General features: G+C 63.8%; 47 protein-coding genes and 1 riboswitch (1 of these 48 only partly in view). Of the genes, 20 read left to right on the plus strand and 27 right to left on the minus strand.

The annotated features are described in order from the left end of the window. The 3 genes from lon to SD196_RS10945 all read left to right on the plus strand — a co-directional run. Positions 1-2,032, plus strand: the 3' portion of a protein-coding gene (lon, locus tag SD196_RS10935; protein WP_416311439.1) for an endopeptidase La. It extends 365 nt beyond the left edge of the window; the window shows 2,032 of its 2,397 coding nt (coding positions 366-2,397); its start codon lies beyond the left edge, outside the window; it ends in the stop codon at positions 2,030-2,032. Between the two features lie 136 nt (positions 2,033-2,168). Then, on the plus strand, positions 2,169-2,441 hold the full coding sequence (gene hupB, locus SD196_RS10940) for a nucleoid-associated protein HU-beta (RefSeq protein WP_003087931.1): 273 nt from the start codon (positions 2,169-2,171) through the stop codon (positions 2,439-2,441). A gap of 225 nt (positions 2,442-2,666) precedes the next feature. Further along, a complete protein-coding gene (locus tag SD196_RS10945) occupies positions 2,667-4,553 on the plus strand; it encodes a SurA N-terminal domain-containing protein (protein WP_331314154.1) in 1,887 nt (628 codons plus the stop codon). Between the two features lie 87 nt (positions 4,554-4,640). On the opposite strand, the gene fabI is transcribed toward SD196_RS10945, so the two are convergent. The 8 genes from fabI to gloB all read right to left on the minus strand — a co-directional run bounded on the left by fabI (position 4,641) and on the right by gloB (position 15,464). Next, entirely contained in the window at positions 4,641-5,438 is a 798-nt protein-coding gene (gene fabI / locus SD196_RS10950; protein WP_370601314.1) for an enoyl-ACP reductase FabI, read from the minus strand. Positions 5,439-5,458: 20 nt separating this feature from the next. Next, complete coding sequence (locus SD196_RS10955) at positions 5,459-7,072, minus strand: ABC transporter ATP-binding protein (protein WP_370601315.1); 1,614 nt, start codon at positions 7,070-7,072, stop codon at positions 5,459-5,461. 1 nt (position 7,073) lies between these two features. Beyond that, a complete protein-coding gene (locus SD196_RS10960) occupies positions 7,074-8,093 on the minus strand; it encodes an ABC transporter permease (protein WP_275607610.1) in 1,020 nt (339 codons plus the stop codon). 4 nt (positions 8,094-8,097) lie between these two features. Beyond that, positions 8,098-9,180, minus strand: a complete 1,083-nt coding sequence (locus SD196_RS10965; protein ID WP_275607609.1) for a microcin C ABC transporter permease YejB — start codon at positions 9,178-9,180, stop codon at positions 8,098-8,100. Continuing rightward, the gene (locus SD196_RS10970; RefSeq protein ID WP_416311440.1) at positions 9,180-11,039 is read right to left on the minus strand and encodes an extracellular solute-binding protein; all 1,860 of its coding nucleotides are present in this window, start codon (positions 11,037-11,039) and stop codon (positions 9,180-9,182) included. The genes SD196_RS10965 and SD196_RS10970 overlap by 1 nt, the downstream gene beginning before the upstream one ends. Next, complete coding sequence (locus SD196_RS10975) at positions 11,036-12,865, minus strand: extracellular solute-binding protein (RefSeq protein ID WP_416311441.1); 1,830 nt, start codon at positions 12,863-12,865, stop codon at positions 11,036-11,038. Before SD196_RS10975 ends, SD196_RS10970 begins: the two co-directional genes overlap by 4 nt. A gap of 111 nt (positions 12,866-12,976) precedes the next feature. Further along, positions 12,977-14,605 (minus strand): LysM peptidoglycan-binding domain-containing protein, encoded by a 1,629-nt coding sequence (locus tag SD196_RS10980; RefSeq protein WP_416311442.1) that lies wholly within the window; start codon positions 14,603-14,605, stop codon positions 12,977-12,979. A 79-nt stretch (positions 14,606-14,684) separates the two neighbouring features. Next, a complete protein-coding gene (gene gloB, locus SD196_RS10985; RefSeq protein WP_331314167.1) occupies positions 14,685-15,464 on the minus strand; it encodes a hydroxyacylglutathione hydrolase in 780 nt (259 codons plus the stop codon). 86 nt (positions 15,465-15,550) lie between these two features. Between gloB and SD196_RS10990 the strand changes: the two genes are divergently transcribed. From SD196_RS10990 to nudC, 9 genes are all read left to right on the plus strand, one after another. Then, the gene (locus SD196_RS10990; RefSeq protein WP_207885686.1) at positions 15,551-16,312 is read left to right on the plus strand and encodes a class I SAM-dependent methyltransferase; all 762 of its coding nucleotides are present in this window, start codon (positions 15,551-15,553) and stop codon (positions 16,310-16,312) included. 11 nt (positions 16,313-16,323) lie between these two features. Then, positions 16,324-16,767 (plus strand): ribonuclease HI, encoded by a 444-nt coding sequence (gene rnhA, locus SD196_RS10995; protein WP_275607604.1) that lies wholly within the window; start codon positions 16,324-16,326, stop codon positions 16,765-16,767. A gap of 214 nt (positions 16,768-16,981) precedes the next feature. Next, positions 16,982-17,719: a DNA polymerase III subunit epsilon gene (gene dnaQ / locus SD196_RS11000; protein WP_275607603.1), complete on the plus strand. Its 738-nt coding sequence runs from the start codon at positions 16,982-16,984 to the stop codon at positions 17,717-17,719. Between the two features lie 666 nt (positions 17,720-18,385). Then, positions 18,386-20,638 (plus strand): Orn/Lys/Arg decarboxylase N-terminal domain-containing protein, encoded by a 2,253-nt coding sequence (locus SD196_RS11005; RefSeq protein ID WP_416311443.1) that lies wholly within the window; start codon positions 18,386-18,388, stop codon positions 20,636-20,638. 100 nt (positions 20,639-20,738) lie between these two features. After that, a complete protein-coding gene (locus tag SD196_RS11010; protein WP_416311444.1) occupies positions 20,739-22,925 on the plus strand; it encodes a putative bifunctional diguanylate cyclase/phosphodiesterase in 2,187 nt (728 codons plus the stop codon). Positions 22,926-23,141: 216 nt separating this feature from the next. Next, positions 23,142-24,485, plus strand: a complete 1,344-nt coding sequence (locus SD196_RS11015; RefSeq protein WP_275607600.1) for an amino acid permease — start codon at positions 23,142-23,144, stop codon at positions 24,483-24,485. A gap of 235 nt (positions 24,486-24,720) precedes the next feature. Beyond that, the gene (locus tag SD196_RS11020; protein ID WP_331314176.1) at positions 24,721-25,533 is read left to right on the plus strand and encodes a crotonase/enoyl-CoA hydratase family protein; all 813 of its coding nucleotides are present in this window, start codon (positions 24,721-24,723) and stop codon (positions 25,531-25,533) included. A gap of 42 nt (positions 25,534-25,575) precedes the next feature. After that, positions 25,576-27,249, plus strand: a complete 1,674-nt coding sequence (locus SD196_RS11025) for a ferrous iron transporter B (RefSeq protein ID WP_275607598.1) — start codon at positions 25,576-25,578, stop codon at positions 27,247-27,249. Then, positions 27,249-28,085 (plus strand): NAD(+) diphosphatase, encoded by an 837-nt coding sequence (gene nudC / locus SD196_RS11030; RefSeq protein WP_416311445.1) that lies wholly within the window; start codon positions 27,249-27,251, stop codon positions 28,083-28,085. The genes SD196_RS11025 and nudC overlap by 1 nt, the downstream gene beginning before the upstream one ends. A 16-nt stretch (positions 28,086-28,101) precedes the next feature. On the opposite strand, the gene SD196_RS11035 is transcribed toward nudC, so the two are convergent. Continuing rightward, entirely contained in the window at positions 28,102-28,881 is a 780-nt protein-coding gene (locus tag SD196_RS11035) for a TSUP family transporter (protein ID WP_275607596.1), read from the minus strand. 158 nt (positions 28,882-29,039) lie between these two features. Here SD196_RS11035 and SD196_RS11040 point away from each other — a divergent pair, with 158 nt between their 5' ends. Further along, entirely contained in the window at positions 29,040-29,684 is a 645-nt protein-coding gene (locus SD196_RS11040; RefSeq protein WP_275607595.1) for a hypothetical protein, read from the plus strand. Between the two features lie 140 nt (positions 29,685-29,824). Here the strand turns inward: SD196_RS11040 and SD196_RS11045 are convergent, their stop codons facing one another. From SD196_RS11045 to SD196_RS11060, 4 genes are all read right to left on the minus strand, one after another. Continuing rightward, on the minus strand, positions 29,825-30,592 hold the full coding sequence (locus tag SD196_RS11045) for an SDR family oxidoreductase (RefSeq protein ID WP_207885675.1): 768 nt from the start codon (positions 30,590-30,592) through the stop codon (positions 29,825-29,827). Positions 30,593-30,620: 28 nt separating this feature from the next. Further along, a complete protein-coding gene (locus SD196_RS11050; RefSeq protein WP_416311446.1) occupies positions 30,621-31,688 on the minus strand; it encodes a phosphotransferase family protein in 1,068 nt (355 codons plus the stop codon). A 292-nt stretch (positions 31,689-31,980) separates the two neighbouring features. Then, positions 31,981-32,292, minus strand: coding sequence for an SCP2 sterol-binding domain-containing protein (locus SD196_RS11055; RefSeq protein WP_152222698.1), 312 nt, complete (start codon positions 32,290-32,292; stop codon positions 31,981-31,983). A gap of 59 nt (positions 32,293-32,351) precedes the next feature. Next, the gene (locus SD196_RS11060; RefSeq protein WP_275607593.1) at positions 32,352-33,062 is read right to left on the minus strand and encodes a histidine phosphatase family protein; all 711 of its coding nucleotides are present in this window, start codon (positions 33,060-33,062) and stop codon (positions 32,352-32,354) included. 211 nt (positions 33,063-33,273) lie between these two features. On the opposite strand from SD196_RS11060, the gene sohB reads away from it, so the two are divergent. Continuing rightward, entirely contained in the window at positions 33,274-34,302 is a 1,029-nt protein-coding gene (gene sohB, locus SD196_RS11065; protein ID WP_275607592.1) for a protease SohB, read from the plus strand. Positions 34,303-34,355: 53 nt separating this feature from the next. Then, complete coding sequence (locus SD196_RS11070; RefSeq protein WP_275607591.1) at positions 34,356-35,348, plus strand: YhdH/YhfP family quinone oxidoreductase; 993 nt, start codon at positions 34,356-34,358, stop codon at positions 35,346-35,348. A 21-nt stretch (positions 35,349-35,369) separates the two neighbouring features. Here SD196_RS11070 and SD196_RS11075 read toward each other — a convergent pair whose 3' ends face one another. Both SD196_RS11075 and SD196_RS11080 read right to left on the minus strand, forming a co-directional pair. Further along, the gene (locus SD196_RS11075) at positions 35,370-36,224 is read right to left on the minus strand and encodes an alpha/beta fold hydrolase (RefSeq protein WP_416311447.1); all 855 of its coding nucleotides are present in this window, start codon (positions 36,222-36,224) and stop codon (positions 35,370-35,372) included. A gap of 10 nt (positions 36,225-36,234) precedes the next feature. Continuing rightward, on the minus strand, positions 36,235-36,672 hold the full coding sequence (locus SD196_RS11080) for a hotdog fold domain-containing protein (RefSeq protein ID WP_275607589.1): 438 nt from the start codon (positions 36,670-36,672) through the stop codon (positions 36,235-36,237). A 124-nt stretch (positions 36,673-36,796) separates the two neighbouring features. On the opposite strand from SD196_RS11080, the gene SD196_RS11085 reads away from it, so the two are divergent. Further along, positions 36,797-37,375, plus strand: a complete 579-nt coding sequence (locus SD196_RS11085) for a TetR/AcrR family transcriptional regulator (RefSeq protein WP_275607588.1) — start codon at positions 36,797-36,799, stop codon at positions 37,373-37,375. Positions 37,376-37,512: 137 nt separating this feature from the next. Here the strand turns inward: SD196_RS11085 and SD196_RS11090 are convergent, their stop codons facing one another. From SD196_RS11090 to SD196_RS11110, 5 genes are all read right to left on the minus strand, one after another. Continuing rightward, positions 37,513-38,016, minus strand: coding sequence for a DUF934 domain-containing protein (locus tag SD196_RS11090; RefSeq protein WP_275607587.1), 504 nt, complete (start codon positions 38,014-38,016; stop codon positions 37,513-37,515). Next, the gene (locus SD196_RS11095; RefSeq protein ID WP_275607586.1) at positions 38,000-39,658 is read right to left on the minus strand and encodes a nitrite/sulfite reductase; all 1,659 of its coding nucleotides are present in this window, start codon (positions 39,656-39,658) and stop codon (positions 38,000-38,002) included. The genes SD196_RS11090 and SD196_RS11095 overlap by 17 nt, the downstream gene beginning before the upstream one ends. 249 nt (positions 39,659-39,907) lie before the next feature. Continuing rightward, positions 39,908-40,402: a PaaI family thioesterase gene (locus SD196_RS11100; protein WP_275607585.1), complete on the minus strand. Its 495-nt coding sequence runs from the start codon at positions 40,400-40,402 to the stop codon at positions 39,908-39,910. A gap of 333 nt (positions 40,403-40,735) precedes the next feature. Beyond that, the gene (locus SD196_RS11105; protein ID WP_275607584.1) at positions 40,736-40,951 is read right to left on the minus strand and encodes a DUF2970 domain-containing protein; all 216 of its coding nucleotides are present in this window, start codon (positions 40,949-40,951) and stop codon (positions 40,736-40,738) included. 60 nt (positions 40,952-41,011) lie between these two features. Continuing rightward, positions 41,012-42,337 (minus strand): MATE family efflux transporter, encoded by a 1,326-nt coding sequence (locus SD196_RS11110; RefSeq protein ID WP_416311448.1) that lies wholly within the window; start codon positions 42,335-42,337, stop codon positions 41,012-41,014. A gap of 242 nt (positions 42,338-42,579) precedes the next feature. After that, a riboswitch (cyclic di-GMP riboswitch) is annotated at positions 42,580-42,667 on the plus strand. A gap of 123 nt (positions 42,668-42,790) precedes the next feature. Here SD196_RS11110 and SD196_RS11115 point away from each other — a divergent pair. The 4 genes from SD196_RS11115 to SD196_RS11130 all read left to right on the plus strand — a co-directional run bounded on the left by SD196_RS11115 (position 42,791) and on the right by SD196_RS11130 (position 44,765). Then, positions 42,791-43,387 (plus strand): hypothetical protein, encoded by a 597-nt coding sequence (locus SD196_RS11115; protein ID WP_416311449.1) that lies wholly within the window; start codon positions 42,791-42,793, stop codon positions 43,385-43,387. Continuing rightward, positions 43,384-43,914: a GTP-binding protein gene (locus SD196_RS11120; protein ID WP_275607581.1), complete on the plus strand. Its 531-nt coding sequence runs from the start codon at positions 43,384-43,386 to the stop codon at positions 43,912-43,914. Before SD196_RS11115 ends, SD196_RS11120 begins: the two co-directional genes overlap by 4 nt. A 10-nt stretch (positions 43,915-43,924) precedes the next feature. Beyond that, the gene (locus SD196_RS11125; protein WP_331314202.1) at positions 43,925-44,335 is read left to right on the plus strand and encodes a roadblock/LC7 domain-containing protein; all 411 of its coding nucleotides are present in this window, start codon (positions 43,925-43,927) and stop codon (positions 44,333-44,335) included. A gap of 70 nt (positions 44,336-44,405) precedes the next feature. Further along, complete coding sequence (locus SD196_RS11130) at positions 44,406-44,765, plus strand: hypothetical protein (protein WP_275607579.1); 360 nt, start codon at positions 44,406-44,408, stop codon at positions 44,763-44,765. Between the two features lie 61 nt (positions 44,766-44,826). Here the strand turns inward: SD196_RS11130 and SD196_RS11135 are convergent, their stop codons facing one another. From SD196_RS11135 to metH, 7 genes are all read right to left on the minus strand, one after another. Continuing rightward, positions 44,827-45,177, minus strand: coding sequence for a YggL family protein (locus SD196_RS11135; protein WP_275607578.1), 351 nt, complete (start codon positions 45,175-45,177; stop codon positions 44,827-44,829). Positions 45,178-45,503: 326 nt separating this feature from the next. Continuing rightward, positions 45,504-46,625 carry a fimbrial protein gene (locus SD196_RS11140; protein WP_331314206.1) on the minus strand — a complete coding sequence of 374 codons (1,122 nt, stop codon included), beginning with the start codon at positions 46,623-46,625 and terminating at the stop codon, positions 45,504-45,506. A gap of 310 nt (positions 46,626-46,935) precedes the next feature. Further along, positions 46,936-47,835, minus strand: coding sequence for a hypothetical protein (locus SD196_RS11145; RefSeq protein ID WP_275607576.1), 900 nt, complete (start codon positions 47,833-47,835; stop codon positions 46,936-46,938). 1 nt (position 47,836) lies between these two features. Beyond that, a complete protein-coding gene (locus SD196_RS11150) occupies positions 47,837-49,156 on the minus strand; it encodes a TolC family outer membrane protein (protein ID WP_275607575.1) in 1,320 nt (439 codons plus the stop codon). Beyond that, entirely contained in the window at positions 49,153-51,252 is a 2,100-nt protein-coding gene (locus SD196_RS11155) for a peptidase domain-containing ABC transporter (protein ID WP_275607574.1), read from the minus strand. Before SD196_RS11155 ends, SD196_RS11150 begins: the two co-directional genes overlap by 4 nt. Positions 51,253-51,254: 2 nt before the next feature. Then, the gene (locus SD196_RS11160) at positions 51,255-52,463 is read right to left on the minus strand and encodes an HlyD family secretion protein (RefSeq protein ID WP_416311450.1); all 1,209 of its coding nucleotides are present in this window, start codon (positions 52,461-52,463) and stop codon (positions 51,255-51,257) included. A gap of 1,057 nt (positions 52,464-53,520) precedes the next feature. Further along, the gene (gene metH, locus SD196_RS11165) at positions 53,521-57,213 is read right to left on the minus strand and encodes a methionine synthase (protein WP_416311451.1); all 3,693 of its coding nucleotides are present in this window, start codon (positions 57,211-57,213) and stop codon (positions 53,521-53,523) included. Between the last annotated feature and the right edge of the window lie 97 nt (positions 57,214-57,310).

The following is a 57,310-nucleotide window of genomic DNA, read 5'->3' on the forward strand; positions in this document are numbered from 1 at the left end:
GTCCGAAGTCTTCACCCGCAGCCTGCTGAGCCAGTTCGAGCAGTACGTACAACTGGGCAAGAAGGTCCCGGCGGAGGTTCTGTCCTCGCTCAACAGCATCGATGAACCCGGCCGCCTGGTAGATACCATGGCTGCTCACATGGCGCTGAAGATCGAGCAAAAGCAGGAAATCCTCGAGATTACCGAGCTGTCCGCCCGTGTCGAACACGTGCTCGCCATGCTGGATGCCGAAATCGACCTCCTGCAGGTCGAGAAGCGCATCCGCGGCCGCGTGAAGAAGCAGATGGAGCGCAGCCAGCGCGAGTACTACCTGAACGAGCAGATGAAGGCCATCCAGAAGGAGCTGGGTGACATCGACGAAGGCCACAACGAAGTCGAGGAGCTGAAGAAGCGCATCGACGCCGCCGGCCTGACCAAGGAGGCCATGGCCAAGGCCACTGCCGAACTGAACAAGCTCAAGCAGATGTCGCCGATGTCGGCCGAAGCCACCGTCGTGCGCTCCTACATCGACTGGCTGGTGAATGTGCCGTGGAAGGCCGAGAGCAAGGTGCGCCACGACCTGGACAAGGCCGAGGACATCCTCGATGCGGACCACTACGGCCTGGAAGAGGTCAAGGAACGCATTCTCGAGTATCTCGCCGTGCAGAAGCGCGTGAAGAAGCTCAAGGGGCCGGTGCTTTGCCTTGTTGGTCCGCCCGGCGTGGGCAAGACCTCGCTGGCGGAATCCATCGCTCGCGCCACCAACCGCAAGTTCGTGCGCATGGCCCTGGGTGGCGTGCGTGACGAGGCTGAAATCCGCGGTCACCGCCGTACCTATATCGGCTCCATGCCCGGTCGCCTGATCCAGAAGATGACCAAGGTGGGCGTGCGCAACCCGCTGTTCCTGCTCGACGAGATCGACAAGATGGGCAGCGACATGCGCGGTGATCCGGCTTCGGCGCTGCTGGAGGTCCTCGACCCGGAACAGAATCACAACTTCAACGATCACTATCTTGAAGTCGACTACGACCTGTCCGACGTGATGTTCCTTTGCACGGCGAACTCCATGAACATTCCGGCGCCGCTGCTGGACCGCATGGAAGTGATTCGTCTGCCGGGCTACACCGAAGACGAGAAGGTCAACATCGCTTCGAAATATCTTGTGCCAAAACAGACTGCGGCCAATGGTCTCAAGAAGGGCGAGCTGACCTTCGAAGAGGCGGCGATCCGCGACATCATTCGCTACTACACCCGTGAAGCCGGTGTGCGGAGCCTGGAACGCCAGATCGCCAAGGTTTGCCGCAAGGCGGTGAAGGAGGGTATCAAGGCCAAGCGTATCGACGCCAAGGTGACTCCGGAAAACCTGGAAAACTACCTGGGTGTGCGCAAGTTCCGCTATGGTCTGGCTGAGCAGCAGGATCAGATCGGTCAGGTGACCGGCCTGGCCTGGACCCAGGTGGGCGGCGAGCTACTGACCATCGAGTCGGCCATCGTTCCCGGCAAGGGCGCGCTGACCAAGACCGGCTCGCTGGGCGACGTGATGGCCGAATCCATCACTGCCGCGCTGACCGTTGTGCGCAGCCGGGCGAAGAGCCTGGGGATTCCGGCGGACTTCCACGAAAAGCACGATATCCATATTCACGTGCCCGAAGGCGCTACGCCGAAGGATGGTCCGAGCGCCGGTATCGGCATGTGCACCGCGCTGGTCTCTGCCATTACCCAGATTCCGGTACGGGCCGATGTTGCCATGACGGGTGAAATCACCCTGCGGGGTCAGGTGCTGGCCATTGGTGGCCTGAAGGAAAAACTTCTGGCTGCGCACCGGGGTGGAATCAAGACCGTGATCATCCCTGAGGAAAATGTCCGAGATCTTAGGGAAATTCCGGATAATATTAAGGCCGATCTCGTTATTAAACCGGTTAAATGGATTGACGAGGTCCTGCAAATTGCGCTGCAATACGCGCCGGAGCCCTTGCCCGATGCGGCTCCCGAGATGGTTGCAAAGGATGAGAAACGCGAGTCTGATTCCAAGGAGCGAATCAGCACGCATTAGTTGGGGGGCTTTCTTGACACTGTTTTTGAGCCCTTGTTATAAAGCGGCACTTGCTTTGTCAGTTGGCAAACCAGCACCTGCTTTTGCTTACACCTAACACATAGAAACATACTCAACAGAAATAAGGGGACTTAGAGTGAACAAGTCGGAACTGATCGATGCTATCGCCGCATCTGCTGATATCCCGAAAGCTGTTGCCGGTCGCGCTCTGGACGCGGTGATCGAGTCTGTAACTGGCGCCCTGAAGGCTGGTGACTCCGTCGTACTGGTCGGCTTCGGCACCTTCGCCGTGAAAGAGCGTGCTGCTCGCACCGGTCGTAACCCGCAAACCGGCAAGCCGATCAAGATCGCTGCTGCTAAGATCCCGGGCTTCAAGGCCGGTAAAGCCCTCAAGGATGCTGTAAACTAAGCGTCTTTTTGGACTAGACCTGGATCGGCTCAGCTTCGGTTGAGTCGATCACGGAGCGACGACCCTACGGGCTTTGGCTGGTAGGACTCGTCAGGGGTCACGGGCAAATGCCCGCAAGCTCCACCAGTTACGAGAAGGCGCATCCTCGGATGCGCCTTTCTTATATCCGCCTTTTCCACGCCGCGCCGCCATTGACGGCAGGCCGTGGCCGCGTTCGGGGGCCGCATGCTGCAAAACATCAGGGACAATTCTCAGGGTTGGATCACCAAGACCATCCTGGGGGTGATCGTTGTCCTCATGGCTTTGACCGGGTTCGATCAGATCATTCGCGCAACCCACCACGAGAACGTCGCCGCTCAGGTCAATGGTGACGACATCGGTCTGCCTGAGGTGCAGCAGGCCGTGGACATGCAGCGTCGCCAGCTGATGCAGCGTCTGGGCAAGGACTTCGATGCCTCCATGCTCGACGACAAGTTGCTCAAGGACTCCGCACTGAAGTCGCTCATCGAGCGCAAGCTGGTCCTGCAGGCGGCCCAGAAGGACAAGTTCGCCTTCTCGCAGCAGGCGCTGGATCAACTGATCCTGCAGACCCCGGAGTTCCAGGTGGACGGCAAGTTCAACGCTGACCGCTTCGACCAGGTCATTCGCCAGATGGGCTACAGCCGCATGCAGTTCCGCCAGATGTTCGGCGAGGAAATGCTGATCGGCCAACTGCGTGCGGGCATCGCGGGCACCGGCTTCGTCACCGACGACGAGCTGAAGGCCTTCGCCCGCCTGGAGAAGCAAACCCGTGACTTCGCGACCCTGACCCTCAAGGCCGATCCGTCCAAAAGCAAGGTCGAGGACAGCGAGATCAAGGCGTACTACGACGCCCACAGCACCGAGTTCATGACCCCCGAGCAGGTCACCATCGACTACGTCGAGCTGAAGAAGTCCGCTTTCTTCGATCAGGTCTCAGTGAAGAAGGAAGACCTCGATGCCCTGTACCAGAAGGAAATCGCCGGTCTCGCCGAGCAGCGTGACGCCGCGCATATCCTGATCGAGGTGAACGACAAGCAGAACGACCAGCAGGCCAAGGCCAAGATTGACGAGATCAAGGCCCGCCTGGACAAGGGCGAGGACTTTGCCAAGCTGGCGAAAGAGCTGTCCAACGATGTCGGTTCCGCTGCCAATGGTGGCGATCTGGGCTACGCCGGCCGTGGTGTGTATGACCCGGCCTTCGAAGACGCACTGTATGCGTTGAAGAAGGACGAGGTTTCGGCCCCGGTGAAAACCCCCTACGGTTGGCACCTGATCAAGCTGTTGGGCGTCGAGGCGCCGGACGTTCCGAGCTTCGACAGCCTGAAGCCGAAGCTGGAGCAGGAAGTGAAGACCCAGCTCGTCGAGCAGCGCTTCGTCGATGCTACCAAGCAGCTGGAAAGCGCCGCCTACGAGGCGTCCGATCTGTCCCAGCCGGCCCAGGACATGGGGCTGAAGGTACAGACCAGCAAACCGTTCGGTCGCGAAGGCGGCGAGGGCGTGACCGCGAACCGCCAGGTCATCCAGTCGGCGTTCAGCCCCGAGGTAATGGAAGACGGTGCCAACAGCGGCGCCATCGAGCTGGATCCGGATACCGTGGTCGTGCTGCGGGTCAAGGAGCATCACAAGCCTGAGCAGGAAACCCTGGAGCAGGTAAGCACGACCATCCGCACCCGTCTGCAGCAGGAACACGCCGCTGCCGATGCCAAGACTCGCGGTGAAGCGCTGCTTGCCAGTCTGCGCGATGGCAAGACTCCGCTGAACCAGGATCAGGAAGGTCAGAGCTGGAAAGTGGTGGAAGCCGCTTCCCGCAGCCAGGAAGGCGTCGAGCCGGTCGTGCTGCAGAGCGTATTCCGCATGGCGCATCCGGCTTCGGCCGACAAGCCGAGCCTGTCCGGCGTGGCGCTGCCCAATGGCGACTTCGTGCTGGTGCGCCTCTCCGGTGTCAGCGAGCCGGAAGCCAAGATGACCGACGAAGAGAAGGCCATGTATCAGCGCTTCCTCGCGTCGCGCAGTGGCCAGGAAGACTTCGCTGCCTTCCGCCGCCAACTGGAGGCGCAGGCGAAAGTCGAGAAATTCGACAACGCCAAGTGATGATCGACCCGGGCTGCCTTCAGCAGCCTGGTGTCGGAAAAAAAAAGGCCGCAGATGCGGCCTTTTTTCATGGGCGGGGGAAAGGAATCACTCGTCTTCCAGCGGCCCCATGGCGGTGGTGTTGAAGCCACCGTCGACATAGAGGATTTCACCGCTGATGCCACTGGCCAGGTCGGAACAGAGGAACGCGCCGGCGTTGCCGACCTCCTCGATGGTCACGTTGCGGCGCAGGGGTGTCTGCCGTTCACTGGCGGCGAGCATCCTGCGGAAGCTCTTGATCCCCGAGGCGGCCAGGGTGCGGATGGGGCCGGCGGAGACGGCGTTGACCCGCGTGCCTTCCGGGCCGAGGCTGCCGGCCAGGTAGCGGACGCCGGCTTCCAGACTGGCCTTGGCCATGCCCATCACGTTGTAGTTGGGCAGGGTACGTTCGGCACCGAGATAGGAAAGGGTCAGCAGGCTGCCGTTGCGGCCTTTCATCATGCCGCGGCCAGCCTTGGCCAGGGCGATGAAGCTGTAGGCGCTGATATCGTGGGCAATCTTGAAACCGTCGCGGGTGGTGACCTCGGTGAAGTCGCCGTCGAGCTGGTCGCTGGGGGCGAAGCCCACGGAGTGGACGATGATGTCCAGGCCGTCCCAGTGCTTGCCCAATTCGGTGAACACCGCTTCGATATCGGCGTCGCTGGCGACGTCACAGGGGAAGCACAGCTCGGCGCGGGAGCCCCAGCCGGAGGCGAATTCCTCGACGCGCCCCTTGAGCTTGTCGTTCTGGTAGGTGAACGCCAGCTCCGCGCCTTCGCGATGCATCGCGGCGGCGATGCCGGAGGCGATGGAGAGTTTGCTGGCGACGCCGACGATCAGCGCGCGTTTACCTGCAAGAAATCCCACGGGTGGTCCTCCTTCCGGTCTCAGTGGGGTTGCGCCGGAACCATGAAGGCGGCTTCCAGCAGTTGCTGCGTGTAGGCGTGCTGCGGCGCGGAAAAGACCTGCTGCGCCGAGCCTTGTTCGACCACCTTGCCATGGCGGATCACCATCAGCTGATGGCTCAGCGCCTTGACCACCGCGAGGTCGTGGCTGATGAACAGGTAGGTCAGGTTGTACTTGGCCTGCAGCCGGCGCAGCAGTTCCACCACCTGACGTTGCACGGTGCGGTCGAGTGCCGAGGTTGGCTCGTCCAGCAGTATCAGCGCCGGCTTGAGCACCAGCGCGCGGGCGATGGCGATGCGTTGCCGCTGTCCGCCGGAGAATTCGTGGGGGTAGCGGTGTCGGGTATCCGGATCAAGGCCGACTTCCGTCAGCGCATCGATGATGGCCTGTTCGCGCTCTTCAGGCGTGCCAATGTCGTGGATGTCCAGGCCTTCGCCAACGATCTGGCCCACGGACATGCGTGGACTGAGGCTACCGAAGGGGTCCTGGAAGACCACCTGCATTTCGCGCCGCAAGGGGCGTACCTGGCTCTGGTTCATGCCTTCCAGGTCGTTGCCCTCGAAGCGGATGCCGCCACGGCTGTTGATCAGGCGCAGGATGGCCAGGCCCAGGGTGGACTTGCCTGAACCGCTCTCGCCGACAATGCCCAGGGTCTGCCCACGGGGCAGGCTGAAATCGATGCCGTCCACCGCCTTGACGTGATCTACGGTGCGGCGGAACACGCCTTTCTTGATCGGGAACCAGACCCGCAGGTCGTTCACGTCCAGCAGCGCCGGGCCGGGTGGATTGTCGGCCGGATTGCCGCTGGGCTCCGCGCCCAGCAGTTCCCGGGTGTAGGGGTGCTGGGGCGACTCGAACAGGGTTTCGCAGGGCGCCTGCTCGACGATGCAGCCGTGCTGCATGACGCACACGCGGTGGGCGATGCGGCGTACCAGGTTGAGGTCATGGGTGATCAGCAGTAAGGCCATGCCCAGGCGCTGCTGCAGATCGCGCAGCAAGTCGAGGATCTTCAGCTGCACGGTGACGTCCAGCGCGGTGGTTGGCTCGTCGGCGATCAGCAGTTCCGGTTCGCAGGCCAGCGCCATGGCGATCATCACCCGTTGCCGCTGGCCGCCGGAGAGCTCGTGCGGGTAGGCCTTCAGACGGCTGGCCGGGTTGGGGATGCCGACCAGGTCGAGCAGCTCCAGGGTGCGCGCCCGCGCCTGGGTGGTGTTCATGCCCTTGTGCAGGGCCAGGACTTCGCCGATCTGCTTCTCGATGGTGTGCAGCGGGTTGAGTGAGGTCATGGGTTCCTGGAACACCATGGCGATGCGGTTGCCGCGAATGCCGCGCAGCTTGCTTTCGGGCAGCTTCAACAGGTCCTTGCCGGCGTAGTGAATGCTGCCGCTGGGATGGCTGGCCGTGGGGTAGGGCAACAGACGCAGGATGGAGTGGGCGCTCACCGACTTGCCGGAGCCGCTTTCGCCCACCAGCGCCAGAGTCTCTCCCTTGCGGATGTCGAAGCTGATCTTCTCGACCGCATGGACCGTCTCGTTGCCGCAGAGGAAGTCCACGGAGAGGTCGCGGATTTCGATGAGGTTTTCGCTGTGGGTCATCTCACTTCCTCGGGTCGAAGGCATCACGGGCGGCTTCGCCGATGAACACCAGCAGGCTGAGCATCACCGCCAGCACCACGAAGGCGCTGATGCCGAGCCAGGGCGCCTGCAGGTTGGACTTGCCCTGGGCCACCAGCTCGCCCAGCGAGGGTGCGCCGGCAGGCAGGCCGAAGCCGAGGAAGTCCAGCGAGGTCAGGGTGCCGATGGCGCCGGTGAGAATGAACGGCATGAAGGTCAGGGTGGAAATCATCGCGTTGGGCAGGATGTGACGGAACATGATCGCCCCGTTGCGCATGCCCAGCGCCCGCGCGGCGCGCACGTACTCCAGGTTGCGGCCGCGAAGGAACTCGGCGCGCACCACGTCCACCAGGCTCATCCAGGAGAACAGCAGCATGATTCCCAGCAGCCACCAGAAACCCGGCTGCACGAAGCTGGCGAGGATGATCAGCAGGTAGAGCACTGGCAGGCCCGACCAGATTTCCAGGAAGCGTTGGCCGAGCAGGTCGATCCAGCCGCCGTAGAAGCCCTGCAGGGCGCCCACGGTGACGCCGATGATCGAGCTGAGCACGGTGAGGGTGAGGGCGAAGAGCACCGAGATGCGGAAGCCGTAGATCACCCGCGCGAGCACGTCGCGCGCCTGGTCGTCGGTACCCAGCCAGTTCTCGCGGGTGGGCGGGGAGGGGGCGGGGACGCGCAGGTCGTAGTTGATGGTGTCGTAGCTGTAGGCGATTGGCGGCCAGAGAATCCAGCCGTCCTTCTGCGCGATCTGTTCGCGCATGTAGGGGCTCTTGTAGTTCGCCTCCATGGGGAACTCGCCGCCGAAGGCGGTTTCCGGATAGCGCTTGACCACCGGGAAGTACCAGTTGCCGTCGTAGCGGATGGCCAGCGGCTTGTCGTTGGCGATCAGCTCGGCGCCCAGGCTTGCGATGAACAGCACGAGGAACAGCCAGAGCGACCACCAGCCGCGCTTGTTGGCCTTGAAGCGCGCCCAGCGGCGCTGGTTGATGGGAGACAGGCGCATCGGTTTACTCCCGGTTCTCGAAGTCGATGCGCGGATCGACCAGCGTGTAGAGGACGTCGCTGACCAGCTTCATGATCAAGCCGAACAGGGTGAAGATGAACAGCGTGCCGAACACCACCGGGTAGTCGCGGTTAAGCGCCGCCTCGAAGCTGAGCAGGCCGAGGCCATCGAGGGAGAAGATCACCTCGATCAGCAGGGCGCCGGTGAAGAAGATGCCCAGCAGCGCCGAGGGCAGGCCGGCGATGACCAGCAGCATGGCATTGCGGAACACGTGGCCATAGAGCACGCGGCGCTCGGTGAGGCCCTTGGCGCGGGCGGTGACCACGTACTGCTTGCCGATCTCGTCAAGGAAACTGTTCTTGGTCAGCAGGGTGATGGTGGCGAAGTTGCCGATCACCAGCGCGGTGATGGGCAAGGCCAGGTGCCAGAAGTAATCGCGGATCTTGCCGCCCAGGCTCAGCTCGTCGAAGTTGTTCGAGGTCAATCCGCGCAAGGGGAACCAGTCCCAGTAGCTGCCTCCGGCGAATAGCACCACCAGCAGGATGGCGAAGAGGAAGGCCGGAATCGCGTAGCCGATGATGATCGCCGAGCTGGTCCAGACGTCGAAGTGGCTGCCATGGCGAACCGCCTTGGCGATGCCCAGTGGGATCGACACCAGGTACATGATCAGCGTGCTCCATAGCCCGAGGGAGACGGAGACGGGGAGCTTCTCGACGATCAGGTCGGTGACCTTGGCGTCGCGGAAGAAGCTCTGGCCGAAGTCCAGGTGCAGGTAGTTCTTGAGCATGATCCAGAAGCGTTCGGGCGCCGGCTTGTCGAAGCCGTACATGCGCTCGATTTCCTTCACCAGCTCAGGGTCCAGGCCCTGGGCGCCGCGGTAGTGCGAGCCGGCCGAGGCGACTTCGCCGCCGCCGCCGGAGATGCGTCCGGTGGCGCCGCCGCTGGCGGCGTCGAAGCCCTCCAGCTTGGCGATCATCTGCTCCACCGGACCGCCGGGGGCGGCCTGGATGATGATGAAGTTGATCAGCAGGATGCCAAACAGGGTGGGGATGATCAGCAGCAGACGCCGCAGGATGTAGGCGAGCATCAGTGCGCGTCCTCTGCCTGGGCGTCATTCGCCGGGGCCTGTGCGGTGGCGTCGGTCTTGGTCGGCACTGCCTGGTCACGGGCCTGCCACCAGGTCATCAGCGCATAGCCGTAGGGCGGCAATTTCTCCGGGTGGGCGATGCGGTTCCAGTAGGCGATGCGCCAGGTGCCCAGGTACCAGTTGGGCACCACGTAGTGGCCCCAGAGCAGCGCGCGGTCGAGGGCGCGGGCGTGGCGTACCAGGCTCTCGCGGGAGTCGGCGTTGATCAACTGGTCCACCAGGGCGTCGATGCCCGGATCGCGCAGGCCGATGAAGTTGCGGCTGCCGGGCTTGTCGGCGCTGCTGGAGTGCCAGAACTCGCGTTGCTCGTTACCCGGAGAGTTGGACTGCGGCCAACTGCTGACGATCATGTCGTAGTCCCGCGAGCGCAGGCGGTTGACGTACTGCGAGACGTCGACCCGGCGCAGCTGCATGTCGATGCCCAGCTCGGCGAGGTTGCGCTTGAAGGGCAGCAGCACGCGTTCGAAGTCGGCCTGGGCGAGCATGAACTCGAAGCTCAGCTGCTTGCCGTCGGGGCCGACCATCTTGTCGTTCTCGATCTTGTAGCCGGCATCGAGCAGCAACTGGTAGGCCTTGCGCTTCTGATCGCGGATGATGCCGCTGCCGTCGCTGGTGGGCGGCACGTAGACCTGGGTGAAGACCTGCGACGGCAGCTTGTCGCGCAGGGGTTCGAGGATCTTCAACTCCTCGGCGTCGGGCAGTTGGTGCGCGGCCATTTCGGAGTTCTCGAAGTAGCTGCCGTCACGCAGGTAGGAGCCGAAGAACAGCTGCTTGTTGGTCCACTCGAAGTCGAACAACTGGGTGATCGCTTCGCGCACGCGCGGGTCCTGGAACACCGGACGGCGCAGGTTGAAGGCATAGCCCTGCATACCCCAGGGGTTGCCGTTGACCGGCTCCTCGCGAACGATGCGGCCGTCGCGCACCGCCGGGGAGTCGTAGGCGGTGGCCCAGTTCTTGGCGATGCGCTCGTCGTTGAAGTCGAACTGCCCGGCCTTGAACGCCTCCAGGGCGACCGTGAGGTCGCGGTAGGAGTCCACCACCACTGCGTCGAAGTTGTTGAAGCCGCGGTTCACCGGCAGCTTCTCGCCCCACCAGTCCTTCACCTTCTCGTAGCGGATCGAGCGGCCGGCGTCGACCTTGGTGATGCGATACGGACCGCTGCCCAGCGGCGGCTCCATGCCGGTCTTGTTGAAGTCGCGGGTGGCCCACCAGTGCTTGGGCAGGATCGACAGCTGGCCGAGGATCAGCGGCAGCTCACGGTTGTTGCCGTGCTTGAAGTCGAAGCGCACGCGCAGCTTGTCTTCGGCCACCACCTTGTCGACGTCCGCGTAGTAGTTGCGGTACATCGGGTCGCCGTCCTTCATCAGGGTTTCGAAGGTGAACACCACGTCCTCGGCGGTGACGGGCGTGCCGTCCTGGAATTTCGCCTCGGGGCGCAGGAAGTAGCGCACGAAGCGGTGCTCCGGGTCTTTCTCGATCTTTTCCGCAAGCAGGCCGTATTCGGTGAAGGGCTCGTCGAGGGAGTGGAAGGTGAGGGTGTCGTAGATCAGGTTGATCTGCGGCGCGGAGTTGCCCTTGGCGATAAAGGGGTTGAGGCTGTCGAACCCGCCGAAGTCGGAGAGACGCAGGGTGCCGCCCTTGGGTGCGTTCGGATTGACGAAGTCAAAGTGCTTGAAGTCGGCCGGGTACTTCGGCGCTTCGTCATAGAGGGTGATGGCGTGCTGCGGCGCGGCCTGCGCACTGCCCAGCAGTCCCAGCAACAGGCCGGCGAACAGCGCGGCGCGGCGGGGGCTCTTCATAGGGTGTTCTCCTGATTTTTCTGCCACCAGGCACGCAGGCCCAGGGTGTAGGGCGGCGTGGTGACGAAGGCGAAGCGGTTGCGGTACGCCAGTCGATGCTTGTTCAGGTACCAATTGGGAATGCTGTAGTGCTGCCAGAGCAGCACCCGGTCCAGGGCGCGGGCGGCGGCTTCCTGCTGGTCGCGGTCGGTGGCGCCGAGGAGTTTGTCGAGCATCGCGTCCACCACGGGGTTGGCGATGCCCGCATAGTTCTTGCTGCCCTTCACCGTCACCTGGCTGGAGTGGAAGTACTGCCATTGTTCGAGGCCGGGGCTCAGGGTCTGGGGCAGGGTCATCAGAATCATGTCGTAGTCGAACTGGTCCAGACGCTGTTTGTACTGGGCTCGGTCCACGGTACGCAAGCGCGCATCGATACCAATGCTGGAGAGATTCTCGCGGTATGGCTGGAGAATCCGTTCCAGGCTCGGGTTGACCAGCAGGATTTCGAAACGCAAGGGCTTGCCGCTGGCGTCCAGCAGGCGGTCGCCGGAGAGTTTCCAGCCGGCGTCGGCCAATAGACCCAATGCGTGGCGCAGGGTTTCCCTTGGAATGCCATGGCCCTGGGTGACCGGTACGGTGAAGGGACGGGTGAACAGCTCCTCCGGCAATTGCTTGCGGTAGGGGGAGAGCAGCAGCCACTCCTGGCCCTGGGGCACACCGGTGGCGGTGAAGTTGCTGTTGGGGTAGTAGCTGCTGGCGCGCACGTAGGCGTCGTTGAACAGCGCGCGGTTGGTCCACTCGAAGTCGAACATCATGCCGAGGGCTTCGCGCAGGCGGCGATCGGCGAAGGTCGGACGGCGCGTATTCATGAACAGCGCCTGGGTCTGGGTGGGAATCTTGTGCGGGATTTCCGCGCGAACCACATCGCCCCGGCGCAGCGCCGGGAAGTGATAGGCACTGCGCCAGTTCTTCGCCTGGTGCTCGATGTAGAAGTCGAATTCGCCGGCCTTGAAGGCTTCGAAGGCGATACCGGCATCGCGGTAGAACTCCACCTCGACGCGGTCGAAGTTGTACTTGCCGCGATTGACCGGCAGGTCCGCGCCCCACCAGTCCTTCACCCGCTCGAACACCAGTCGCCGGCCAGGGCTGACTTCGCTGATCCGGTAGGGACCGCTGCCCAGGGGCGGCTCGAAGGTGGTGGCCTGGAAGTTGCGATTCTTCCAGTAATGCTGCGGCAGCACCGGCATTTCGCCCAGGCGCAGGATCAGCAGCGGGTTGTCGTGGCGTTTGAAGACGAAGCGGATGCGCTGGGCCGAGAGGATATCGACCCGCTGCACCTCCTGCAGCGCGGTGCGGTACATCGGATGCCCGTGCTTGAGCAGGGTGCGATAGGAGAACGCCACGTCGTAGGCGGTGATCGGCTTGCCGTCGTGGAAGTGTGCCTGCGGACGCAGGTTGAATACCACCCAGCTGCGGTCTTCGGCGTACTCCACGCTGCCGGCGATCAGGCCGTAACTGGAGGCGGGCTCGTCGCCCGACGGGTCATAGAGGCCGGTACCGACCATCAGTGGCTCGTTCAGCTCGCTGACGCCGTACTGCAGGAAGTCGGCCGTGCTGATCGGCGGGCTGCCCTTGAAGGTATAGGGATTGAGCGTGTCGAAGGTCCCCAGGCCCATCAGACGCAGGGTGCCGCCCTTGGGAGCCTTGGGATTGACCCAGTCGAAATGGTCGAAGCTGGCGGGATATTTCAGGTCGCCGAACTGTGCGTAGCCGTGGCTTTCAGTGATCTGGGCTGAAGCGGGCAGACTGAGCAGCAGGCCGAGGAGCAGGAGGGGCAGGCGACGCATCGGGCGTAGGGTCCGATCCTTGGCTGGGCGAATGGCTCCGTACAGTAGCAGCTTGTCCGTGCCGCCAGAAGCCGCGCGCCGGGACATTTGCGTCACGGCGCGTAACGACGGTCAGCGGCTGGCGGTGTCGAGGTAGAGCGTGAGGGTCTGGCCCGGCTTCAGGGCCTTGCCGCTGCGCGGGTTCCAGCGCTTGATGTGCTGCATTTCGACATTGAAGCGCTTGGCGATCAGGTACATCGAGTCGCCTTGCTGGACCTTGTAGTAGGTCACGTTGTCCTGCTTGCTCTTGCTGCGCGAGGCCACCTGCTGGGTTGCGGCGCTGGATCCGCCTTGCAGCTTGAGGGTCTGGCCCGGCTTGACGCCATGGCTGTCCAGGTTGTTCCAGCGCTTGATGTCGGCGACATCGACGTCGTTCTTCTTGGCGATCTGCCAGAGGGTGTCGCCGTTCTTCACGGTGTAGGTGCGGGCTGCGCCGCGAGTGGAGGTGCGCTCGACCTGTGCCAGTTGACGCGGGCTCTCCGGTTCGACGACCGGGCGGCCCGGTTGGCCGGGGATCACCAGGACCTGGCCATTGCGCAGGCGGTTGGCGCTCAGGCGGTTGGCGGACTTCAGTTCGGCGACGGTCAGGCGGTAGCGCTGGGCGATGCTGTGCAGGCTGTCACCCTTGCGCACGCGGTACTGCTTCAGGCCTTTGCTGGTCGTCGATGCGGAGGAGGCGATCGAGGCGTAGGCGCTGATCGGCTGCGGTGTCAGCGTGTCGATGCCGGCCTTCAGGGTGTCGGCCTTGTCCTTGGGCACCAGCAGATGGTGCGGGCCGTCGAGGGTCACCTTGCGCTTGAAGGCGGGGTTGAGCTGGTACAGCTCATCCTCGTCGAGGTCGGCGAGGGCGGCGACCCGCGACAGGTCGAGGCCTGGCTTGATGCGAATCGAGGTGAAGTAGGGCTCGTTGGCAATCGGGTTGAGGTTGATGCCGTAGATGGTCGGCGCGTTCACCAGTTGCGAGAGCGCCAGCAACTTGGGCACGTAATCCTGGGTTTCCTGCGGTAGCGGCAGGTTCCAGTAGTCGGTCGGCAGGCCGAGGCGCTCGTTACGTTCGATGGCGCGGCTGACGGTGCCCTCGCCGGCGTTGTAGGCGGCCAGCGCGAGCAGCCAGTCACCGTTGAACATGTCGTGCAGGCGGGTCAGGTAGGTCAGCGCGGCGTTGGTCGACGCCTGGATGTCGCGGCGACCGTCATAGAAGTTGGTCTGGCGCAGGTTGAAATGGGTGCCGGTGCTGGGGATGAACTGCCACAGGCCGACGGCCTGGGCGCGGGACACCGCCATCGGGTTGTAGGAGCTTTCGATGACCGGCAGCAGGGCCAGTTCCAGCGGCATGTCGCGCTCTTCCAGGCGCTCGACGATGTAGTGCATGTAGGGACTGCCGCGTTCGCTGGCGTTTTCCAGGAACGACGGGTTGCTCATGAACCACAGGCGCTGGCGCTCGATGCGCGGGTTGGTGTCGATCTGGTCCTGCAGCTGGAAGCCCACGCGCATGCGCTCCCAGATATCGTTCTGGGCATCCGACCAGGCCGGATTGAACTTCACGTCGACGGCGCGGGTGGCATTGCGGGCCTGGCTGTCGGTGGCGACGTGCTGGGTCGACTGACAGCCGGCCAGGCCCGCGGCGAAAAGCACCACGGAAACTCGGACAGCACGAGTCAATGCGTCTAGATCGAAGGTCTTGCTGGTCTTTGGCGGCATTGGCTGATGACTATGTCCGGGGCAAAAATTTCGGGGATTCTAGGAACCGTGGTTGCCCTGGTCAAGATTTCGCCACCCCTCAGAACTGGTCCTTCCAGCGGCGAAGGGTCGCAAAGACCTCGTCCGGCGTGCGGATTTCTTGGCCGTTCCGCTCGTCGGCGATTTTCTTAACGGATGTTTCCGACACACGAAGGAAGGGATTCGTCGCCCGTTCCAGGGCAATGGAGGAGGGCAGGCTGATCTTCCCCTGCTCGCGCCAGCGGCTGACCTCTTCGAAGCGCTCGCGGACCTCGGGATTCTCCGGCTCCACCGCACAGGCGAAGCGCAGGTTGCTCAGGGTGTATTCGTGGGTGCAGTAGACCTGGGTCTGACCCGGCAGCGCGGCCAGGCGGCTCAGCGAGGTGTGCATCTGCGCCGGGGTACCTTCGAACAGGCGGCCGCAGCCGGCGGCGAACAGGGTGTCGCCACAGAACAGCAGCGGCGGCTCGTGGTCCTGATTGAAGTAAGCGATATGGCCGAGCGTGTGGCCGGGAACATGGATGACTTCGAAGCTGAGGCCGAGCACTTCGACGCGGTCGCCGTCCTTGAGCGCTTCGTCGCGCGCGGGGATCTTCTCGCTGGCCGGGCCGAGCACGCGGGCGCCAGTCCTGGCCTTGAGCTCGGCGACGCCGCCGACGTGGTCGGCGTGGTGGTGGGTGACCAGGATGTCGGTCAGGGTCCAGCCGGGGTGGGTGTCCAGCCAGGCCAGTACCGGGCCGGCGTCGCCCGGGTCGACCACCGCGCACTGGCGGCGGGTTACATCCTGCAACAGCCAGAGGTAGTTGTCGGAAAAGGCGGGTAGCGCGTCTATCTGTATCATGGCCGGAAAGTCGCTAAGTAGTGGGCATTGGCGCATAGTAGTGCGGATACGCACTTTTGTGTCGCGCACTCCCACAGGGGGTAGTGATGATCGAACCCGAACCCTTCGCCCAGGCCGACGCCGACTGGCTGGAGCTGATCGCCCAGGCGCGTGACTGGCTGGCCGGCCCGATCGGCGGAATGATGCTCGCCGAAGAGCAGCAACTGCTGACCGACGAGCTGGAACGCTATTTCGGTGGTTACCTGGTGCATTACGGCCCGCACGCCGAGTTGCCGGCCAGCACCGGCAACATCCAGCGTGGCGTGCGGCTGGGGCCGCCGCTGCCGGGGGTGGAGATCGCCTGTGACGAGGCGGCCTGGCCGTTGGGCGAACATGCCGCCGACGTGGTGCTGCTGCAGCATGGCCTGGACTTCTGCCTGTCGCCGCACCGGCTGCTGCGCGAAGCCGCGCGCAGCGTACGACCGGGCGGGCACCTGCTGGTGGTCGGGGTCAATCCCTGGAGCGCCTGGGGCATCCGCCACTACTTCGCCCGCGATGCCTTGCGCCGTGCCCGCTGCATCTCGCCAACGCGGGTCTGCGACTGGCTCAACCTGCTGGGATTCGCGCTGGAGAAACGCCGCTTCGGGTGTTATCGTCCGCCGCTTGCATCGGCGAAATGGCAGGGCCGCCTGGCCCGCATGGAGACCTGGGGCCCCGTCCTGCAGGGCTCTGGCGCCGGCTTCTATCTATTGGTGGCGCGCAAGCTGGTGGTCGGTTTGAGACCCCTGCGCCAACCTCGCCGCGAGCCACGCGGGCAACTGGTGCCGCTGCCGGTGGCCAAGGTCAGCCGCCGCGATTCCGAGTCCTGAACACGAGCGATATGAGCGAAGAGAAAGTCGAGATCTACACCGACGGCGCCTGCAAGGGTAACCCGGGTCCGGGAGGCTGGGGCGCCGTGCTGTTCTACAAGGGCGCCGAGCGCGAGCTGTGGGGCGGCGAGCCGGAAACCACCAATAACCGCATGGAACTGATGGCCGCCATCATGGCCCTGGCCGCCCTCAAGCGGCATTGCGATGTGCGCATCGTCACCGACTCGCAGTACGTCATGCAGGGCATCACCGAGTGGATGGCCAACTGGAAGAAGCGCGGCTGGAAGACCGCCGCCAAGCAGCCGGTGAAGAACGCCGACCTGTGGCAGGCGCTGGACGAGCAGGTGAACCGGCATAATGTCGAGTGGCGCTGGGTGCGCGGCCATACCGGCCACCCCGGCAACGAGCGCGCCGACATGCTCGCCAACCGTGGGGTGAGCGAACTGCCGCGCTAAGAACCTGTTTACGATCTGCTGCGCGTCGGCAGAACTGCGTTAAAAACAGGCTCGGAATGCTCATTTACAGCTCGTAAACTCCGCTTCCTCGCCTGTTTTTGCCTTGTACTGCTCTAGCTCGCAAGATCGTAAACAGATTCTAGGTATCCAGGTATCAAGATCAAGGTCGCCCGGAGTGTTTCGGGCCATCTCCGCAAAGAAGGTTTCTCACAGAATGCGCAGCGTCGTACTCGATACTGAAACGACCGGTATGCCGGTCACCGACGGTCACCGGATCATCGAGATCGGTTGCGTCGAGCTCGAAGGCCGCCGCCTCACTGGCCGGCATTTCCACGTCTACCTGCAGCCCGACCGCGAAGTGGACGAAGGCGCCATCGCGGTACACGGCATCACCAACGAATACCTGAAGGACAAGCCGCGCTTCCGCGAAGTGGCCGACGACTTCTTCGAATTCATCAACGGCGCGCAACTGATCATCCACAACGCGGCGTTCGACGTTGGCTTCATCAACAACGAATTCGCCCTGCTGGGGCAGTCCGAGCGTGCGGAAGTCGCCGACTACTGTTCGATTCTCGACACCCTGCTGATGGCCCGTGAGCGCCATCCGGGCCAGCGCAACAACCTCGACGCCCTGTGCAAGCGCTATGGTGTCGACAACTCCGGCCGCGACCTGCACGGCGCACTGCTCGACGCCGAGATCCTTGCCGACGTCTACCTGGCGATGACCGGTGGGCAGACCAGCCTGTCGCTGGCCGGCAATGGTGCAGAGGGTGACGGCAGTGGTCGCGCCACGGCTACGGCGATTCGTCGTCTGGCGGCCGAGCGCGGCCTGACCCGGGTGATCCGGGCGACCGACGCAGAGCTGGAGGCCCATATTGCACGCCTGGCGGTGATCGAGAAGTCCGCCGGCGCTCCGCCGCTCTGGGTACAGATGGAAGCGCCGAAGGAGTGATCCTTCGCGTTGCATGAGAAAAGGCCCCTGACAGGGGCCTTTTTCGTTTCGACGGGCTGTCTTCGTAGGAGCGGAGCTTGTCCGCGAAATCCTGCGCGGATGAATCCGTTCTATCCGAGAGTTGCGGATGTCTTGCGTTCGCGTAGGGGCGTACTTCGTCCGCGATGCTTCTGGTTTAGGTGGTCTGCGCCGCTTCGACGTGCGCTGAGAGATTTTGTTTCGCCCCCTCGGGCGAGTCCCTTTTGTCAAACGACACAAAAGGAACCAAAAGGTCTTGCCCCGGACATCCGGTTTTTCGCTCAGGCGAAAAATTCCCTCGCTCCATCGAAGTTTCAGGGGCACGCCACGACGGGCCATCCCTGGCCCATCGTGGCTCTCGCGACATCCATGTCGCTCATCCCCTGAAACTCCGATTCCACTCGGCCTCCTGAACGGGACGGTCTGGAGTGTGCGGAAGTTTCTCTGGAAGTCTTCAATTGCCAGAGCCAGAGCCAGAGCCAGAGCCAGAGCCAGAGCCAGAGCGTAGCGCTCGGAATTAACGGGCTGCACCTGTCACCCACGCGACGTTTTATTACAGCCGTCAGCCGACCGCATTCCCCTACATTTCGTGAGTCCATACTCTAGTGAGGATCGACGCCAGCAGAGCGTCCGCCTCAGGGGCTCACAATGTATAAAGACCTCAAGTTCCCCATCCTCATCGTTCACCGCGACATCAAGGCCGACACCGTGGCCGGCGACCGCGTCCGCGACATCGCCCGCGAGTTGGAGCAGGACGGCTTCACCATTCTTTCCACCGCCAGCTCCGCCGAGGGACGTATCGTCGCCTCGACTCACCATGGGTTGGCCTGCATTCTGGTTGCCGCCGAGGGGGCGGGGGAGAACCAGCGCTTGTTGCAGGATGTGGTGGAGCTGATCCGCATGGCGCGGGTGAGGGCGCCGCAACTGCCGATCTTCGCCCTCGGCGAGCAGATGACCATCGAGAACGCGCCGGCCGAGTCCATGGCCGACCTGCACCAGCTTCGCGGCATCCTCTACCTGTTCGAAGACACCGTGCCCTTCCTCGCCCGCCAGGTCAGCCGCGCCGCGCGCAAGTACCTGGAAGGCCTGTTGCCGCCGTTCTTCCGTGCCCTGGTGGAGCATACCGCGCAGTCCAACTATTCCTGGCACACGCCCGGCCACGGCGGTGGCGTGGCCTATCGCAAGAGCCCGGTGGGGCAGGCGTTCCACCAGTTCTTCGGGGAGAACACCCTGCGCTCGGACCTCTCGGTCTCGGTGCCGGAGCTCGGCTCGCTGCTCGACCACACCGGCCCTCTGGCCGAGGCGGAGGCCCGTGCGGCGCGCAATTTCGGCGCCGACCACACCTTCTTCGTGATCAATGGCACCTCGACGGCGAACAAGATCGTCTGGCACTCCATGGTTTGCCGCGACGACCTGGTGCTGGTGGATCGCAACTGCCACAAGTCGATCCTGCACGCGATCATCATGACCGGCGCGATTCCGCTCTACCTGATGCCGGAGCGCAATGAGCTGGGCATCATCGGGCCGATCCCGCTGTCCGAGTTCAGCCGCGAGTCGATTGCCGCGAAGATCGCCGCCAGCCCGCTGGCGCGGGGGCGCGCACCCAAGGTCCGGCTGGCGGTGGTGACCAACTCCACCTACGACGGCCTCTGCTACAACGCCGAGATGATCAAACAGGCGCTGGGGGACAGCGTCGAGGTGCTGCATTTCGACGAAGCCTGGTACGCCTACGCAGCCTTCCATGACTTCTACGATGGGCGCTACGGCATGGGGACGAGCCGCCAGGACAGCGGCCCGCTGGTGTTCACCACCCATTCCACCCACAAGATGCTCGCCGCCTTCAGCCAGGCCTCGATGATCCACGTGCAGGACGGCGGCGCCCGGCGTTTCGACCGGGCGCGCTTCAACGAAGCCTTCATGATGCACATCTCCACCTCGCCGCAGTACGGCATCATCGCTTCGCTGGATGTGGCCTCGGCGATGATGGAAGGTCCGGCGGGGAGCTCGCTGATCCAGGAAACCTTCGACGAGGCGCTGAGCTTCCGCCGTGCCCTGGCCAACGTGCAGCAGAATCTCGCCGAGGACGACTGGTGGTTCTGTGTCTGGCAGCCGCCAGGCGTGGAGGGTACCGACGAGGTGAGGACCCGCGACTGGGTGCTGGAGCCCAATGCCGACTGGCATGGCTTCGGCGATGCGGTCGAGGATTACGTACTGCTCGATCCGATCAAGGTCACCCTGGCCACGCCCGGCCTCACCGCCGGCGGGCGGCTGGACGCGCGGGGTATTCCCGCTGCGGTGGTCAGTCGCTTCCTCTGGGAGCGCGGGCTGGTGGTGGAGAAGACCGGCCTGTACTCCTTCCTGGTGCTGTTCTCCATGGGCGTGACCAAGGGCAAGTGGAGCACCCTGGTGACCGAGTTGCTGGAGTTCAAGCGCAGCTACGACGCCAACCAGCTGCTGGCCGATGCACTGCCCAGCGTCGCCCAGGCAGGCGGGGCGCGCTATGCCGGCATGGGCTTGCGCGATCTGTGCGACGAGCTCCACCACTGCTACCGCGACCACGCCACCGCCAAGGCGATGAAACGCATGTACACCGTGCTGCCGGAAATCGCCATGCGCCCGGCCGATGCCTACGCGCAACTGGTACGCGGGGAAGTGGAGGCGGTGCCCATCGATCAGTTGCTGGGGCGTATCGCGGCGGTGATGCTGGTGCCTTATCCGCCGGGTATCCCGCTGATCATGCCGGGCGAGCGGTTCACCGAGTCCACCCGCTCGATCCTCGACTACCTGGCCTTCGCGCAAAGCTTCGAGCGTAATTTCCCCGGCTTCGACTCGGACGTGCACGGTTTGCAGGTCCACGAGGTGAACGGCGAGCGGCGCTACACCGTGGAGTGCTGCAAGTGACGGGAGGGCCCTGGTGCGCGGGGCCCGCCGCTTTTCCAAAGACCAACTATTCTTGTCGGGATCGGTACAGGGAGAAACGAGGAAAAAGGGAGGTTTCCCCATGCGCTGTCCCTCGGCACTGCCGAACGAAAGCGAACGCCTGAGCGCACTTTCCGACTACGGGTTCGACGATGAAGCCCTGCTGCCCAGCCTGGACCCGGTGGTGCAGATCGCCGTGCGCATGTTCGGCATGCCGGTGGCCGCAGTGAACATGATCGGCAGCAATCACGTGTTCTTTGCCGCGGCCACGGGCATCGGCGAGGTGGACATGGGGCGCGACGTGTCCTTCTGCGCCCATGCCATCACCCAGAACGAGGTGATGGTGGTGCCCGATGCTCGCACTGACGAGCGTTTCCACGACAACCCGCTGGTGACCCAGCCTTCAGGCATACGTTTCTACGCGGGGGTGCCGCTGCTGTCGGTGGAAGGTCACCCATTGGGCGCCCTGTGCATCATCGACAGCCAGCCCCATGAGGATTTCTCCGGCGACGACCGGGAGCGCCTGCGCGAGCTGGCGCGCATGGCGGCCGACCGCCTGGAGCTGCGCCGTATCGAAGTGATGTCGGCGCGCACCCGGCCGCTGTTCGAGGAATACGCCGGCAGTTCGCCCACGCCGGTTGTCTGGTTCGACTGCTGGGGCGAGATCGTGGCCTGGAACGAAGCGGCCGCCAATCTCTACGGCTATGCGCTGGATGAAGGGGCGGGACAGGCATTCGAGCTGCTGCTGCCTGAGCGTGGTCGTGCGGCATTCCGCAGTCTGATCAACCGTGCCATCGACGCCACTTCGCTGGACGGCATGGATGTGCCGGCGGAAATCACCGGTGTGCGCCAGGACGGCACCGAACTGGCTCTCGGGCTCACGCTGTTCTGCTGGACGGAAAAGGGCAAGCTCAAGTTCGAGGCGGTGCTCAAGGACCTGACGGCGTTGCATCAGGAAGAGGAGGCGCTGCGCCAGTTGGCCAGTGTCGATGTGCTCACCGGCCTGGCCAACCGGGGCCGTTTCTACCGGGTCACCGAAGACCTCCTGGTGCAGTCGCGTCCGGCGGCGGTGCTGATGATCGACCTGGACGGCTTCAAGGACGTCAACGACTCGCTGGGGCACGCGGTGGGCGATGGCATCCTGCGCGAGGTCGCAGCGCGCCTGCAGCGCCTGGCCAGCGCCGACGCCACGGTGGCGCGCATCGGTGGCGACGAGTTTGCCATCCTCGAACCGAACCTGATCTCCCCCGAACAGGCCATGCGCCTGGCCCAGGCAGCCATTACCCGTATCGCCGAGCCCATCATCATCGATGCCCACGAAGTGCGGGTGGCCGCCAGCTGTGGCGTGGCCATGGCGCCGCTGCATGCCCAGGAAGCGCTGGAACTGGTCGGTGATGCGGATCTGGCGCTGTTCAAGGCCAAGAGCAGCGGCCGTGGCCACGCCTTCGTCTTCGTCCCGGCGCTGAAGATGGAGGCGGCGGCACGGCACCTGTATGGCATGGAATTGCACCGCGCCGTGGCCAACGGCGAATTCCTGCTGTACTACCAGCCCCAGGTGAGCCTGCGAGACGGTTCCCTGTGCGGGGCGGAAGCACTGATTCGCTGGCAGCACCCGCAGCGCGGACTGCTGTCCCCGGCGGCCTTCCTGCCATCGCTGGAAGGCGGACCGCTGGCGGCCATCGTCGGCGCCTGGATTCTCGACGAAGCCTGCGCCCGGGTCGCCTACTGGCGCCGCAACGGCATGCCGCAGATACGCATGGGGGTGAATCTGTTCGGTGCGCAGTTCCGCATGGGCAACCTGGTCTCCCAGGTGCTCGACGTGCTGGAGCGTCACGGCCTGCCGGCCGACGCGCTGGAGCTGGAGATCACCGAGAACATCGTGCTCAACCACGACGACGTGGTGCTCAATACCCTGCGCACGCTGCGCAGCCATGGCGTGGGGCTCGCCTTCGACGACTTCGGCACTGGCTACGCCTCGCTGAGCCTGCTCAAAACCTATCCGCTGAGCCGGATCAAGATCGACCGCTCCTTTGTGATCGGCATGCTGGAATCCCAGCAGGACCTCTCGGTGATCCGGGCGATCCTCGACATGGCCCGCAGCTTCGACCTCGAGACCATTGCCGAAGGCATTGAAACGTCGGCCCAGCGTGATCGTCTGCGCGCCGAGCACTGTGCGGAGGGGCAGGGCTACCTGTTCGCCAAGCCGATGCCGGCCAACCTGTTCGAGCAGGTCTTCGGCATCGGTGCTCGCCAGTCAGGCTCCGCTTAGCGACCTGAGGTGAATTTTCGCAGCGTGGATTGATCTCGCTCCGGGAAAACGCTCGAAGCTTGCACATTCGCGGCGGAAACTGTTTCCTCCTTGGTCCTGTGCTGTCTACCCTGTAGGGCAGATCGGAACTTCGAGTCCGAATCCGGAGGCCATCGCCATGAGCGGCACGGCAGGTTGGAAGCAATAGAACAGAGCCGCAGACTTTAAGGAGTGCAGATGGCGGGAGCGAACAAGGGCAGCATGGGGTTCTGGAGCTGCACCGCGCTGGTGGTGGGCAACATGGTCGGCTCAGGGGTGTTTCTGCTGCCGTCGAGCCTCGCGGCGTATGGTGGGCTCAGCCTGTTCGGCTGGCTGGTGTCGACCACCGGGGCGGTGCTGCTGGCCTTCACCTTTGCCCGGCTGGCGCGCCTGAATCCCGGGGCCGGCGGTCCCTATGCCTATACCCGCGACGGCTTCGGCAGTTTCGCCGGCTACCTGTGCGCCTGGACCTACTGGAAGGCCGCCTGGATCGGCAACGCGGCCATCGCCGTGACACTGGTGGGCTACCTGCGGGTGTTCATCCCGGTGCTGGCCGACCCGCTGCTGATGGTCGCCACCGCCATTGGCGCCATCTGGCTGTGCACGCTGATCAACCTGCGCGGGATCACCGCGTTCGCGGTGGTGCAGAACCTGCTCACCGCGCTCAAGCTGATTCCGCTGCTGCTGGTGGGCATTCTCGGCTGGTTCCACTTCAATCCCGATTACCTGACCATTCCCGCGCCCAGCGAGCTGCCGAACATGGGCTACGCCCAGGCCATCGCCACCACGGCGGCGCTGACGCTCTGGTCGTTCATCGGCCTGGAGTCGGCCACCGTGCCGGCGGACGACGTGCGCGACCCGAAGAAGACCATTCCCCGCGCCACGCTGTTCGGCACGTTGGCGGCTGCGGCGGTGTACATCCTGTCGATCACCGCCGTACAGGGGCTGATGCCGCCGGAAGTGCTGGCCAAGTCCACCTCGCCGTTCGCCGATGCCGCGCGCATTCTGCTGGGCGACTGGGGTTACTACCTGGTGGCGGCGGGTGCGGTGATCGCCTGCCTTGGCGCGCTCAACGGCTGGGTGCTGCTGCAAGGGCAGATTCCGGTGGCGCCGGCCCGCGACGGCCTGTTCCCGGAGTCCCTCGGCAAGCTCAACAAGAATGGCGCTCCGGCCAACGGCCTGCTGGCCTCGGGCCTGCTGGTCACCGCGCTGGTGATGGTCGACGGTCACGGCGAGCTGGTGGAGGTGTTCAACGTCATCATCCTGCTCGGCACCATGACCGGCGTCGTGCCCTATGCCTTCTGCACCGCGGCGCTGCTGCAACTGCTGGCGGTGAAGCCGGAGTCCTTCTCGCCGCGCTCGCGTCCGCAGGTGCTGGCGATCGGTTGCCTGGGCTTCCTCTACTCGCTGTGGGCGCTGTACGGCACCGGCGAGCAGGCGATCTTCTGGGGCTTCCTGGTGTTCATGGCCGGTATCCCGATGTACACCTGGCGGCAGTACCGCAACCGCGCCCAGGGGTTGCCGCTGGCGGTTGGCGACTGAATAGTCGCCTCCGGCACGATCCCGTCAGATCAAGTACTTGATGGCGGTTTTGCAAGCCAACTCGAGCCCGATGCCGTGGCCTGTGTCACAGACCACGGCATCGACTTTTGGTCTTGCCTTGTTATAGTGACGCGATTTCCGACATCTGTTTCCGACACTTACAAGAACAGTTGGCCCGGGCTCTTGCGGCGGCCAGCCGCCCCGGACGTGAAGCAGGGCATCCCGAGGACATCCCGTGACCGAGTACAAAGCATTCCGCGTCGAACTGGCGGACAAGATCGCCCATGTGCAGATCAATCGTCCGGAAAAACTCAATGCCATGAACGCCGACTTCTGGAAGGAGATCATCGAAATCTTCCAGTGGGCGGACGACACCGATGAAGTTCGCGTGGTGGTCCTGAGCGGCGCCGGCAAGCACTTCTCCGCCGGCATCGACCTCGCCCTGCTTGCCCAGGCTGCCAGCCACCTGGGCAAGGACGTAGGCCGCAATGCCCGCGCATTGCGCAAGACCATCCTTCAGCTGCAAGGCTCGTTCACCGCCGTGGACAAGTGCAGCAAGCCGGTGCTCGCCGCGATCCAGGGCTACTGCATCGGCGGCGCCATCGACCTGATCTCGGCCTGCGACATGCGCTACTGCAGCAGCGATGCGCAGTTCTCCATCAAGGAAATCGACATGGGCATGGCCGCCGATGTCGGCACCTTGCAGCGCCTGCCGCGCCTGATCGGCGACGGCATTATGCGCGAGCTGGCCTACACCGGCCGCAACGCCGACGCTGAGGAAGCCCGGCAGATCGGCCTGGTCAACAAGGTCTACGCCGACCACTCCGCGCTGATGGACGGGGTGATGGAGATCGCCCGGCAGATCGCCGCCAAGTCGCCGATCGCCATTCGCGGCACCAAGGAAATGATCAGCTACGCCCGTGACCATAGCGTCGAGGACGGCCTGGAATACATCGCCACCTGGAACGCCGCCATGCTGCAGTCCGCCGACCTGCAGGCCGCCATGATGGCGCACATGAGCAAGAAGACCCCCGAGTTCGCCGATTGATGCCCATCCACTCTTCTTGCGCGCAGGAGGCGCACTAGGCCGATGGTTACCGGAGCCACGTCCCTCAGTCTGGTTCGCGACGAATTGTTCGCCACGATGGAGGAGGCCGAGCAGAATCTCGAGCACTTCATCGCCGAGCGTCAGAACGGCAACCTGCTGCAACACTCGGTCGAGTGTCTGAGCCAGATTCGCGGCACCCTCAATCTGATCGAACTGGCCGGCGCCGAGCTGCTGGCCCAGGAAGCGCTGAACCTCGCCCACGACATTCCCGCCGGGGTCGGCGAGGATCGTGACGGCCAGTTGGCGGCGCTGGGCAACGCGCTCTACGTGCTGCGCCGCTACCTGGAGAACCTCGAGGCGCACCGCCAGGAAATCCCCGAGCTGCTGCTGCCGGCGATCAACGACGTGCGCCAGGCCGCCGGCCAGCCGACCTTGCCGGAAAGCTTCTTCTTCAGTGCGCGACTGGACCTGCCGCGCCCGCTGCGCGCGGTGACCGTGCCGCAGGTGGAGGATTCGGAGCGCGAGGTTCGCCGGCTGCGGCAGATGTACCAGGTCGGCCTGCTCGGGCTGATCCGCGAACAGAATCTCTACCCCAGCCTGAAGCTGATGAGCCGCGCCCTGGCCAAGCTCGACCTGCTGCTGGGCAGTGCCTCGCGCACCCGCCTGTGCTGGGTTGGCGCCGGTGCGCTGGAGGCGCTGGTGGATGCGCAGATGCTGCCGCGCAAGACGCGCAAGCAGGTCTTCGCCCGCTTGGACCGCGAGCTAAAGCAACTGATCGGCAATCCGCAATACGAAACGCCGCGCCAGATGCTCAAGGAACTGCTCTATCTCACCGCACTGGCCGACACCCGCGGCCCGCGTGCCAGCGAGCTGCGCCAGGTATTCGGCCTGACGCCGCTGCCGTTCACCGATCATCTGCTCGAAGATGAGTCGCAGCGCCTGTCCGGTCCCGGCCAGTCGGTGATGCGTTCGCTGTCGGCGGCGATCCGCGAGGAACTCACCGCGGTCAAGGACCAGCTCGACCTGATCGAGCGCGGCGTGTCCCAGGCCGATGCGCTGGGCATCCTGCATACCCAGCTGGGCAAGCTGGCCAAGACCCTGGGCATGGTCGGCCTGAACTCGGCGTCCATCGCCCTGCAGCACCAGCACACGGTGGTGGCGGGGTGGGTGAGCAAGGCCGCGGCCGATGACGCGGGCGCCCTCAACGCGCTGGCCGACACCTTGCTCTATGTCGAGAGCATGGCGGGGAACCTGGAGCGCGGCGAGCGCCCGAGCGCGCGTGCGGTGCCGCTGGGCGAGGATGAGTCCTTTGCCGTACACCAGCTGGCCGAGGCCCGCATCGTGGTGATCGACGAGGCCCAGGCCGGCCTTGCCTTGGCCAAGCGGGCGATTACCGCCTACCTCGAATCCAATGGCGACAAGCTGCACCTGGCCAACGTGCCCGTCAGCCTGCAGGCGGTGCGCGGCGGGCTCTGGTTCCTCGGCCAGGAGCGCGCGGCGCTGCTGGTCGGCGCCTGTGCCGACTATATTCAACAGCAGATGATCGAGACGACGCAGATGCCGTCCGAACAGATGCTGGAAACCCTGGCCGACGCACTGACCGGCCTTGAGTATTACCTGGAGGGTGGGGCCATGATGCGGCCGGAAGGACAACCCGACGTGCTGGACGTTGCCAGCGAGAGCGTCAAGGCGCTCGGCCTGACGGTGGCCGCCTGATGCGTACCGGACGTTGGGAGTCGGCGCTGTTCGAGGCGACAGCGCAAGGTGGCTGGGCGGTTGCCCATTGCCAGCAGCAATTCCTCGGCGACAGCAATGGCGTGCTGTTCCCCCGTGACTGGCTGAAGCGTCAGGACCTGCCGGTGCTGTCTGAGCATGCCGTCGGCCACTTCGATGGCGAGCCGGTGTACGTGCTGGAAATCGACCGTCCCGACCCGCTGGAGGGCGCCAGCTGGATCGGCCTGCGCCAGTTCATGCTGGAAGGCGAGGAAGACATCTTCGCCATGCTCGGCTTCGCCAGCCAGATCGGTATCTGGTGGCGGCAGAATCGCTTCTGCGGCAGCTGCGGCCAGCCCAACCTGCGTATGCCCCGCGACCGTGCCATGCAGTGCGAGGCCTGCGGCATCCAGCGTTACCCGCTGCTGTCGCCGAGCATGATCGTGCTGGTGACCCGTGGCGATGAGCTGCTGCTGGCGCGTTCGCCGCGTTTCGTGCCCGGCGTGTACAGCACCCTGGCCGGCTTCGTCGAGCCCGGCGAGTCGGTCGAGCATTGCGTTGCCCGCGAGGTGCGCGAAGAGGTCGGGGTGGAGGTCACCAACATCCGCTACATCGGCAGCCAGCCCTGGCCGTTCCCTCATTCACTGATGTTCGGCTACCACGCCGAGTACGCCAGTGGCGAGATCGTCATGCAACCGGACGAGATCGAGGACGCGCGCTGGTTCCATATCGATGACCTGCCGCGTCTGCCGGCCGGGCGTTCCATCGCACGCTACCTGATCGAGCTGTACCTGGCGCGCCGCGCCGGTCGGCCCGATCCCGTCCTGCCCGGCGCCTGAGGTTTCAGGCGCCGCGTCACGCGGCGTTGAACCAGTGCTGCCAGGCCAGGCGCACGGTCAATGCCAACACCACCAGGATGAATACCGGGCGAATGAACCTGGCGCCGCCGCCAATCGCCGTGCGCGCGCCGAAGTAGGCGCCGATCATCAGGGCGCTGCCCATGCACAGGCCCATCACCCAGATCACCTGGCCGGAGGCGACGAACACCGCCAGGGCGAGGACGTTGCTGACGAAGTTCATGCTGCGCGCCACACCGCTGGCGCGCACCAGGTCCAGCGGGTACATCAGCAGGGTGCTGACGGTCCAGAAGGCGCCGGTGCCGGGACCGGCCACGCCGTCGTAGAAGCCCAGGCCCAGGCCTTGCGGCCACTGGCGGCCCTGGGCGATCTTCGGGTCGGCGTCCAGCGGCGCTTCCGGCGTCTTGCCGAACAGCAGGTACAGGCCGCAACCGAACACCACCACCGGCAGCATGCGGTTCAGCCATTCCGCCGGCATCAGGTGCGCGGCCCAGGCGCCCAGTGCGGCGCCGATGGCGGTGCCGATGATGCCGTTGCGCCATTGGCGCGGGTGGAACAGCTTGCGGCGGTAGAAGGTGTAGCTGGCGACGGCGGCGCCGAAGGTCGAACTCAGCTTGTTGGTGCCCAGCGCCAGGTGCGGTGGCACGCCGGCGGTGAGCAGGGCGGGGATGGTCAGCAGGCCACCACCGCCGGCGATGGCATCGATGAAGCCAGCGAGGAAGGCGACGCCGGCGAGGATGACGAGGGTGGTGGGGTCTACGACGAGTTCGAAGGGCATGGGATCGGCCTTGATCGGGGGGGCTCGTGGCGCCACTCCCTTGTGAGGAGTGGGGGCAGGGAAACGTTAACGGGCCCGAAAGCTGCGACGGTCTGGCTGGCCGCGCAGGTACGCGGTGCGCATAATGCCGGCAATTCCACGTGTAAGGAAATCATTCGATGCAGTACGACGGTCTGGCCTGGGTCATTGCCTTCGTGGCGCTGTTGGCCCTGCTGGTGGCGGCTCGCATTCTGTTCGACCGTCACTGGTTTCTCGGCTGGCTGCGCGGCATGGCGGGCCTTGCGTTCATTGCGCTCGCCGCACTGGTAGGGCTGGTGGCCTGGGACTTGCGCAGCTACGACCCGCTGCCGCCGGAGCGTCCGTTGGCCACCCTCGGCTTCAAGCAGTTGAGCCCGCAGCATTTCGAGGTGACGGTGCTGGAAGGCGCCCAGGAGCGCCGCGTGGAGCTGGCCGGCGATCTCTGGCAGCTGGATGCGCGCGTGCTGGAGTGGAAAGGGCTGGCGCGGCTGATCGGTCTGGCGCCGGGGTATCGCCTGCAGGACCTCAGCGGTCGCTTCCTGGCGGTCGAACAGCAGGCGCAGGGGCGCAAGGTATCGCTGGTAGCGGACGCGTTTGGCATCGATCTCTGGCGCTGGCTGCGCGACGGCCAGCATGACCTGCTGACGTTCGTGCCCAGGGCAGGGCGGGTGAACTACCTGCCGATGGCCGACCAGGCGGTGTTCGCGGTGCGCTACGGACCGGGCGGGCTGACCGCCGAGCCGATGAACCCGGCGGCGAACCAAGCGCTGAAGGATTGGCAGTGACTGCTTTTCTGTAGGAGCGAGCTTGCTCGCGAACCCGTTTCACACTGAAGCCCACAGGTGCGGTTCGCGAGCAAGCTCGCTCCTACAAAGAGCAAAAAAGGGAGCCGATCGGCTCCCTTTTTTCGTATCCGCGCTAACGCTTAAGCGAGGAAACCGCCGTCCACGTTCAGCGTCACACCAGTGGTGTAGCTGGACGCATCGCTGGCGAGGTACAGCACGGCGCCGGCCATTTCGCTCGGGTCGGCCACGCGCTTGAGCGGGATGCGCTGCAGGGCGACGTTGCGGATGGCATCGTTGCTCACCAGCGCCGAGGCGAACTTGGTGTCGGTCAGGCCCGGCAGCAGGGCGTTGCAGCGGATGCCGAACTGCGCGCACTCCTTGGCGAAGACCTTGGTCATGCTGATCACCGCGGCCTTGGTCACCGAATAGATGCCCTGGAATTCGCCCGGAGTGACGCCGTTGACGGAGGCGACGTTGATGATGCTGCCGCCACCATTGGCCTTCATCAGCTTGCCGCCTTCGATGGACATGAAGTAGTAGCCGCGGATGTTCACGTCGACGGTCTTCTGGAAGGCCGACAGGTCGGTGTCCAGCACGTTGCAGAACTGCGGGTTGGTGGCGGCGTTGTTGACCAGGATATCCAGGCGGCCGAACTGCTCGCGGATCTGCGCGAAGACGCTCTGGATCTGCTCCATCTCGCCGATGTGGCAGGCAATCGCGGTGGCCTTGCCGCCCGCGGCGATGATCTCGTCGGCCACGGCCTGGCAGCCATCGATCTTGCGGCTGGAGACGATCACGTGGGCACCCTGCTGGGCCAGCAGCTTGGCGATGGCCTCGCCGATGCCGCGGCTGGCGCCGGAAACGAAGGCGATCTTGCCGTCGAGGTCGAACAGTTGGGTCTTGGACATGGGGTTCTCCTTGTTCTATGGCGCCGTGTTACAGGCGGGACTTGCCGATGACCTGCAGGCTCACCTGCTCCAGCAGCTTGTTGGCGTGGATGAAGGTGGCGAAGCGCTTGTCCTGGGTCTGGCCGTGGAAGAAGCGGTAGTAGATCTGCTGCATGATGCCGGCCAGGCGGAACAGGCCGTAGGTGTAGTAGTAATCGAGGTTGTCGATCTGGATGCCGGCGCGCTCGGCGTAGTAGTCGGCGAACTGCTGGCGGGTCAGCATGCCCGGCTCGTGGCTGGGCTGGCGGCGCAGCATCTGCATCGGCTGCGGATCGTCGGCCTGGATCCAGTAGGCGAGGGTGTTGCCCAGGTCCATCAGCGGGTCGCCAAGGGTGGTCATTTCCCAGTCGAGCACGCCGATGATCTGCATCGGGTTGTTCGGGTCGAGGATGACGTTGTCGAAGCGGTAGTCGTTGTGCACGATGCCCGGCTTGTGGTGGTCGGCCGGCATCTTCTCGCGCAGCCACACCTTCACCTGTTCCCAGGCCGGCGCGTCTGGGGTCAGGGATTTCTCGTAGCGATCGATCCAGCCGCCGATCTGACGCTGCACATAGCCCTCGGGCTTGCCCAGGTCACCCAGGCCGCAGGCGTTGTAATCGACGTTGTGCAGGTCGACGAACTTGTCGATGAAGCTCTTGCACAGCGCGGTGGTCTTGTCGGAGTCGAAGTTCAGCTCCTTGGGCAGGTCGCTGCGCAGGATGATGCCGTTGACCCGCTCCATGACGTAGAACTCGGCGCCGATCACCGATTCGTCGGTGCAGTAGACGTACGCCTTGGGGCAGTAGGGGAAACCGTCCTTGAGCTGGTTGAGGATGCGGTACTCGCGGCCCATGTCGTGGGCCGACTTGGCCTTCTTGCCGAAGGGCGGACGACGCAGGACCAGTTCCTGGTTGTCGTACTGGATCAGGTAGGTCAGGTTCGACGCGCCGCCGGGGAACTGGCTGACACGCGGCGCGCCCTGCAGACCCGGAATGTGGTCCTTGAGGTAGCCGTCGATCACGGCGGCATCGAGTTCTTCGCCTTCGCGGGAGCGGATGGTCTGGTCGGTCAACGACATGCTGGTCCCTTCTTCTACTGGTCTTCCCCGCGGGGCCCAAGGCACCGCGCGAGGTGGCGCGCAAGCCGGCGTCATGTTCCATCTGGATCAGACAGAGCAATGATGGCGCCGGATGATCATTGGCTAATCTAATGTCCGCCTCTACCCGTCACAAGCGCCGGTAGCCGTTATTGGCGTTCGTGTTGCACCCCGATCAGGCTGCCTGATTCGCAGGCCGTAGTAGGGTGCGGGCATAAAAAAACCGGAGCCTTGGGCTCCGGTTTTTCATGCTGCGCAGGCAGGTTCTCGCGGATCAGACCGGGAACAGTTCGCCCAGCTTCATCGCCAGCATCATGTCGCCTTCGGCGCGCAGCTTGCCGGCCATGAAGGCCTGCATGCCGTCGGTTTCGCCGCTGGTGATGCCCTTGAGGGTTTCGCTGTCCATGATCAGGGTGACGTTGGGGTTCTCGGCATCGCCCTGTACCACTTCGCAGGTACCGTCCTTGACCACCAGGTAGTGGTTGTCACCGTCTTCGATGTTGAACTGGAACACCAGGTCCAGGCCGGCGGCCGCGCTGGCGTTGAACTTGCTCTTCATGGTGGAAACGATGTCAGCAACGCTCATGGTTCTATTCCTTTTCTAGGTTTTCTCGCGCGACGGTCGAGGTCGCAATGGGCCGGTACTCAGCGATAGGTGATGAGTTCCGGCGCCTTCAACAATTCCAGATGCACGTGACTGTTGAAGGAAGCCAGGGCCACTTCGCTGCCGCGGAACTTCAGGCGGTTGAGCGAAGTGTTGACGATCTGCCAGTTGAGTTCGAAGGCGTTCAGCGGCGGGATGCCGGTCACCAGTTGCAGTATCGCGGTGATGGTGCCGCCGGAGGTGAACACGCCGATGCTGTCCTTGCCGCTGGCCGATTCCAGCAGGCGCTTGAGGCCGCCATGCACGGTGTCGACGAATTCGGCCCAGCTCACCAGGCCTTCCTTGTCGTGCTCGCCGGAGAGCCAGCGGTTGATCACCAGGGAAAACAGGCGCTGGAATTCGGCGCGATGGTCGGCGGCGTTGCGCATGATGTGCAGCGCCTGCGGCTCGATTTCCAGCAAGTCCGGCAGGTGCGCGCGGATCACCGCGTCAGCTTCGAATTCGTTGAAGGCGGAGTCGATTTCCAGCGTGGGGATGGCGATGCCGGCATCGTTCAACCGACCCATCACCGCTTCGGCGGTATGGCGCTGGCGACGCAGGTCACCACTGACGCAGCGGTTGAAGTGCAGACCCAGGCTCGCCAGGTGCTCGCCGAGGACTTCGGCCTGGCGCACGCCGGTGGGCGATAGCACGTCGTAGTCGTCGGCGCCGAACGAAGCCTGGCCATGTCGAATCAGATAGATGCTTCCCACGCGCAGTATCTCGGCAGGGCTGAAAGTTCCGGCGAGGTTATGAGGATCACCTGGGGCTGTCAACGAAAAAACATACGCTTGTTTGAATGCCATTCGCTGGACTGATGCAGCGTCTTGCCAGCGCTGGTGGCGCGCCTGCGGCGTGGGTATGCTTGCGGGATTCACATCGCTCGTCCTGCGGGCGAGACCAGTTTCGTAAAAGGGGAAGTGAGTGGAGTTTCTAGCGGATTACGCGGGTTTCCTGGCCAAGACCTTCACCGTGGTGGTGGCCATCGTCATCGTCCTGGTGGTGATCGCCGCGCTGCGCGGCCGTGGCCGCCGTGGCAGTGGCGGACACCTGGAGGTGCACAAGCTCAACGACTTCTACAAGGAACTGCGCGAGCGCTTGCAGCATAGCGTGCTGGAGAAGGCCAAGCTGAAGTCCCTGCGCAAATCCGAGGCGAAATCGGCGAAGGAAGCGAAAAAGAAGAAGGGCGGCGAGAAGAGCCGCGTCTACGTGCTGGACTTCGACGGCGACATCAAGGCCTCGGCCACCGAGCACCTGCGCCATGAAGTGACCGCGCTGCTGACCCTGGCCACCCCGCGTGATGAAGTGGTGCTGCGCCTGGAAAGCGGCGGCGGCATGGTCCACGGCTACGGCCTGGCCGCCTCGCAACTGGCGCGCATCCGCCAGGCCGGCGTGCCGCTGACCGTCTGCGTCGACAAGGTCGCGGCCAGTGGCGGCTACATGATGGCCTGCATCGGCGAGCGCATCCTTTCCGCGCCCTTCGCCATCCTCGGCTCCATCGGCGTCGTGGCGCAATTGCCCAACGTGCACCGCCTGTTGAAGAAGCACGACGTCGATTTCGAGGTGCTCACCGCCGGCGAATACAAGCGCACCCTGACCGTGTTTGGCGAGAACACGGAAAAGGGCCGCGAGAAGTTCCAGGAAGACCTGGAAACCACCCACGAGCTGTTCAAGCGCTTCGTCGTCCACTACCGCCCGCAGCTGGCCATCGATGAGATCGCCACTGGCGAGGTCTGGCTGGGCCAGGCGGCGCTGGGCAAGAAACTGGTGGACGAGCTCAAGACCAGTGACGAATACCTGGCCGAACGCGCCCGCGACGCGGATGTCTATCAGCTCAGCTATGTGCAGAAGAAGTCCATCCAGGAACGCTTCGGTGTCGGCGTCAGCGGCGTGATCGACCGCGTGCTGGTGACCTGGTGGGACCGTCTGGGGCGCAGCCGTTTCTGGCAATGATTCCGCCTGGCGCGGGACTGCGCCGGGCATGATTTCGAAAGAGGAGGGTCGAGATGAGTGCATTCAAGGCGTTGTGGGTCACGGAAAGCGCACATGGTGTGTATGACCTGCAGGTGGCCGAGCGGCAGGTTTCCGATTTGCCGGCAGGTGAAGTGCTGGTGCGGGTGAAGTATTCCTCGCTGAACTACAAGGATGCGCTGTCCGCCAGCGGCAATCGTGGCGTCACCCGCAAGTACCCGCACACCCCCGGCATCGATGCTGCCGGCGTGGTGGAAGAGTCCTCGGTGGGCGAATTCGCCGTTGGCGACGAGGTGATCGTCACCGGCTACGACCTGGGCATGAACACGCCGGGCGGCTTCGGCCAGTACATCCGCGTGCCCGCCGCCTGGCTGATCAAGCGCCCACAGGGCCTGTCGCTGCGCGAAGCCATGATCCTCGGCACTGCCGGCCTGACCGCTGCGCTGTGCGTCGACAAGCTCGAACGTGCCGGTGTGACGCCGTCGTCCGGCCCCATCCTGGTCACTGGCGCCACCGGTGGCGTGGGCAGCATCGCGGTGATGTTGCTGGCGAAACTGGGCTACACCGTGGCCGCCGCCACCGGCAAGCTGGAACAGGCCGAACTGCTCAACCGCCTGGGCGCGCGGCAGATCCTCGACCGCGCCACCGTCTCCGATGGCGTCGACAAGCCGCTGCTGCGCGAACAGTGGGCTGGTGCGGTGGACACAGTGGGCGGCGACATCCTGTTCAACGTGGTCAAGTCGCTGCAGTACGGCGGCAGCGTCGCCTGCTGCGGTCTGACCGCCGGCGCCGCCTTCAAGGCCACCGTGCTGCCGTTCATCCTGCGCGGCGTGAACCTGCTGGGCGTGGACTCGGTTGAACTGCCACTGGTGGTCAAGGCTTCCATGTGGGACAAGCTGTCCCTGCAATGGAAGCTCGATAACCTCGAAGCGGCGGTCCGGGAGGTCAAGCTCGATGACCTGCCCGCTGCCATCCACCAGATTCTCGCCGGCAAGCTGGTTGGGCGGGTGCTGGTGAACCTCGACTGAGGCCCGCGCCGGGCCTGGGTGTCAGCCCAGGTCCGGCAGCAGGTAACCCGCCCACAGCGAATCGGCGAACTGGCTGCGGAAGAAGCCGAAGTGGCCGATGCGTTTCACGCCGATGTCCTGCGGGGCGATGCGTTTCACCGTCTTTGGCGCACCACGGTAGAAACCGTGCAGCGATTCGGTGTTGCGCCTGGACATCATCTCGTCGTCGGTGAAGGAAATCGAGGTGATCGGTGTACGCACCGAGGAATACGCCTCGCGTACCGCGCCACCTTCCGCGCCCACCGCATATTCCGGATTCAGGCACCAGCGCCGCCATTGCTCGATCACCCCGCGCGGCAGGTCGCCGACCACGCCCAGGCGTTTGCCCGGGAAGTAGCCCAGCAGTGGCGTGATCGTCGGCGCCAGCAGATACCAGAGCAGCCAGGCCTTGTGCCGCAATCCCTTGGTGTTCTCACGCCAGTAGCCGCTGCCGGTGGCGATGGTGAAGGCGCGGTGGATACGTTCGGTGCCGCGCACGAAGGGCAGGATCTGCCCGCCGAGGCTGTGGCCGATCCAGTACACGGGCAGGTTGCCGGCGGCCTCCACCACGGCGTCGAGCATGGCGCTGCAGTCGTGGTTGCCCCAGGCCAGCACGTCTACGTCCAGGTCGCGCAGGTGTCCAGCGCGGGACTTGCCCATGCCGACATAGTCAAAGGTCACGGTGAGGTAGCCGCGCTCGGCCAGCCAGTTGGCGAAAGCGGTGTAGAAGCGCTGCTCGACGCCCATGGCGGGGACGATCAGCACCGCGCCCCGGGCTTGGCCGGTCGGGTGGTACCAGTGGCTGGAAAGGTTGTGGCCGTTGCCATTATCCAGGGAACGCGGGAGCGGGGTGATCATGGTTCGGTCCTCAGGCCTGGCTGACGTACATGGTGATGTCGGCGCGGAAGACCTTCTTGTCGCCGACGTAGGCGAGCACCGGAACGATGATGTCACCTTCCTGGTTCCAGTCGACTGCGCGGCCGTCGGCCACGGCGCGAACGTCGCCGTCCGCCTTGGCCAGGTATTCCACGGTCATGCCGCGGGGAATCCAGCGCCGGCCCTTGGGGATCGACACGTCGGTCATGGTCCCGGCGGCCAGTTCAGCAGCGTTGCACAGGGCTATGGCGTGCACGGTGCCGATGTGGTTGAGCACTTCGCGGCGCTTGGGGAAGGTCACTTCCGCGTAGCCGGGGCGCAATTCGACGAACTGCGGGGCAATGCTGGCGAAGTAGGGGGCGACCTGGCCAATCATGGCGCTGAACTGCGCGGGGCCGGCCTGCTGGTACATTTGCATCATCTGACTCATGGCAACTCCGGGGCAAAGCGGATTGAAGATGGATGCGCGCCCAGGCAGTATACGAAGACTAGAAATTAATTCTAGAAAAATATTCTAGAATTCTGTTCGAGCGGTTTTTCTCCACAGGAACCCCATGGCCCGACCTTCCCGCAAAGATGAGATTCTCCAGGCTGCGCTGGCCTGCTTCAGCGAATTCGGCGTGGACGCCACCACCATCGAGATGATCCGCGATCGCTCCGGCGCCAGTATCGGCAGTCTCTACCACCATTACGGCAACAAGGAGCGGATCATCGGCGCGCTGTACCTCACGGGCGTTGGCCAATATGCGGCACTGCTCGACGCCGGATTGGAGGAGGGCATGAGCGCGGAGGCCTGCGTGAAGCTGTTCGTCACCTGCTACGTCGACTGGGTGGCGGCCAATCCGGACTGGGCGCGTTTCATCCTGCACAGCCGTGGCCGCGTTGAGGCGGGGGAGGTCGGCGAGGCGTTGCGTGAGGCCAACCGCCAGCAGGGCCGGCGCATTGCCGGAGTGCTCTCCGAACACCGCAAGGCCGGTGCCTTCAAGGAGCTTGCGCCGGAGCTGTTCAATTCGGTGGTGATCGGTCCGAGCCAGGACTACGCGCGCAACTGGCTGGCCGGGCGCACAAAGGTGGACCTGATCGAGTGCCGGGATCAGTTGGCGCAGATTGCCTGGGAGAGCGTGCGCGCTTAAGCGTGGCCTCCCTGTAGGAGCGAGCTTGCTCGCGAACAGATTTACCGGCGGCGCTGAAGCTGGGCGGGCTCGCGAGCAAGCTCGCTCCTACGAAGAGAAAAAGCCCCGCATTGCGGGGCTTTTTCATGTCAACCGGCTCAGGCGAGCTGGCGGCGACGGAACAGCGGTTGCGGCTGGGTCACCGAAGTCTGGTAGACCTCGGAGAAGTCCTCCAGGCTGGCCAGCGCGTCATGCGGATCGCGGTCGGCGCGGATGGCGTAGGCGTCGAAGCCGCAGCTCTGCATGAAGAACAGCTGGTCGCGCAGCACGTCGCCGATGGCGCGCACTTCGCCCTTGTAGCCGAAGCGCTCGCGCAGCAGGCGCGCGGTGCTGAAGCCGCGGCCGTCGGTGAAGGCGGGGAAGTTCACCGCGATCACCTGGAACTTGTCCAGGTCCTCGGCGATGGCTTCCGGCTCTTCGTCCGCGTCCAGCCACACGCCCAGGCCGCCGTCGCGGCCGCGCAGGGCCGGGCCGTGTTCCAGCCACAGGTTCAGCGGGATGATCACGTCGTCGCAGTTGGGCACGGTTTCCAGGGTCGCGTCCTTGGGCAGCAGGTGCCAGCGGTCGTCGACGACCTCGCGGTGCTTAATGATTCGCTGCATATACGCGCTCCTTGAAGGGGTCGATGCCGATGCGACGGTAGGTATCGAGGAAACGCTCCTCTTCGGTGCGCTGTTCCACGTAGACCTTGATGATCTTCTCGATCACGTCGGCCATCTGCTCCTGGGCGAAGGACGGGCCGAGGATCTGCGCAAGGCTCGCCTCACGGCTGGCACTGCCGCCGAGGGAGACCTGGTAGAACTCCTCGCCCTTCTTGTCCACGCCGAGGATGCCGATGTGGCCCACGTGGTGGTGGCCGCAGGCATTCATGCAGCCGGAGATGTTCAGGTCGATGTCGCCGATGTCGAACAGGTAGTCCAGGTCATCGAAGCGACGCTGGATGGCTTCGGCCACCGGGATCGACTTGGCGTTGGCCAGGGAGCAGAAGTCGCCGCCCGGGCAGCAGATGAGGTCGGTCAGCAGGCCCACGTTGGGGGTAGCGAAACCGTTCTCGCGCAGTTCGCCCCAGAGGGTGAACAGCTGCGCCTGCTCGACGTCGGCGAGGATGATGTTCTGGTTATGGCTGTTGCGCACTTCGCCGAAGCTGTAGCGGTCGGCGAGGTCGGCGACCACGTCCAGCTGCTTGTCGGTGATGTCGCCAGGCGCCACGCCGGTGGGTTTGAGCGACAGGGTCACGGCGACGTAGCCAGGCTTCTTGTGGGCGAAGGTGTTGCGCTGGCGCCAGCGGGCAAAGCCGGGGTGTTCGGCGTCCAGCTGGGCGAGGGCGGCGTCCTGGTCTTCCAGGGCCTGGTAGGCCGGATCGACGAAGTGGGCGGCCACGCGCTGCAGTTCGGCGTCGGTCAGGGTGCTCGGGCCGTCCTTCAGGTTCGCCCATTCGGCGTCGACCTTCTGGGCGAAGACTTCCGGCGTCAGTGCCTTGACCAGGATCTTGATGCGCGCCTTGTACTTGTTGTCCCGGCGGCCATAGCGGTTGTACACGCGCAGGATGGCGTCCAGGTAGGACAACAGGTGCTGCCAGGGCAGGAATTCGTTGATGAAGCTGCCAACGATCGGGGTACGGCCCAGGCCGCCGCCGACGGAGACACGGAAGCCCAGCTCGCCGGCTTCGTTCTTCACCGCTTCCAGGCCGATGTCGTGCACCTCGATGGCGGCGCGGTCGCTCACGGCGCCGTTGACGGCGATCTTGAACTTGCGCGGCAGGTGGGCGAATTCGGGGTGGAAGGTCGACCACTGGCGGATGATCTCGCACCAGGGGCGCGGGTCCACGAGTTCGTCACGGGCGACGCCGGCGAACTGGTCGGTGGTGGTGTTGCGGATGCAGTTGCCGCTGGTCTGGATCGCGTGCATCTGCACGGTGGCCAGCTCGGCGAGGATTTCCGGCACGTCTTCCAGTTCCGGCCAGTTGTACTGGACGTTCTGGCGGGTGCTGATGTGTGCGTAGCCCTTGTCGTAGTCGCGGGCGATCTGCGCCAGCTTGCGAACCTGCCGGGAGGACAGCAGGCCGTAGGGCACGGCCACTCGCAGCATGGGTGCATAGCGCTGGATGTACAGGCCATTCTGCAGACGCAGCGGGCGGAATTCCTCGCCGGTCAGTTCACCTGCCAGGTACCGGCGGGTCTGATCGCGAAACTGCTTGACGCGATCTTCTACGATCCTTTGATCGTATTCGTCATATACGTACATGAATCATCCTGCTGTCAGGCTATAGCGCTCAGGCGTACTGCGTATCCCAGCGCGCACGGCAACGCGCTCCACGCGGAGTGGGCGCACGATACCAGTTAGGGAATATGCGTAAAAGTGATGTTTGAGTATATGGCGAGAACTTTTGGATCTATGCCGCGCCGGGCCTGAAAGATAGGCGGACTGGTGCCTCGGGCAGGGAGCGGGGGGCCGTGATGCGCCGGTGTATTTCACCGGCGCAGCAAGCGTGGTTCAGGCCTCGCGGCCGTGGGCGGCGTCACGCAGTTGCGCAGTGTCGACCCGCACGAAGATCGAGTCGCCGACGCAGGTCAGCACGTCGCCGGCGTAGACCTCGCAGATGACCCGGCTCTTGCGTCCGACCTCGCCCTCGACGTGGGCCCTGAGCGTCAGCGGTACGCCCATGGGCGTCGGCTTGATGTACTTGATGCCCAGGTTCCCGGTGACGCAGTCGATGCGCGGCAGGCTGCCCGGCTCGCGGCCTTCGGCGCGGTAGTGGTAGGCCATGGCGGTCCAGTTGGAGTGGCAGTCCACCAGCATGGCGATCAGACCGCCGTAGACCAGCTCCGGCCAGCCGCAGTACTTGGCTTCGGGCAGGTGCTCGGCGACGACGTGGATACCGTCCTCGTGCCAGTGGCTCTTGATGTGCAGCCCGTGCGGGTTGCTGCCCCCGCAGCCGTAGCAGACGCCTTCCGGCGCAACGGTGTCTTGCAGTGAATCCAGGTGCATGGCCTTTCCTTTGTTTCTTTTCGCTTGTTCTTGTCGAAGCCGCAGCCTAACGGCTTTGGCGGCATCGCGGAAAGGGGCGGTCGCTTGAGGGGAGGGCGGAGCTGGTCTTAACTCTCGGGTGTGGTCCTTCAGCCAATAACGAGAACATGGGGGAAGCATGAGCGAAGAGTCGTCCAACAAGACCAGCGACAGCGTCGTCGATGCGCGTGCCGCGTTCGTCCTGATCCTGCTGGTGGTTGCCACGGCGGTGTACTGGGTCAGCCATCAGTGACAGCGGTGCCGGCGGGTCGCGCTGCGGCCCGCCTGGTGCCTTGCCTTTTTCAGCCTGCCTTCCTAGACCCCGGCGAAATGCAGCACCACCTGCACCAAGGCATAGAGCAGCAATACGAAGATCAGCGTGAACAGGATGCCCATGGCGATGAAGTGGCTGGGTTTGCCCTGGGTGAAATCGCGCGCGCGATTCTTCCCGCTCTGCACGCCGAAGGCGGCGGCCAGCACGCTGTGCAGCATCTGCCAGAAGCTTGGCGGCTTGTTCTGTTGATCGTCCATCGTTCGCACCTCCTATCTCAGAGCCTGGCTCCAGGAAACCTGCTCCTGGAAAAATAGCCGCTAGAGTTCGATCTGGGTCCATTCGCGCTTCTGCCACATCATCGCGAAGATCACCGAAGCCAGCCCGCGTTGGAGAATTTGCATGCTCCAGATCGCCAGCAGGCCGCCGCCGAGGACTGGGCCTACCAGATAGGCTAGCGGCAGGAAGAACAGCCACTGGTTGCCCAGGCTGACTGCCATCACCGTGCGGGTGGCGCCGGCGCCGAGCAGGGCCTGGGTGAGCACCAGCGCGGTGGCGTCGATCACCATGCCCAGCCCGGTCAGGGTCAGCGGCAGGCGGCCCAGCTCGATCAGCGCGGGGTCGCTGACGAACAGCCGCAGGATGGTTTCGGGGAACAGCCAGAATGGCGAGCCCAGCAGCGCCAAGCCGCAGGCGGCGACCTTCACCACGTCCCAGCCCCAGCGGTGGGCGCTGTCGAAGTCGCGTTCGCCCATGCTCTGGCTGACCAGGGTGGTGGCGGCCATGCCCAGCCCGATACCGGGGAGGATCAGGAACAGCGCCAGGTTGATCAGCACGTGGGCCACCGCCAGCTCGCGGGTGCCGACCTGGGCGATGATCCAGAACAGTAGGGTGATGCCGGCGGCAAAGAAGAACTGCTGCAGCGAGTTGGGCAGTGACAGACGTAGCATCACGCGGATGTCGCGCTCGCTCGGCAGACGTGGGCGGAAGCCTTGGGAGTGGGCGTCGCGCCAGGTGATCCAGGCGTAGATCGATGAGCCCAGGTAGAGCGCCAGGGTGGTGCCCAGCCCGCTACCCACGGCGCCCATGCGTGGCAGGCCGAACAGACCGTGGATCAGGCTGTAGCTGATCGCCGCGTTGGCCAGGTGCATCACCACCAGCGTGCGCATGTACATGCCTGAGCGGCGCGTGCCGTTCCAGTAGCCGCGGAAGGAGAAGTTCAGCCCCACCGCGAGCACCGACAGCGCGCGCCACTCGAAATAGGGGATGCCGACCGTCAGCACGTCGGGATCGTTGGACAGGGCGCGAACGATGGGCTCGGCGAACAGCAGGCAGATCAGGGTGATCGGCAGCGACAGCCCCAGCGCCACCAGCAGGCCGCAATTGAGTGGCGCCGCCTGCTCGTCGGTGCGACCTTCACCTCGGCGCCGCGCCACCAGCGCCTGCACGCCGGCGCCCAGGCCCATCACCAGGGAGATCGCGACGAAATTGGCGTAGCTACCGATGCCGACGCCGGCCAGGGACTTTTCGCCCAGATGACCGACCATCGCGGCATCCACCAGGTTGAGCAGGCTCTGGCTGAGCATTCCGCCGATGATCGGCAGGCCCAGACTGAGAATGTTCTGGAGGCGCTGGCGCTCTAGCATGGCGTCCTTGGAGGCAGTGAGCTTCCGGCCTGTTTTGGGAATCGAGTGCACCCGTGCCGGTAGGGTGTGCTGAGGGAAAGCCTAGCGTAACCCTCGTGGCCGTGCCTGTGCCGGACCACTTCTGACTCATGGATTTTCTTCATCCGTCAAGAAATCAAGTTAGAGATATTTCCGAAATTAGTGTGATGGGTGTCACGTTTTTTGGACTTGGCGATTGGGACATGCGTACTACGCTGAGAACCAATTGACCAGGGCAAACCTGTGCGAAAGCCAGGGACGCAAAGCCACCGATCTAAAGCTCGAAAGAGCCATGACCGCGGGGTTGCCAAGCTGGCCGGACGTTCGTCCGTGCCTTCTGCGAGCCGTGCGCTCGGCAAACTCCCCACGTCCCGGTGCCCTGTTCAGTGTTGTGCTGGGTTGATGGTGCTGTAGGCCTCAGGGAGTGCGCCGCCGATGAATCAGCCAATTCAATACACCTATGGGTTCGCCCGTATGGCATTGCGTGATCAGGTGGTCTTCAAGTCCATCGTCGGCCTGCTCAGCGGCCGCACGCTGGCAAGCTGGTTGCACGTCGAGGGCGGTCAGGCCGACCTGCTGATCGAGAGCGATGAGCGCGAGTCACGGGTCCAGTTTCGCACCGTCGTTGGCGAAGCGTTGTGGGTGCACTGGCCCCTGCGTGCCAGCGAGGTGTTCGAGTGCCTGGAGCGCGCCGCCCGTGCCATTGCACACCGGCCGGCGGAGGTCGGCGGCGAGGCCTTGCGACTCAAGCAATGGCCTGCCGCTGCGGTGCTCCAGAGCGATGTCCGTTATGTTCGCCTGGCGACCTTGCTGTGCGCGCGGAGCATGAACCTGGAGGAGCTGTGCGAGCGCTCCGGAGTCGCGAGAGGCGTGGCCGAAGTATTCATCCGCCTGATGGCCGAACAAGGGGTACTGTTGCGCAGCGAAAGCCCATCGCCGCCTGCCAGCAAGCCTGCTACCGCCCCCCTGGGGCTGCTGGCGCGGATTCGTCGGCACCTGGGTCTGGGTGGCTCCGGGGAGGCCGGCCGATGAAGGAGTACAAGATTCTCTTCACCGGCACCATGGGAGCCGGCAAGACCACCGCCATTGCTGCCATCAGCGACATCGAGCCGATCAGCACCGATGTGCAGAACAACGACCCGAGCCTGGACAAATCACACACCACGGTCGGCCTGGACTACGGCGAGGTGGCGCTGGGCCCGGACGAGCGCCTGCGTTTGTACGGCACGCCGGGCCAGGCACGCTTCGCCTTCATGTGGAGCATTCTTGCCCGTGGCGCGTTGGGGCTGGTGATCCTGATCGACAACTCTCGGCCCGATCCGCTGGGCGATTTGCGCGTCTATCTCAAAGGTTTCGCCGATTGTATCGGCACTACCGCCTGCGTGGTCGGAGTGGGCCGCCTGGTCGGGCATCCCAGTCCTGGGCTGGATGACTACGCAGCGCTCCTGGCGCAGGCTGGTCATCCCTGCCCAGTGGTGGAAGTGGACGTCCGCGAGGCGGGGCAGGTGCGCATGTTGCTCGATTTGCTGTTGCTGCAACTGGAATGCACGGTGGCCTGAGGGAGTGACCATGGAAAGCGTATTGATGAATTTGCCGGAGCAGTTGCGCCTGGATGCCGATCAGGCACTGGACGAGCTCACCGCCAGTCTGGGACGGCTGAATGCCGTGGTAATTGCCACCACGGATGGCTTCGAAGTGGCTTCCCGCGCCGCCAATGGGATGGAGGTCTCCAAGCTGGCGGCCATGGCCTGCTCGATCTCCGCCCTGGGGGCGATGGTCGGCCAGGAAAGCGAGGTGGGGCCGCACCAGAACGTGATCGTCGAGGCGAGCGAAGGCTACATCGTCATCGTCGACATTCCGCACCCGCGCTACCCGATGATCCTCAACCTGGTGGCTGACCGCGAAGAGATGCTCGGCCAGGTGCTCTACCAGGCCAAGCGCACGGCCATGCGGCTTTCGGACCTCTCATTGGCGAGTTGATACGAACCGCCTTTCGGCATGCGCGGCCGAGGGGCTCTACAACATGACGCGCACTCAAGGAGCAATCACTATGGCTGCACTGCAACAATCATTGGACGAACTGCTGAATCTCGATGGGGCCCTGGCTTCGGCGGTGGTGGACGCCAAGAGTGGCATGCTGCTGGGGCAGGCGGGCAGCGGGGTGGACCTGGAACTGGCGGCGGCGGGCAATACCGAGGTGGTGCGCGCCAAGCTCAAGACCATGAAGTCTTTGGCGCTCAATGACGTGATCGAGGACATCCTGATCACCCTTGGCAAGCAGTACCACATCATCCGCCCGATGGTGAAACACGAGGGCGTGTTCATGTACTACGTGCTGGACAAGGTGAAGGCCAACCTGGCGCTGGCGCGGCGCAAGCTGCAGGAAGTCGAGGGGCAGGTGGTGATCTGAGGGATCAAGGTGGGCGCGGGTGGGCTGGGGAGGCCCGCCCGCGCCATCCCTGGCGCGACGCTTACTCGAACAGTCCGTGCCAACAGTCGCTCAGTTCGCCCAGTTCGAAGGACTTGGCCCAGGACTGCTTTTCCAGCCACAGGCGGGTGGTTTCGCGGTCGGCTTCGGTCAGGCTGCCGACAGCGTTCAGGCACAGGTAGCCGGTGAACTCGCCCTCTTCAGTGGCGCCACCGACGAAGACCCAGCCCTCGGACTCAACGAAGGAGATCCACTGGTCGAGCACATCATCCAGGTCGCCGCTGTAGTTCACTTCAAGGCTGAAACCGAACTCCTGGAACTCGCCCAGACGCAGCTTCTTCTGCAGGCGGCGCTTGCGCGGTTTGGCCATTTGTTCGGGGGTGAGGTATTTCATCTGTCTTTCTCTCGTCAGGGGCGGCTCGGCGGTTGGCCGGGCCTCGATCCGTGGTGTCCTGGGGCGCGAGTCCGGGGCATTGTCAGTGCACCTTGCGCTTGTACGTCAGCAAGGACGCCGGCAACGCCGGGTGATGCACGTCCAGGGTGGCGGGATTATCCCGTATCCGGGCGATTCGTGCAGCGTAGCTTGTCCACCGCTAACCCTGGCTTGTAGGACGGTATGCCGCCGCGGGAAGTCGTCGCCGAAATCAGAGAGGGCTGTTCTGCCATGAACGGGCATTCAGAGATCAGAGATGCCTCTTCCCTGTGGTAAAGCAGCGAGGATCACAGATAGAACAGGGTCAACTGCGCGATGCCCCTGACCAGGCCGCCAGTGACTTGTTCGGCCGTGCCGGTGCGGTAGTAGGAAACGTTCATTTTGATGGGAAGTGTCTGGTTTCCCGCGCTCGGGTCATAGTTCTGCACCACGTAACTGGAGTCGCCGAAGCGGATTGGCGAGGTATTGGACTCGTCGGTGATGCGCAACCCAACGCCCTGGGCCATGTCGGCGCCTGAGGCGTTCTGGAAGGTGCCGTTGGTGGCGCTGATGATGCTGCCGATCGGGTCGAGTTGATACTGGATGGTATTCATCCCGGCCGGGCAGTTCCGCAAGGTGAACTGGAAGGGTTTGGTCTTGAGGGTGATGGCCGAGGCGAATGCGCCCTTGTGCACGTCGTCCAGCATGACGTCCCCTCCTTCGGCGGTGCAGGCCAGCGTCTGGAAGTTCACGGGATTGATGATGTAGCTCTTGCTGCCGACCGCGGTGGAATAAACCCTATTGGTTCCCTGTGCCGTGTAAGTGAGAGTCAGGAGGGGAGTATTACCGGCAGCGATTTTTCCCGTCTTGATCAGTCGGAACTGTAATTGAGCACCGAAATTGTAAGTGCTGCCCTCAGGCGATAGATCTCCGCAGTACCGATCACTGTATGAAACGGTACCTGAGCCGGTGGCATATGGGTTCCAACCATTGATGAATCCATTCTTGTCGCAGTTATTACCTGCCGAATAAATGCGGAATCCATAAATGACTCCAACGCCGTCCAAGCCAGTCTTGAAGACCTTGTAGGTAATGCCACCTTCCGAATAAGTACCCGCTTGTTCTTGAGTTGGGAACTTAATTCCGATCCCTCCTCCATCCTCACTGTTGCTTATAGTGCAGGTGTAGATATTCGTTTGGGCTTGCCCGATCACCCAACTGGTCAAGGGAACAGGCGTGGCATTGTCACGGGGCACGGAAATGGGGCCCGGAAAGGTAAAACTCTCGGAAGCAGGACCATTGAAGGTGCAGGTCACTGCAGCGTGGGATTCGAGGCTCCAGCTACCTGACAATGCCACGAGCATAGTGCCGATCGCGGCGACCCGGACGCTACGAATTGCTCTGCGGCCTTTGATGTTCCTTGTTGTCATGATGGTGCTCCTTAAGGGTAAACAGCGTGACGGCCGATGCGCATGAACTTGGCTGGGCTGATGCCGCCTCGACTGATGCAGGCTTGGGAAACTCGGTAGCGTGGGAAGAACGCCGAGGTGAATAGGCCTCAAGAGTTTGACCGGCTTGTCCGTGTCGGGTCTGTCCGAGAAAAAATCCTGCCTATTAGGAAATTTCTTGTTCCCGCGGAGATAGGGGAATGGACATGGGCGCATGTCGTGGAACCGGCTGTAGTCCTGTTCGTTGGCCTTGCGCGGGAGCGCATAGGGGGCGTGTTGCCTTGAGTCGGGCTTACTTGACAGGGGCGAAGCCATAGCGGGAAGGGTGATCGGCAAGGATCCAGTTCGGATAGGCGGTCTGGTATGCCTGCTCGATGTAGTTCGCAACCTGCTGAGGGGCGTCGTGCGAACGCAGTTCGATGGGAGCGAAGCTCCGGTGGCCGAATCGCCCCTGCTTGAAGGTGAGGTGAAAGCACAGCAGTACCGCATCGACGTGACCGCCGATGCTGAATACCCCGCGGTGAATGCGTGCGGGGCGGCCCAGCATCGAGACTTCGACGGTTTCCATGGGGAAGCGCTGCATCATGTGGGGCGGCACATCGCTGAACAGCACGGCAGCGCCGGCCTGTTTCAGCGCGCGAAGCAGGCGTAACCCGAGGGCAGACCGGTTGTTCTCATCGAGGGTATGCAGTATGCGCAGGCCGGGAATCAGGACGTCTTCCTGGTGGCCGTAGCCTTCCCGAGGGCTACCGGATACGACGGCAAGCTCCGTCAGGTTCAGTGCCGCGCGCAGCGCATCGACGACATAAATGTTGGCGTACTCGGACACATAGTGGAACGGCGAAACAATGACCGGCCGGCCCGGACTGTCCCGATGAATTCTGGCGATGACTGAGGCCAGTTCCTGCGCTGTCGATTCCAGTTCCGGCCAGTGATTGCCAATTCCGTAGAGCCTGCCCAGATGCATACGTCGGTCGATCAGGTGCTCGATCTCTTCGCTGGCCATGGTGCGCCAGGCATCGCCAGGGTCGAGTGAGACTCTATCGCTTCCCCACTCGTAGCGCAGTCGGCCATTCCAGCGGGTGGTTGCGCTGAACAGGCTTTTGAGTCCCCAGGAAAGCAAGCCCGCGCGTTCGATCCACGAAGCGGGGAGTCTCAGGAGGAGGCGGTCGCGCCAGCGCAGACCGGCCAAGTCAGTTTTCGCTGGCATCGGAACTCAGCCAGGCATCGAGGAGCTGAATATCCCCCAGGCTCAGCGACGCAACTTCGGCCTTGAGTGCGAGGAAGGCCGACAAGGCTTCAAATTGGGCCTTTACCTGTTCGCCACGGCTGGTGAACAGCAATTCCTGGGCGCGCAGTACATCCAGATTGGAGCGGCTGCCGGCCCGGTATCCCATGCGGGTCGCTTGCAGGGACGATTCGTTGAGACGAACGATTTCCCGTAGCGTATTGCTTCGCTCCTGCGCCCAATCAAGGCGCTGGAACCACTCGCGGGTGTCCGCGGCTGACTTTCGAGTCGCCGCCAACAGTGTGTTCCGGGCCTTTTCTTCGCTGGCCAGGCTCTGACGGATGCGGGCCCGATTGGCGCCACCGGTGAATAGTGGGGCGGATATGGTCAGCATGGCGCTGTTGGTGGTGGTCGGATCGGAATATCCGGCGGCCGCGCCGGACGGGGAGTGGCTGGCGCTAAGACTGACGACCGGATAGCGCTGGGCTCTTGCCTTCTCGGCGTCTTCGCCGGCGTTGCGTACTGCGAGCTGGCCCAGCTGTACCGGGTAGCTGCGCGTCTCGGCTTGGTGGACCCACTGTTGCAGGCTTCTGGACTTCAGCCAGGGGCGGGTGCGCTCCGTGTAGGCGGGGGCGGGTGGCGGGACATCGCGTCCGGTCAAAGCTTCCAGGGCTCGGCGACGGGAGTCCAGCGTGCGCATGGCTTCCTGTTGGCGCAACTGCGCTTCGCTCAGGCGCGATAGCGCTTCCTGTACATCGATGACTGTCGCTTCACCGCCGGCGCGCAGGTGTTCGGTCAACGTATGCTGTTCGGTGACGGCACGCAGGTAATCGTTGGCCCGAGACAGTTCCTGCGACGCCGCCAGCAGATCCAGGTATTCATTCGCGGAGCGCAGCACCAGCGCCTGCCAGGCGCTGGCATATTCGAGTTCTGCCTTGGCGCTGGCGATGCTCGCCTGCCGCAGCCCCACCCAGAGTTGCCAGTCGAAGACCGGTTGGGTCAGCGTCACCATCCAGCCGTTCTGCCAGTACTTGGCTGTCGGCTGGTTTTCGGTCTTGATCTGGTTGTAGGTTCGCCCCCAGCCGCCGTCGAGCCTTGGCAGGAGGGCCGCCCTCGCCAGGGGGACTTCCTCGCGGCCGATCGCGACCTCGGAGTTGGCTGCGGAAAGCTCGGCATCATGGGCCAGTGCATCGTTGACGACAGACAACAGCTCTCCGGACCAGGCCGTCTGGACGATGAGGGCAAGGCTCATTCCGAGAAGTGCCAGGGATTTCCCGAAGCTCATGCGGATGAGCCTTCATGCTCGGTGCGTCGTATGAGCTTGCCGTCGATCAGCAGGTAGCTGCGCTCGAAGCGGGACGCCAGCGAAAGGTCGTGGGTGATGACGATGAGTGTGCGGTCCAGTTGCTGAAGCAGGCTGGCGATCCCGGCAACCGAGACCGGATCGAGGTTGGAGGTCGGCTCGTCCAGCAGCAGAAGCTCTGCATCCTGGTACAGCGCTCGCGCCAGCAGCAGTCGCTGGCGCTGGCCGGCGGAGATGTTCGCGATCGAGTCGCTGATGACGGTCTGGGTGCGCATGGGCAATTGCATGACGTCGTTCAGCAGGCCGACATCCTTGAGCAACTGGTTGATGCGATTGTGATCGGGGTTGGCGCTGAACAGGGAAATGTTGTCGGCGATGCTGCCGTTGAGGATCAGATCGCCCTGGCGCATCTGGGTCATGTGCTGCCGCACTTCGTCCACGGCCAGGTTGGTGAAGCTCACGCCATTCAGCCGTATCTCGCCGAGTTGCACCGGTTCGGCGGCGCACAGCAACTTGAACAGCGTCGATTTGCCCACGCCCGATGGGCCGACCACGACGATCTTGTCGCCACGGTTTATGTCCAGCGACACGCCTGACAGGACATTGCGGTCGGAAATGCCGTAGCTGAAGCTCAGGTCGCGCACCTGGATCGAGTCGAAGCGCCTGAGTTCGGTCGTCCTGCCGATCTGCTCGGGCTGCGTATAGCGCTCCGGCTCATGCTCCACGATGTCGGCGACACGTTGCACCGGCACGCTCAGCATGAAGCGACCGAACAACGCATTGATGGACTGGGCGAGACGTTCGGAGGCCAGGGACTTGTAGATCATGAAGGAGTAGAAGACACCCACGGAGATCTTGCCATCGAGCATCAGGCCGGCCGCCAGCCAGGTAATGACGATGACATCGGCGTACTCCACCAGTTTCAGCACGGCATCGCGGCAGGCGGTCAACTTGGCGCTGTGCAACGCCGCTGCGGCGTGGGCGCGGAATTTCGCCATGAAAATCGCCGTGCGACGGGTTTCGCCACAGGCCAGTTTGATCAGCGAGGCACCCCGAATCGTCTCGATCAGCGTGTCGTCACATTGGGCCGAGCGCTCCAGTACCAGCATGTGCGCATCGCGCATCGGCACGTACAGGGCGAACGCGGTACCCAGGTACAGGGCAAAGATCGCAAGCGCGCTGCTGGCCAGCAGGACGCTTTGCATCAGCATCAGTGCAATTGCCAGGAGGGCCACGACGATATCGATGCGCAGGGTGATGCTGGTGCGCACCGTATAGTCGTTGATTTCCTCCTGGGATTTCAGGCGAGCGAACAGGTCGCCGACGTTGCGCTTCTCGAAGTAGGAAATGGCATTGCGCAGCAACTGTCCCACCAGGCCCTGGGTCACGTTGACGCTGACCAGGGTGTTGGCCAGGGCGGTCAGGTAGCTCTGAACGAAACGGCTGAAAGCGCTGATGGCAAAGATGCTCGCGAAGGTGATCGCGAGAATGTGCAGCAGGTTCCGGTTGTCGCTGGTCACCACGTGGTCAAGGACCAGGTTGCCGAAGTAGGGCATGGCCAGGATGGCGAACTGGCTGCCAATGGCGACGAACATCAGCTTGGCGATCTGGCCGCGCAACTGCGGATTCAGGGCGCGCACCCGGGCCAGGGCGCCGGGCACCTTCGATCGGTGGCGGATGCGTGGCAGTTCCGGAGTGGGTGAACATTCGAGCAGATAGCCGGAGACGTTTGCCAGAAACATCGCCAGGCCCATCCGGCGCCGTCCCGAGGCGGGGTCGATGACGACCACGTGGCCACGCCGGTACTTCTCGAAGACCACGAAGTGGGCTCCACCGAAGTGCAGGATGGAACCCGCCTTGATGTTGGCGAGATCACTGGCGTCGAACTGGAAGGCCTGGACGGCGAGCCCGAAGTCGGTGGCCACGTCGTACAGGTCCATCAGGGTCAGGCCATGGGAGGAGAGGGCGCGGTGTGCGGTGATTTCCCGTACCTCGGTGGCGCGTCCCAAATGCGTCAGCACCATGGCAAGGCAGGCATAGCCGCAGTCGGCTACTTCATTCTGATAGATGACCCGCACGATCAACCCCGGATCATCTGGAATAGCGGTTCCAGCACCCATTCGGCGATGGTTCTGCGCTCGATGACCACGCTGGCGGTGCCGCGCATGCCGGGAAGGATGCGCAGCGGCTCGCCTGCCGGTCCGAAGGTCGTGTCGGAAAGGCTGGCCCAGGCCATGTAGTTATTGATCTCGGTGGCTTTGCCGGCAGCGGCTGTCGGGCCCGCGGTGCTCTCGGTTCTGTTCATTGCTGTGTCGGAGATCGAGTCGATACGGGCCTGCACGGCGCCGAAGCGGGCATAGGGAAATGCGTCCAGCTTGAGGCGAACAGATTGTCCCGGTTTGATGAAGCCGCGTTGTCGCGAGGGAATGTCCAGCGCTGCTACCAGTGGGGTGCCGGCTTCGGTGTCGATGACCAGGGCGACGTCCTCGGCTTCCAGCGTTTGGCCGACGACGAGGCTCGAGAAGGTCACCAGACCCGCGTGCGGCGCGAAGATGGTGGAGTTCTGTCGAGCCGCCTCGTAACGCAGGTTGATGTCCTGCTGCTCGCGCGCAAGTTGTGCCGCCAGTTCGCGCTGCTGGACCTCCAGTTCCTTTTGAGTACCCCGCAGAGACTCGATTTCACTCAGCAGCGATTGGCGGCGCACCTCGCCCTGGGCGACTTCGGCCTCGCCCTGATTGGCTTGGAGGCGTGCCTGTTCGAGGCGGTCGGCGGTTATGTAGCTGGCCATGCCTTCCAGCCGCTGAAGGGTACGCAGGGCGTCGGCTGCGATACGCCGGGCCTGCACCTGCTGCTGGCCCAGTGCACTGAGTTCCAGTTCACGGGCGGCGCCGCTGCGCTCGCTGGCCTGCAGGCGCGCCATGAGGCCGGCGAGCCGCCCGTCATGCTGGGCCCTGGCGGAAGCGAGCTGTTCGTCGCGCAGCTGTTCGTCGAACTTGGGGCGGGGTATCCCGTCACTCGACAGACTGAAGTCACGAGCGAGCTGGAACAGGGGTTGCCCTTGCTGGACTCGTTCGCCGGAGAGAACCTGGACGGAGGTCACCAGGCCGGCAACGCCCTTGACCTTGACCTCCGAGGGAGAGATGACTTCGCAGGGCACATCGCGTTTCAGTTCTATTTCCTGAAAGAAGGCGAAGGTGATGCCCAATGCCACTGCAGTGGAAGTGAAATAGGCTATCCAGCGCCAAGGCACATCGGAGAAGCGCGGCAGCTTTTCTGCTTGGATACTCAATGTTTGACCTTGCTGAATAGGGCGGAGGATGCGGGGCCAAGAGAATGCCGCCGCTGCAGCTCGCTCATGGCCACTGAAATTGAAAGCGCTGCCCGATGGGGGCTGGGCAGCGCCATGTAGCCAGAGTTACCGGGATTGGCATCGGAGGCTGATCGAAATCAACCTCGTCAATGCGCTATTGCCCCCGGTTGAGCACCGGCTTACCGGACGACGTTTGTACCGCCGGTATTACCACCACTAGGCGGTACCGGAGCCGGGCACGGGGCAGGCTTCTTCTTGGCCTTGCAGCAGCCGCCTGCGAGTTCGGACTTGGTCAGCTCTTCGCGATCTACTTTCTTCATTCTCAGTTTCCTGAATTAGATGGTTTTAAGGTGAAACGTGAAGCGACGTATTGCGGTGTTGCTCGGGAGTACTCCATGGAAATATTAAGAGTTCTCATAATGACTAATCCGATGTCGTGTCAGTTGTCAGGTGATTATCAGATTTACTTGAGTGAAAGAGGGAGATTGGCGAGTTCAGGCTCGATGAGTTCTTCTGGGCGGCATGGAGAGAAATGCAGCAGGAACTTCGCTGGCGAATTAATTTGCCGGAAATGATCTTTTTTTAGAGGGGTGGTAGCAATGGCGAAGATATTTCTAATTCTGTGGGAAGGTTCTTATGACTAATCCAGCTCTCTATTTTTGTGGGATTTTTCTAGATTATTAGGATATGGCTGAATTTAAGTTTATGAATTTATCGTAGGAAGTTGTATGTAGATCGTATGCCTGTAAGTTTCTGGCTGTCGCTCATGCAATTGAGATTGCTTGCAGACTTTTCAGAATGGACTGATGCCAGCGAGTCCATCAGGACTGCTCGATGCTGGGCAGATAGCTGGTGCGAGGGGGCTGGGGCGAGGGTAGGTAGGCGATGAGGGGAGCTGCGGAGTTTGGCGGGAGAATGCGAGCGTGGCTCTCGTTCGCAGGAAGGGCCGATTCAGTTGTGCATCAACGCAGCAAGGGTTGCACGGCAGGATGTCTGGTATCCCGACACGTGCCCCTTGCATTGTGGAGTGTGCGTCTTAGTTGTCGTAACCCAGGTTCGGCGACAGCCAGCGCTCGCTGGTGCTGACTTCCTGGTTCTTGCGCGCGCTGTAGCGTTCGATCTGGTCCTTGTCGACCTTGCCCACGGCGAAGTACTGCGCCTGTGGGTGGGCGAAGTACCAGCCGCTGACGGCGGCGGCGGGGAACATGGCGAAGTGCTCGGTCAGGGTCACACCGGACAGGCCCTTCGGGTCGAGCAGCTTGAACAGCGTGCCTTTCTCGGTGTGGTCCGGGCAGGCCGGGTAGCCGGGCGCCGGGCGGATGCCGACGTACTGTTCCTTGATCAGCGCCTCGTTGCTGAGGTGCTCGTCCGGCTGGTAGCCCCAGTATTCCTTGCGCACGCGCTCGTGCAGCCACTCGGCGCAGGCTTCGGCGAGGCGGTCGGCGAGGGCCTTGACCATGATCGCGCTGTAGTCGTCGCCCTTGGCCTCGTAGGCCTTGGCCACTTCCTCGGCGCCGATGCCGGCGGTGGTGATGAAACCGCCGACATAGTCCTTCACGCCGCTTTCCTTCGGCGCAACGAAGTCGGCCAGGCTGAAGTTCGGCTTGCCGTCGGGCTTGATGGTCTGCTGGCGCAGGTGGTGCAGGGTGGCCAGCTTGTGGCCGTCGTCGCCGTAGACTTCCAGATCGTCATGGTGCACCTGGTTGGCCGGCCAGAAGCCCAGCACTGCGCGGGACTTGATCAGCTTCTCGTCGATCAGCTTCTTCAGCATGGCCTGGGCGTCGTTGAACAGGCTGGTGGCCGCTTCGCCCACGACTTCGTCGGTGAGGATGCGCGGGTACTTGCCGGCCAGGTCCCAGGAGATGAAGAAGGGCGTCCAGTCGATGTACTCGGCCAGCACGTTGAGGTCGATGTCATCCAGCACCTTCACGCCGGTGAAGCTCGGCACCGGCGGCTGGTAGCCGGCCCAGTCGAACTGCGGCTTGGCGGCGATGGCCTGTTCGTAACTCAGGCGCTCGGTACGCGCGCTGCGGTTGGCAGTGCGCTCGCGCACTTCCGCGTATTCCTCGCGCAGCTTGCGGGCATACTCGGGCTTCATTTCCTTGGACAGCAGGGTGGTCGCCACGCCCACCGCGCGGGAGGCGTCGGTGACATAGACCACCGCGTCGTTGCTGTACTGCGGGTCGATCTTCACCGCGGTGTGCGCCTTGGAGGTAGTGGCACCGCCGATCAGCAAAGGCAAGCTGAAGTTCTGCCGCTGCATTTCCTTGGCGACGTGGACCATCTCGTCCAGCGACGGGGTGATCAGGCCGGACAGGCCGATGATGTCGCACTTCTGCTCGCGGGCGGTCTGCAGGATCTTCTCGGCCGGGACCATCACGCCCAGGTCGACGATGTCGTAGCCGTTGCAGCCCAGCACCACGCCGACGATGTTCTTGCCGATGTCGTGCACGTCGCCCTTCACCGTGGCCATGAGGATCTTGCCCTTGGCCTCGGGCTTGTCGCCTTTCTCCGCTTCGATGAAGGGGATCAGGTGGGCTACGGCCTGCTTCATCACGCGGGCGGATTTCACCACCTGCGGGAGGAACATCTTGCCGGCGCCGAACAGGTCGCCGACCACGTTCATGCCGGACATCAGCGGGCCTTCGATGACCTCGATGGGGCGCGCGCACTTCTGCCGGCATTCCTCGGTGTCTTCGACGATGTAAGTGGTGATGCCTTTGACCAGCGCGTGCTCCAGACGCTTCTCGACGCTATGGCTGCGCCATTCCTCGTCTTCCACTTCCTTGGTAGCACCGCCGCCCTTGTAGTTGTCGGCGATGGCCAGCAGTGCCTCGGTAGCATCCGGGCTGCGGTTGAGCACCACGTCCTCGACCTTGTCGCGCAGCTCCTGCGGGATCTCGTCGTAGATATCCAGCTGGCCGGCGTTGACGATGCCCATGGTCAGGCCGTTCTGGATCGCGTAGTAGAGGAACACCGAGTGGATCGCCTCGCGCACCGGGTTGTTGCCGCGGAACGAGAAGGACACGTTGGACACACCGCCCGAGCTCAGCGCGTAGGGGAGGTTGTCGCGGATGTAGGCGCAGGCGTTGATGAAGTCGACCGCGTAGTTGTTGTGTTCCTCGATGCCGGTGGCGACCGCGAAGATGTTCGGGTCAAAGATGATGTCTTCCGGCGGGAAGCCCACTTCGTTGACCAGGATGTCGTAGGAGCGCTGGCAGATTTCTTCCTTGCGCGCCTGGGTGTCGGCCTGGCCGGCTTCGTCGAAGGCCATCACCACCACGGCGGCGCCGTAGCGCTTGCACAAGCGGGCGTGGTGCTTGAACTGCTCGACGCCTTCCTTCATGGAGATGGAGTTGACGATGCCCTTGCCCTGGATGCATTTCAGGCCCGCTTCGATCACTTCCCACTTGGAGGAGTCGATCATGATTGGCACGCGGGAGATGTCCGGCTCGGAGGCGATCAGGTTGAGGAAGGTGACCATGGCCGCCTTCGAATCCAGCATGCCTTCGTCCATGTTGATGTCGATCACCTGGGCGCCGGCTTCCACCTGCTGCTGCGCCACTTCCAGCGCTTCGGCGTAGTTCTCTTCACGGATCAGCCGGGCGAACTTGGCCGAACCGGTGATGTTGGTACGCTCGCCGACGTTCACGAACAGCGAACTGCGGTCGATGGTGAAGGGTTCCAGGCCGGACAGGCGGCAGGCGCGCGGAATCTCGGGGATCACGCGCGGCGCGTACTTGGCCACGGCCTTGGCGATGGCCTCGATGTGCGGCGGGGTGGTACCGCAGCAGCCGCCGATGATGTTGAGGAAGCCGGAGGCGGCGAATTCCTCGACCACTTCGGCCATTTGTGCCGGGGACTCGTCGTACTCGCCGAAGGCGTTGGGCAGGCCGGCGTTGGGGTGGGCGGAGACGTGGGTCCCGGCCTTGGTCGCCAGCTCTTCCAGGTAGGGGCGAAGCTCTTTCGCGCCCAGGGCGCAGTTCAGGCCGACGGAGATCGGGTTGGCGTGGCGCACCGAGTTCCAGAAGGCTTCGGTGGTCTGGCCGGACAGGGTGCGGCCGGAGGCGTCGGTGATGGTGCCGGAGATCATGATCGGCAGCTCGACGCCCAGTTCTTCATAGACGCCCTGCACGGCGAAGATCGCGGCCTTGGCGTTCAGGGTATCGAAGATGGTCTCGATCAGGATCAGGTCTGCGCCGCCCTCGATCAGGCCACGGGTGGCTTCGCTGTAGTTCTCCACCAGTTCGTCGAAGGTGACGTTGCGGAAACCAGGGTCGTTGACGTCCGGGGAGATGGAGCAGGTTCGACTGGTTGGGCCGAGTACGCCGGCAACGAAACGCGGCTTGGCCGGGTTCTCGGCGGTCTTGGCGTCGGCGACCTGGCGGGCCACGCGCGCGCCCTCGACGTTCATCTCGTAGGCCAGCTCCTCCATGCCGTAGTCGGCCTGGGAGACGCGGGTGGCGTTGAAGGTGTTGGTCTCGAGGATGTCCGCGCCGGCGTCCAGGTAGGCCTTCTCGATGGCCTGGATCACGTCCGGGCGGCTGAGCAGCAGCAGGTCGTTGTTGCCCTTCACGTCGCTCGGCCAGTCGGCGAAGCGGGTGCCACGGTAATCCTCTTCCTGCAGCTTGTAGCTCTGGATCATGGTGCCCATGCCGCCGTCGAGGATCAGGATGCGCTCCTTGAGGGCTTGCTGGAGGGCTTGCAGGCGAGCGGCGCGATCGGACATCGGAGGTACCTAGAAAGGAGGCGTGACAATGGGTCGCTGATGATAACAAAGCTGTAGAAAATTTGAGCTTGCGGAGATTTACATGAAAATTGCTCAT

It is taken from the genome of Pseudomonas macauensis, from assembly GCF_047902425.1.
Taxonomy (GTDB): domain Bacteria; phylum Pseudomonadota; class Gammaproteobacteria; order Pseudomonadales; family Pseudomonadaceae; genus Pseudomonas.

Excerpts from the sequence above, each read along its gene's own strand:
- SD196_RS10965 (WP_275607609.1), bottom strand. The coding sequence starts at position 9,180 with ATGCTCGCCTACATCCTGCGGCGTCTGCTGCTGATCATCCCCACCCTG.
- SD196_RS11050 (WP_416311446.1), bottom strand. The coding sequence starts at position 31,688 with ATGTCGTTGACCGACCAGACCATCCGCTCCCGCGAAGGCGAAGAACTC.
- SD196_RS10955 (WP_370601315.1), bottom strand. The coding sequence starts at position 7,072 with ATGACCCACAGCGAAAACCTCATCGAAATCCGCGACCTCTCCGTGGAC.
- SD196_RS11035 (WP_275607596.1), bottom strand. The coding sequence starts at position 28,881 with ATGCCCTTCGAACTCGTCGTAGACCCCACCACCCTCGTCATCCTCGCC.
- SD196_RS11080 (WP_275607589.1), bottom strand. The coding sequence starts at position 36,672 with ATGAGTCAGATGATGCAAATGTACCAGCAGGCCGGCCCCGCGCAGTTC.
- rnhA (WP_275607604.1), top strand. The coding sequence starts at position 16,324 with ATGAGCGAAGAGAAAGTCGAGATCTACACCGACGGCGCCTGCAAGGGT.
- SD196_RS11075 (WP_416311447.1), bottom strand. The coding sequence starts at position 36,224 with ATGATCACCCCGCTCCCGCGTTCCCTGGATAATGGCAACGGCCACAAC.
- SD196_RS11140 (WP_331314206.1), bottom strand. The coding sequence starts at position 46,625 with ATGACAACAAGGAACATCAAAGGCCGCAGAGCAATTCGTAGCGTCCGG.
- SD196_RS11090 (WP_275607587.1), bottom strand. The coding sequence starts at position 38,016 with ATGCAGCGAATCATTAAGCACCGCGAGGTCGTCGACGACCGCTGGCAC.
- SD196_RS11095 (WP_275607586.1), bottom strand. The coding sequence starts at position 39,658 with ATGTACGTATATGACGAATACGATCAAAGGATCGTAGAAGATCGCGTC.
- metH (WP_416311451.1), bottom strand. The coding sequence starts at position 57,213 with ATGTCCGATCGCGCCGCTCGCCTGCAAGCCCTCCAGCAAGCCCTCAAG.
- SD196_RS11115 (WP_416311449.1), top strand. The coding sequence starts at position 42,791 with ATGAATCAGCCAATTCAATACACCTATGGGTTCGCCCGTATGGCATTG.
- SD196_RS10980 (WP_416311442.1), bottom strand. The coding sequence starts at position 14,605 with ATGCCGCCAAAGACCAGCAAGACCTTCGATCTAGACGCATTGACTCGT.
- SD196_RS11045 (WP_207885675.1), bottom strand. The coding sequence starts at position 30,592 with ATGTCCAAGACCCAACTGTTCGACCTCGACGGCAAGATCGCCTTCGTT.
- SD196_RS11130 (WP_275607579.1), top strand. The coding sequence starts at position 44,406 with ATGGCTGCACTGCAACAATCATTGGACGAACTGCTGAATCTCGATGGG.
- nudC (WP_416311445.1), top strand. The coding sequence starts at position 27,249 with ATGCGTACCGGACGTTGGGAGTCGGCGCTGTTCGAGGCGACAGCGCAA.
- SD196_RS11005 (WP_416311443.1), top strand. The coding sequence starts at position 18,386 with ATGTATAAAGACCTCAAGTTCCCCATCCTCATCGTTCACCGCGACATC.
- SD196_RS11100 (WP_275607585.1), bottom strand. The coding sequence starts at position 40,402 with ATGCACCTGGATTCACTGCAAGACACCGTTGCGCCGGAAGGCGTCTGC.
- SD196_RS10945 (WP_331314154.1), top strand. The coding sequence starts at position 2,667 with ATGCTGCAAAACATCAGGGACAATTCTCAGGGTTGGATCACCAAGACC.
- SD196_RS11025 (WP_275607598.1), top strand. The coding sequence starts at position 25,576 with ATGGTTACCGGAGCCACGTCCCTCAGTCTGGTTCGCGACGAATTGTTC.
- SD196_RS11135 (WP_275607578.1), bottom strand. The coding sequence starts at position 45,177 with ATGAAATACCTCACCCCCGAACAAATGGCCAAACCGCGCAAGCGCCGC.
- SD196_RS10990 (WP_207885686.1), top strand. The coding sequence starts at position 15,551 with ATGATCGAACCCGAACCCTTCGCCCAGGCCGACGCCGACTGGCTGGAG.
- SD196_RS11010 (WP_416311444.1), top strand. The coding sequence starts at position 20,739 with ATGCGCTGTCCCTCGGCACTGCCGAACGAAAGCGAACGCCTGAGCGCA.
- SD196_RS11015 (WP_275607600.1), top strand. The coding sequence starts at position 23,142 with ATGGCGGGAGCGAACAAGGGCAGCATGGGGTTCTGGAGCTGCACCGCG.
- SD196_RS10960 (WP_275607610.1), bottom strand. The coding sequence starts at position 8,093 with ATGCGCCTGTCTCCCATCAACCAGCGCCGCTGGGCGCGCTTCAAGGCC.
- SD196_RS11040 (WP_275607595.1), top strand. The coding sequence starts at position 29,040 with ATGCAGTACGACGGTCTGGCCTGGGTCATTGCCTTCGTGGCGCTGTTG.
- gloB (WP_331314167.1), bottom strand. The coding sequence starts at position 15,464 with ATGATACAGATAGACGCGCTACCCGCCTTTTCCGACAACTACCTCTGG.
- SD196_RS11105 (WP_275607584.1), bottom strand. The coding sequence starts at position 40,951 with ATGGACGATCAACAGAACAAGCCGCCAAGCTTCTGGCAGATGCTGCAC.
- dnaQ (WP_275607603.1), top strand. The coding sequence starts at position 16,982 with ATGCGCAGCGTCGTACTCGATACTGAAACGACCGGTATGCCGGTCACC.
- SD196_RS11120 (WP_275607581.1), top strand. The coding sequence starts at position 43,384 with ATGAAGGAGTACAAGATTCTCTTCACCGGCACCATGGGAGCCGGCAAG.
- SD196_RS11085 (WP_275607588.1), top strand. The coding sequence starts at position 36,797 with ATGGCCCGACCTTCCCGCAAAGATGAGATTCTCCAGGCTGCGCTGGCC.
- SD196_RS11125 (WP_331314202.1), top strand. The coding sequence starts at position 43,925 with ATGGAAAGCGTATTGATGAATTTGCCGGAGCAGTTGCGCCTGGATGCC.
- SD196_RS11070 (WP_275607591.1), top strand. The coding sequence starts at position 34,356 with ATGAGTGCATTCAAGGCGTTGTGGGTCACGGAAAGCGCACATGGTGTG.
- SD196_RS10975 (WP_416311441.1), bottom strand. The coding sequence starts at position 12,865 with ATGCGTCGCCTGCCCCTCCTGCTCCTCGGCCTGCTGCTCAGTCTGCCC.
- SD196_RS11110 (WP_416311448.1), bottom strand. The coding sequence starts at position 42,337 with ATGCTAGAGCGCCAGCGCCTCCAGAACATTCTCAGTCTGGGCCTGCCG.
- SD196_RS11055 (WP_152222698.1), bottom strand. The coding sequence starts at position 32,292 with ATGAGCGTTGCTGACATCGTTTCCACCATGAAGAGCAAGTTCAACGCC.
- SD196_RS11150 (WP_275607575.1), bottom strand. The coding sequence starts at position 49,156 with ATGAGCTTCGGGAAATCCCTGGCACTTCTCGGAATGAGCCTTGCCCTC.
- SD196_RS10970 (WP_416311440.1), bottom strand. The coding sequence starts at position 11,039 with ATGAAGAGCCCCCGCCGCGCCGCGCTGTTCGCCGGCCTGTTGCTGGGA.